The organism is Halorubrum sp. JWXQ-INN 858, assembly GCF_009806985.1.
Classification (GTDB): Archaea; Halobacteriota; Halobacteria; order Halobacteriales; family Haloferacaceae; genus Halorubrum.
On record NZ_WUAX01000006.1, the window covers coordinates 1 to 55460 of the forward strand.

Genomic DNA, 55460 nt, shown 5'->3' on the forward strand with positions numbered 1-55460 from the left:
TTTCGAGGCCGCTACAAACCGTAAACATCCCAATCCAGCGGCGCGGTGCCGTGGGAATCTTCGCCCTTCAGGGCGGAGAGGATGTCAAAGGGGGGACGGCCGGCACCGCGGTGTCGGACGGAGGTCCACCGTCCGGACGGGGAGACGGAGTCGATCCCGTCGAAGTGGATCACCACGCTGGAGGCGGGCGCGGTCGTCGACGTGTACACCACCGGCGGCGGCGGCTACGGTCCGCCGAGCGACCGGCCTCCCGAAGACGTCGAGCGAGACCTTCGACAGGAGACGATCTCCCCGTCGACGGCCGAATCGGAGTACGACGTGGTCCTCGACGACGACGGCTCGGTCGACGTCGACGCGACCGCGCGCGTTCGAGAGGGGTCGCCGACGGCGGCGGAGGGGTTCGTCGTCGACCGAGGAACGCTCCCGGACGCTGTCCGCGAGGACGCGGACCGATGACCGAGCGGTACGACGCGATCGTCGTCGGCGTCGGCGGAATGGGTAGCGCCGCGGTCGCGGATCTGGCCGCCCGCGGGGTCGACGTCCTCGGGCTCGAACGATACGACATCCCCCACGAGATGGGGTCCTCACACGGGAACTCACGGATCATCCGTCGGGTACAGGCCGAGCGCCCGGCGTACGTGCCGCTGATCGACCGTGCCTACGAGCGCTGGCACGAGCTCGAGGAGTCGGTCGACGAGCGCCTGCTCCACCGAACCGGCTCGATACACGCGAGCCGGGCGGGGGAGGGTGCCTTCGAGGACGCCCGGGCCGCCTGCCTCGAACACGACGTCGAGCACGAGGTCCTCGACGCGGCCGCGCTCGCCGAGCGGTTCCCGGGCTACGAGCTCCCCGAGGAGTACATGGCCGTCCACCAGGCCGACGGCGGGTTCCTCGACCCGGAGGCGTGTATCGTCGCCCAGGTGGCTCGCGCCCACGCGAACGGCGCGGAGATCCGCGCACGCGAGCGCGTTCTCGACTGGCGTGCGACCGCTGACGGGGTCCGCGTCCGCACCGAGAAGGGCACGTACGCCGGCGACGACCTCGTCGTCACGGCCGGGGCGTGGGCGGGAGCGACGGTCCCCGCGCTTCGGGACGTCCTCGTGCCGGAGCGCCGGGTCATGGCGTGGCTGCAGCCCAGGCACCCCTCGCGGTTCGCTCCGGGGACGTTCCCGGTGTTCACGGTCGACACGCCCCGCGGCCACTACTACGGCTTCCCGGTGTACGACGTCCCCGGGTTCAAGTTCGGGCGGTCGCCGCGGCTCCCCGAGGTCGTCGACCCGGACGAGATGTCCCGCGAGCCGACGATCCAGGAGGAGGAGCTGCTCCGCGGGTTCGCCGAGGAGTACTTCCCCGCCGGTGCCGGCCCCACGATGCGGCTGAAGACCTGTATGATCACCAACTCGCCGGACGGCGACTTCGTGCTCGACACCCTCGGCGGCGACGAGAACGTCCACGTCGCGGCCGGCTTCTCCGGGAACGGCTTCAAGTTCGCCAGCGTCGTCGGCGAGGTGCTCGCCGATCTCGTCGTCGACGGGGAGTCCGATCTGCAGCTCGACGCGTTCTCGCTCGATCGCTTCTGACGCCCCCGGGACCAGTCCGGGGGCGGGGGACCGACGCTACGGTGCGGGACGGTCACGCTCGGATGAGTCGTGCCGAAATAAGTCGTGCTCGGACGAGTCGCGCACCGACCGACCTCACTCCTCGCGGACGCGCTCCCAGAACGCGACGAAGTTCTCGCCGAGGAGACCGGCGACCTCGTCCTCGTCGTACCCCCTGGCTTCGAGCTCCTCGCGGATGACGCCGCGGTCCTCGTACGTCCGGAAGCGCCCGAGCGCCGTGTCGAACTTCTCCGCCGAGAACGGCTCGTACTCCTCGGTTTCCTCGGTCATGTCCGTCGCCCGTCGGATGAACGAGACGACGCCGGGCCGGAGCGACTCGGGCACGTCCGCGGTCGTGATCGCCCAGTCCGTCCCGATGCCGACCCGGTCGATCCCGAGCACGTCGATCGCGTGCTCGAGGTGGTCGGCGAAGGCGTCGAACGTCGGCTCGTCGTAGTGGTGTGGGTACACGAGGACGCCGACGTACCCGTCCGAGCCCGCGATCGCCTCCAGCTCGGCGTCCGACTTGGCCCGGGGGTGGTCGTGGAGCGCGCCGCAGTGGGTGTGGGTCGCACACACCGGGTTCCGCGACGCCTCGACGGCGTCGAGCGTCGTCTCGCGGTTGCAGTGTGAGAGGTCGATCACCGCGCCGTGACGGTCCAGCCGTTCGACGACGTCGAGGCCGTGATTCGAGAGCCCGGAGCCGGACGGCTCGGTACAGCCCGCGCCGACGTGGTTCTGCGTGTTGTACGTGAGCTGTACGATCCGGACGCCGGCGTTCACCAGGTCGTCGACCCGGGAGCCGGTTCCGGCCGTGAACGCACCCGCGTTCTGGACGTTGAGGACGATGCCGACGTCCCCGTCGGCGGCGACCGCCCGGGCCTCCTCCGGCGTCCGCACGGGACGGAGCCAGTCGAGCGCCTCGATCCGTGCGGTCCAGCGGGCGAGGTCGCGGTAGACCCCTTCACGGAAACCGACGGACGGGTCGAAGCTCCACACGGTCGGGCTGACGAGGGAGACGCCGGCGCGGTCGTACGCCGCCCGGAGCCGGGCCGCGAACGCGTCGTCGGTTCGGAGCTGTGTCACGCCCTCGTCGAGCATCGCGTCCCACGTCGCCTCCGCGGGGCCGACGCGGCTCGCACGCTCGATCGCGTCGTCGATCGCGTCGTTCGTGAGGGGCAGTACGCCCGGCGGGAGGTAGTCGAAGACCACTGGGTTGGTCATACCGACTGTGTGTCTTACGTTCACATATACCTATCCTGTGTCGGCCGGGAAAACGGCTATAACCTCCCTCGTAGATGAGGGTCTATGGCCAACGAGCCGACAATCGCAGTCGTGACCGGCGGAGCGAGCGGGATCGGGGCGGCGCTCGTCGAGCGGTTTCTCGCGGACGACGCGTACGACCTCGTCGCGTGTCTGGACGTCGCGGCGGACGTCGAGGAGACGTTCGACGACCCCGCGGTGCGCGCACACCGCTGTGACGTCACCGACCACGACCGCGTCGCGGCGGTCGTCGACGCCTTGGAGGAGGAGGGACGCATCGACGCGGTCGTGAACAACGCGGGCTTCTCGCGGTACGCGTGGATCGGCGACCTCGCGCCCGACGACTGGCAGGAGATCATCGACGTCAACCTCACCAGCCAGTACAACCTCGCACACACCGCCGCGCCGTACATGTACGAGCGCGAACACGGCTACCTCGTCAACGTCTCGAGCGGCGCGGGCAAACGCGGGAGCGCCAGCGGCGGCGTCCACTACTCGGCCGCGAAGGCCGGCGTGTTCGGGCTGACGAAGGGGTTGGCGAAGCAGCTCGCGCCCCACGTCCGCGTCAACTGCGTCGTCCCCGGACTGATCGAAACGCCGCTCGCGACGGACTCGGACCTGTGGACGGAGGAGGGACTCGCCGAGGCGGCCGACGCCATCCCGCTGGAGCGGTTGGGTCACCCCGACGACGTCGCACGGGTGATACAGTTCCTCTGTGGCGACGGTGCCGCCTACATGACCGGGGAGCTCGTCGCCGTGGACGGCGGCTCCGCGCTCAGGTGATCGGCCGACGGACCGCGTTCGACGCGACGGACCGCGTTCGACGCGACGGACTACGCCCCGACGTGATCGGCCCCTGCCCGAAACTACTTGGTACTGCTTGACAAGGATCGACCGTCAGCATGAGCGACGATCACGGGACGGTCGTAACCGTCGACGGACGGATCGACCCGGAGGACCTCGGGGTTACGGTACCGCACGAACACCTGTTCGCCGATTGGCGGGACGCCAAGTACACCGAGCCGGAGACGGCCGTCGAACGGCGGCTCGCGGAGCAGCCGGTCACGCTCGAGAACCTCGCGTACGTCACCAAACACTACTTCTCGAACGCGGATAACCTCCGGCTCGACTCGGTCGAGGAGGCGGTCCGCGAGCTCGAGCGGTACGTCCAGGCCGGCGGCGAGTCGTTCGTCGACGTGACGCCGAAGAACGTCGGCGGCGACCCCGAGCGTGTCCGCCGGGTCGCGCGGCGAACCGGCGTCAACGTGGTCCACGGGACCGCCTACTACACGCAAAACGTCCACCCGGACGGTCTCGCCGATCGGTCCGTCGCCGACATCGCGGCGGAGTTCGCGAGCGACGTCCGCGACGGGATCGACGACACCAGCGTCCGTGCCGGGATCATCGGCGAGATCGGCCTCAGCGGGACGATTCACGACGCGGAGGAGCGGGTCCTCCGCGGCGCGGCCCGGGCGGCCGCGGAGACCGGCGCGCCGCTGACGATCCACCCGCCCGGGGCGGTCCCCGACTCCCACGGACGCGGCGAGTCCCCGGCGTCTCGGTGGGGCCTCGAGGTCCTCGACATCGCCGAGGAAGAGGGTCTCTCCCCGGACCGCGTCGTGATCGGCCACATGGACATGTCGTACTGGTACGAGAGCCTCGACTACCAGCGGCGGATCGCGGAGCGAGGGGCGTACGTGGAGTACGACATCTTCGGACAGAAGACGTACCTCTACAAGCCCGAACACCGGGACGCCTGGCCGTCCGACGTGCAGCGTGCCGAGCGCGTCGCCGAGCTGATCGAGGACGGGTACGGCGACCGGGTTCTGCTCTCGGGGGACGTGTTCCTCAAGTGCCACCGCCGGGCCTACGGCGGGTTCGGGTACGCACACGTGCTTGAGAACGTCGTCCCCATCCTTCGGGGGCTCGACGTCGACCGGGACGCCATCGACCGGCTCCTCGTCGACAACCCGCGCCGCGTGCTCACCTTCGACGATGGCGCGTAACCGGCGACGGCCGGTGTCGTGTTTATCTCGGCATGCGGGTGGCACACACAACCACTACCGCAAAGACGACGCACCACGACCGACCGATCGAGGCCGTAGTTAACGATGTCAACCGAATTCACATACGACGCGGTCGTCGTCGGCGGCGGGGTCATCGGTGCCAGCTGTGCGTGGCACCTCCTCGACGCCGGCGTCGACGACGTCCTGTTACTCGAGAAGGACCGACCGGCGAGCAAGGCGAGCGGACGCGCGGCGGGACACCTCAGCACCTACACGTCGCGGAAGTTCGAGGAGCCGATACGGCGGTACGCCATCGACTTCCACCGGCGACTGGCCGCCGATCACGGGTCGATCGACCTCCACGAGGACGTCGACCACGTCCTCGCGCACTCCCAGCGAGGGGTGGAACGGCTCCGGGAGCTCCACGAGCTCGACCCGGAGCGGCTCTCGTTGGTGTCCGGTCCGGACCTCGCCGAGGCCGGCAGCCCGTTCAACGCCGACGAGGTACTCGCCGCGTTGGTGTACGACTCGGCGGTCCACACGGACCCGTACGCGTTGACGATGGCCCTCGTATCGGAGGCGGAGGACGCGGGCGCGACGGTTCGCTTGGAGGAAGTCACGGGTCTCGACCGGGCCGGGTCGGGGGACGGCTTCACGGTCACGACCGCCGCCGACGCGTACGCGGCCGACGTCGTCGTTAACGCGGCCGGCGCGTGGAGCGGGACCGTCGGCTCGATGCTGGACGTGCCGCTCCCGGTGAAGCCGCGAACGAGCCAGATCGCCGTCCTCGAGACGCACGAGCCGATCGAGATCCCGATGTTCCACTGTCCGGACCTCGGGCTGTACGGCCGGCAGGAGCTGAACGGCGACGTCCTCGTCGGCGGCGGGACTTCGACGGAGATCCCCGACCCCGACGCGTTCTCGACGAGGGCCCGGGAGGCGTTCCTCCGTGAGGTCTCCGAGCGCTCCTGGCGTATCGCCGACGCGCTGGACGACGCTCGGCTCGTGAACGACTGGGCCGGCCGCTGTACCGCGACGCCGGACCGTCGCCCGCTGATCGGCGAGACGGCCGTTCCGGGCTTTTACGTCTGTGCCGGCTTCAACGGGGGCGGGGTCGCCCGATCGCCGTTCGCCGGACGCCTGATCGCCGACCTCGTCACGGGCGTCGACACCGACTTCGCGACCGAACCGTACGACCCGTCGCGGTTCTCGGGGACCGAATCGTTCGGCGTGAAGAGCGCGAGCACGGACTGGTGACGCTTCGTTACGTTGTCACGACCACATAGAGTTATATCCTCGGCCTTGCTCCCAACGATCCGGTACAACCGATGATCGAGCCAATAGACAGAACGACGGAGACCGATCTCGCGGAGGCGATCGATCCGGACGAGCTGCGACGTCACGTCGACGCGCTCGTCGGACTCGAACGGGTCTCGGGAAGCGAGGACGAGCGGCGTGCGGCCGACTACGTCATGGAGACGCTCGACTCGTACGGCGTCGACGCCACGTGCGAGGAGTTCGACGGCTACGTGAGCGTCCCCGAGCGCGGCGCGGTGACGGTCACGCACCCGACCCGACGGACGATACGGGGGATCACGGTCGCGTTCGGCGCGAGCACCCCGCCCCCCGGAGTGCACGGGGAGCTCGTCGCCGTCGATGCCGACGACCTACTCGATCCCGAACGTCACCTCGACCTCGACGGCGCGGTCGCGCTCGTCGATTCCCTGCCGAACCCGTCGCTCGCCGTCGCGGCGGACGACCGCGGGGCGGCGGCGGTGGTGTGTCTCTCGCCGAACGCACACCACTACGAGGGGAGCGTCTCCCCGGTGTGGGGGACGCCGACGACCGAGACGGTCGAGGACCTGCCGGACCTCCCGGTCGTCCAGCTGACGGCCGGGGAGGGCGAGTGGCTTGGGGAGAAACTCGACGCGGGGCCGGTCGAGCTGACGGTTCGGACGTCGGTGACGACGGAGCTGCGAACGCTGCCGTGTCCGGTCGGCCGTATAAATGGGAGCGAGAGCGACCGCTACTTCGTGGTCGGCAACCACATCGACTCGTGGCACGAGGGGGTGACGGACAACGCGACGGCGGTGGCGACGACGCTGGAGCTCGCGCGGCTGTTCGCGGAGCGCGAGCCGAAACGCGGGCTCGTCTTCGGCTTCTGGCCAGCTCACTCAACAGGCCGGTACGCCGGCAGTGCGTGGTACGCCGACGAGTACTGGCAGGACTTACGGGAGAACGGCGTCGCCTACCTCCACATCGACCTCCCCGGGCTCACCGGGGCGAACGAGATCTGGTACCAGCACATGGCGGAGCTGGAGGACGAGCACTTCGACGCCGTCCGCGAGGCGGTCTCGTTCGGGCTTCAGGAAGGAGTCGACTCCTATCTCGGGAGCGTCGGTCGGCCGGCGCGGAACTCGGACCAGTCGTTCTGGGGGACGGGGCTGAGCTCGCTGCTGTCGAGCGCGCGCCTCGATCCGGGGACCGAGGAGGGCGGGCCGATCGGCGGGGGGTGGTGGTGGCACACGCCGGCGGACACCCGCGACAAGGTGGACTTCGACGTGCTCCACGAGGAGACGAAGCTGTACGTCGCGCTCGCCGCGCGGATCTGTGAGTCGCCGGTGCTACCGCACGACTACACCGCCACCGTCGACGACCTCCGCCGGTCGCTCCGCGACCGCGTCCGTACCGAGGGGGACGCCGCTCGGGTCGACGGTCTCGAGCCCCTGTTGGACGAGCTCGAGGAGGGAATCGAGGCGGCGACCGCCCTGATCGAACGCAACACGACCGTCGCCGACCCGGTCGACCACGCGTTCGAGGACCTCCAGGTCCGGCTCGGGAACCTCCTCGTTCCCACGCTGTACATGGACCGAGAGGAGTACGATCAGGAGCCGAAGGGCCCGATCGGGCTCCTCCCGTCGCTCGGCGAGGCCGTCGCGGACGGGAGGACCGGCGCGACGGAACGCATGCACCGGTTTCAGGAGGTGAAACGACAGCGCGCGTACAACCGGGTCGAACACCGGCTCCGGGAGGCGAGCGACGAGGTCGGGCGCTTCCTCCGGCGGCGGCGATCGGGGGACGTGGCCGCGACCCCGAACTAAAGTCACCGATAGATTTATAAGTAGTTCCTCGTAATCTGGTAACGATGTACATAGACCGCCCGGAGGACAGCGAAAGCACCAGCGACGAGGCCGGAACCGACGGCCGACGACGGTTCCTACGTGGCATCGGTGCCGCATCGCTCGGCGGGGCGTTCACCTCGCTCGCCGGCTGCCTCGGCGACGACGGCGACGGCGACGACCCGGATCGGGGCGAGCCGGTCGGACCGATCGAGGTCCTCGGCTACCCCGAATCGAACAGGGCCCCGTTCGAAACGCTCACGACGATCGTCGAGGAGATCAACTCGCTCGGCTTCAACCTCGAGTACAACCCGCTGAGTCGGGACCGACAGCTCGACCGCGTGTTCTTCGAGCACGACTTCGAGATCAGCAGCCTCGGGTACACGGGCCGGCCGGAACGATTGGACCCGAACGCGCTCCTGTGGGGCAACTACCATTCATCCGACATCGCCGGCGGCGCGTACAACTGGACCCACAACGACGACCCCGAGATCGACGAGGCGTTGGAAGCACAGCGGCGAGTCCTCGATCCGGACGAACGGCAACCGCTCGTCCACGAGGCACAGGAGGTCATCATCGGCAAGCCCGCGGGCGAGATGCCGATCCAGCACGACGAGCTCACGAACGTGTACAACTCCGAGAAGTTCGACGGGTTCGAGGTCGTGCCGGGGCTCGGGTTGAACAACTACAGCACGTGGATGGGCGTCGAGGCGCTCACCGACGACCGGGAGCTGACCTGTGCGTACCCGCTCGACGTCCCGCACATCACGCCGCTGCAGGCGAACGAGACGAACATGATCACCCAGCGGAACACCCACGACAGCCTCACGATCGTCGGCGACGACGGGCTACCGGAGCCGTGGCTGGCCGAGGACTGGGAGATCTCCGACGACAGCACCCGCATCGACTTCACGATCCGTGACGGTCACGAGTTCACCGACGGCGAGCCGTGTACGGCCGAAGACGTGGTGTTCACCTACCAGTACATCCAGGAGTACGAGATCGCGTTCTTCAGCGGCGCGGTCGCCGTCATCGACGAGGTGTACGCCGACGGCAACGTCGTGACGTTCGAGCTAGAGGAGCCCGACGCGCCGATCTTCAACGACGCGTTCTCGCGGATCCACATCCTCCCCGAACACATCTGGAGCCGGGTCCCCGACGAGGTCGACGGGGTCGAGACTCCCGGCGAGTTCTCGCCGGTCGAGAGCGATCTCACGGACGGACAGCTCGTCGGCAGCGGTCCGTACGAGTTCGACGAGTGGCGTCGCGGGACCGGCGTCAGGCTGACCGTTCGCGACAGTCACCCCGTCGCCACGCCGGACATCGACTCCGTGTTCATCCAGACGATCGAGAGCCCGTCCGCGTTAACGACCGCGCTCCGCAACGAGGAGATCGACTTCGTCATCGAGAGCGACGCGGACCCGGACGTGCTGAGCGACCTCGCGGAGGAGCAGGACCACCTGACGTTCGTCTCCTCGACGTCCGTCGGTTACGACGAGTGGGCGATGAAGACGAACGTCGAACCGATGGACCGCGAGTCCGTCCGCCAGGCGATGTCGATCATGATCCCGAAGGAGACGATCGTCAACGAGATCTGGCGCGGCTACGCCGAGGAGGCGATCTCGCCGATCAGCCCCGTCCTGGACTTCTGGCACAACCCGGACGTGACGAAGTGGCACGAGATGAGCCGCGAGGACGCGATCGAGATCCTCGAGGAGGACGGATTCACCGTCACCGAAGACCAGATCTACTACCCGCCGGACGCGTAATCGGTTCTCTCGGTCTCACACACGATTATGGACTTCAAAACGTACATACTGAGGCGGATCGTCGGCACCGTGGTGACGTTCTTCGTCATCGCGAGCGTCGTCTTCTTCCTGTTCCGGATGGTCGGGGACCCGGCGTCGCTGTTCATGGCCCCCGGGATGGACGGCGAACAGCTGGAACGGATCCGGGCGAGTTTCGGGCTCGATGAACCGTTATACGTACAGTACTATCGATACATGATCAACATCCTCACGCTGGATTTCGGCGTGAGCTTCTACTACCGCTCGGACGTCGCCCCCGTCGTCTTCGAGCGGATGCTCAACAGCCTGTTCCTCACGATTCCGGCGATCACGATCGCGTACGTCGGCGGCATCCTCGGGGGCGTGTACATGGCGTGGAACCGTGGCGAGCGGTCCGAGACGTTCGGGCTGCTGGCGGCGACCGCGTTCCGGTCGACCCCCCGGTTCTGGCTCGGCATCCTGCTGCTGTTCTTCGGCGCGGGGATCTTCGGGCTGTTCCCGAGCTTCGGGATGGTGTCACACAACGTGGACGCGACGGGGCTCGCGGTGCTGTTGGAGCCCGACTTCTACCACCACATCATCCTCCCGATCCTGTCGATGACGTTCTACCTGATGGGGCTCCCGCTGTTGCTCATGCGGACGAGCATGCTGGAGGTCATCAACGAGGACTTCATCGACGTCTGTATCGCGAAGGGGATCGGCGAGCGCGACGTCATGTACAAACACGCCGCACGCAACGCGATGCTCCCCGTCATCACGGCGATGGCGGTGGGGATCGCGTTCTCGTTCGGCGGCAACGTGCTGGTGGAGACGGTGTTCTCGTACCCCGGCGTCGGTCGGCTCATGGTCGACTCGGTGTTCCGGAGCGACTACCCCGTCGCCCAGTTCGCGTTCCTCCTGATGGCCGCGGCCGTGTTGACGATGAACCTCATCGCGGACCTGGCCTATTCGTACCTCGACCCACGGGTGAGCTTAGAATGATCTCCTCGACGACACGGCGACACGGCGGTGAGCGCGGATGAGTATCTCACGGCGGATCGACGGCTACCTCACGCGGCTGAAGCAGGTGGACTCGGACGACGTCAAGCGCGAGGCGCGGATCTCCTACGAGTTCGCGCGGGGCGTGTTCGACATCGTCAACAGCAACCGGCTCGCGCGGATCGGGATGGTGCTTCTGGCCCTGTTCCTCATCGTCGGGCTGTTCGCGCCGCTGCTCGCGCCGCACGGTGCGTACGAGCGGCAGATCGCCGACGACGGGTCGTGGGACCGGAACGCGGCCCCGTCCCTTGACAACCCGCTCGGAACGACCGCGTCCGCGTATGACGTGCTCTCACAGGTCATCCTCGGGACGCGCGTCGCGCTGATCGCGGGGATACTGACGGCGTTCTTCGTCGGCGGGATCGGCACGTTCGCCGGCATCGTCGCGGGCTACTACGGCGGCAATGCCGGGAACGCGATCATGCGGCTCGTCGACCTCGCGTACGGCGTGCCGTTCCTCCCGTTCGCGATCGTGTTGGTGATCGTGCTCGGCGCGAGCCTGTGGAACATCATCCTCGCGATCTCGCTCATCCTCTGGCGGGAGACCGCCCGGGTGATCCGGGCGGAGGTGATCTCGATACGCGAGCTCGCAGTGATCGACGCCGCCCGCGCCAGCGGGGCCAGCGACGCGCGGATCATCGTCCACCACATCTTCCCGAAGGTGTTGCCGACGGCGGTGCTGTACTCGGTGTTCGCCATCGGGTGGGCGATCCTCGCGGAGGCGGGGCTCGCGTTCCTCGGCTTCAGCGACCACGAGATGATCAGCTGGGGGGCCATGCTGCAGGCGGCCTACAACAGCCAGGCGCTCGACCAGCGGCTCTGGTTCTGGATCTTCCCCCCGGGGATCGCCATCAGCCTGCTCGTCCTGTCGGTGTACCTGATCGCACAAGGTATCGAGGAAGTGGTCAACCCGCAGCTGCGGGAGGTGTAATCGATGTCACTACTTAACGTATCCAATCTCGACGTGGAGTATCAGACGAAGGAGGGCCCGATCAAGGCGGTCAGCGACGTCTCCTTCAGTATCGAGGAGAACGAACGGTTCGGGCTAGTCGGTGAGAGCGGCTGCGGGAAATCGACGATCGCGAAGAGCATCCTTCGGCTGCTTCCGGACAACGGTTCGATCACCGGCGGGGAGATCACGCTTGACGGCGTCGACCTCGTCGGAATGGACGAAAAAGCGCTCAACGAGATCCGTTGGGCCGAGATCTCCTTTATCAGCCAGAGCGCGATGAACGCGCTGGACCCGGTGTACAGCATCGGCCACCAGATCGTCGAAGCGATCCGGACACACGAGGACACCTCGGAGGCGGCCGCAAAGGAGCGTGCGGCCGACCTCGTCGAGATGGTCGGGCTCGAACGCGCGCGCGTCGATTCGTACCCGCACCAGCTCTCTGGCGGGATGCGCCAGCGGGCGATGATCGCCATGGCGCTCGCGTTACAGCCCGGGCTCATCATCGCCGACGAGCCCACGACCGCGCTCGACGTGATCACGCAGGACCACATCCTCGAGGAGATCGATACGCTGTTGAAAACCCTCGGGAGCTCGCTTTTCATCATCACACACGACATCAGCGTCGTCGCGGAGACCTGCGACAAGGTCGGGGTGATGTACGGCGGGGAGCTCGTCGAGACCGGGCCGATCGAGAAGGTGTTCGTCGAACCGGAACACCCGTACACGCTGGGGCTGCTCAACGCGTTCCCGACGATAGAGGGTGGCCAGGAGGAGCTGATAACGATGCCGGGACAGCCGCCGGACCTACACGACCCGCCCACGGGGTGTCGGTTCTACGAGCGGTGTCCGTACCGCGAGCCGCGATGTGCCGAGGAGGCGCCGCCGCTCACGGAACGCGGCGACGGTCAACGCGCCGCCTGCTTCGTGAGCGAGGAGGAACCGATCCGGGACCGCTACCAGGACGTCGTCGACAAGGAGGAAGTATGGCTGAAACTCTAATGGAAGTCCGCGGGCTGAAAAAGCACTACCCGGTCGACACGGGGCTCCTCAAGAAGCTCCGCGGCGAGCAACGGCGCGTCCACGCCGTCGACGGCGTCGACTTCGACATCCGTAAAGGGGAGATCCTCGGGCTCGCGGGCGAGTCCGGCTGCGGGAAGACGACGACGGGGAAGTGTCTCACGCACCTCGTGGAGGTGACGGACGGGACGATGACGTTCGGCGACGACCGGATCGACATCGCCGGGCTGTCCGGTCCCGAGCTGAAGGCGTACCGTCGACGGGCTCAGATCATCTTCCAGGACCCGTTCGAGTCGATCAACGACCGGTTCACGATCCGGAAATGGGTCGGCGAGCCGCTGAAGATCCACGGGATCGTCCCCGAGGAGGGGTTCGAGGCGAAGATCAGCAACTGTCTCGAGCAGAGCGGGCTGACGCCGGCGGCGGAGTACCTCGACCGGTTCCCCCACGAGCTCAGCGGCGGACAGCGACAGCGGATCGCCATCGCCCGGGCGCTCGTGTTGGACCCCGAGTTCATCGTCGCCGACGAGCCGACGTCGATGCTCGACGTCTCCGTTCGTGCCGGGCTGTTGCGCGTGTTCAAAAAGCTCGTCGAGGAGCAGGGGGTGACGGTGTTGTACATCTCACACGACCTCTCGCTGCTCCGATACGTGTGTGACCGCATCGGGATCATGTACCAGGGAGAGCTGGCCGAGATCGGCGACTCGGACGCGGTGTTACAGGACCCGAAGCACCCGTACACGCAAGCGTTGGTGTCGGCGGTCCCGCGGTCGGACCCGCTCACGAAGCGGGAACGCGTGCGGATCCCGAGCGAGGTCGTCGACAGGTACGGCGGGATCGAGGGCTGCTCGTTTAAGGACCGGTGTCCGTACCGGTTCGAGCGGTGCGAGGAGAAACCCCGGTTGGTAGCGATGGACGGGCCCGTCGAGCAGCGCGTCGCGTGTCACCTCTACGACGACGCGGTCGAGGAGACGATGGACGACATCGAGCCGGACTTCGAAGAGAAGAAGACGTTCGACATCGTGTGACTCGACGACACATGCTCATCACGCTCTCGCTCACGCTGCTCGCCCTCGCGGGCGCGACGCTCGCGGCGGTCGCCGTCTGGGCCGCACTCCGGGTCGAACGGACCGGCGCGTTGACCAGCCGGCGGCGGGACGTCCTGTTGGAGCGCCGCCTCGACGCCTATCGGGAGATCATGGCGGCCGTCGTGAGCCTCAATCGACAGTGCGTCTCCCTCAGCGAGCGGCACTTCAAGGACCAGACGGAGCGACTGGCGTTCGGCAACGAGTCCGACCTGAAGGAGCCGTACGAGGAGATCACCGAGACGTACCAGTCGAACTACCACGTCATCGCCCCGGAGGTTCGTGACGCGATCGCCGACTACCTGGACTACCTCAACACGTATCACGAGGAGGCGACCCAGATCGGGCTCCTGCTCTCGAAGGGCGGGAGCATCGCCCAGGCGATGCGCGAGGACCTCGGGCTCGATCCGATGTTCTCGGAGGACGAGTAGCCACGGAACGGTCCCCGGAACCCCCGGGCGACGACGATGACGCCAACGACGATGACAACGATGGCGCCAACGACGATGACGACGACAACGATGACGACAACGATGACGCCAACGACGACAACGATGACGCCAACGACGATGACGCCAACGACGACAACGATGACGCCAACGACGACGAACACATCCCCTCCCCCACGGACACAGTCATGTTAACGCCGATCGACAGAACGACGGAACGAGAGGTTATCGAAGCGATCGACGGGTCGGAGCTCGAGCGCCACGTGGACGCGTTGAGCGACCTCACCCGCGTCGCCGGAACGAGCGGCGAGCGGATCGCCAGCGAGTACATCGTCGACACGCTCGACTCGTACGGCGTCGACGCCGAGATACTCGAACACGAGAGCTACGTCAGCGTCCCGGAGGACGCGGGTGTCGAAGTCACCGTGCCGACGGCGAGGCGGTTCGACGACGCGATCACGGTCTCGTTCAGCGCGAGCACGCCCCCGGGCGGGGTCCACGCGGAGGCCGTCCGTCTCGGGGAGGTGACGCCGGAAACCGTTCGGGCCACCCCGGTTCGGGGCCGGATCGCCGTCGTCGAGGGGTTGCCGACGCCGGACCCGGTCGGACTCCTCGACGACGCCGGGGCCGCGGGGGTCGTCTTCGTGTCGCCGACCGAGGGGCACCTCCACGAGATGATCGTCAGCCCGGTGTGGGGGACGCCGACGCCCTCGCAGGTCGACGACTTCCCGGATATCCCCGTCGCCGAGGTGTCGAAGGAGGCCGGCGAGTGGCTCGGGGAGAAACTCGATTCGGGACCGGTCGAGCTGACGGTTCGGACGTCGGTGACGACGGAGCTGCGGACGCTGCCGTGTCCGGTCGGCCGCATCGACGGGAGCGGGAGCGACCGCTACTTCGTCGTCGGCAACCACGTCGACTCGTGGCACGAGGGGGTGACGGACAACGCGACGGCGGTGGCGACGACGCTGGAGCTCGCGCGGCTGTTCGCGGAGCGCGAGCCGAAACGCGGGCTCGTCTTCGGCTTCTGGTCGGCCCACTCGACCGGCCGGTACGCCGGCAGCGCGTGGTACGCCGACGAGTACTGGAACGACCTGCGGGAGAACGGCGTCGCCTACCTCCACATCGACCTCCCCGGGCTCAACGGTGCCGACTCGCTGTGGTTCCAACACATGGCGGAGCTGGAGGACGAGCATCTCGACGCGATGCGTACCGCCACCGACTTCGATCTCCGCGAGGGGGACGACAGCTGGTTGGGGAGCAGCGACCGGCCGGCGCGGAACTCGGACCAGTCGTTCTGGGGGACGGGGCTGAGCTCGCTGCTGTCCGGCGGACGCCTCGATCCGGGGACCGAGGAGGGCGGGCCGATCGGCGGGGGATGGTGGTGGCACACGCCGGCGGACACCCGCGACAAAGTCGACTTCGACGTGCTCCACGAGGAGACGAAGCTGTACGTCGCGCTCGCCGCGCGGATCTGTGAGTCGCCGGTACTGCCACACGACTACACCGCCACCGTTGACGACATCGAGGAGACGCTGTCGGACGCGACCGAGACGCTGTCGTTCGACGTCGACTTCGCCCCGGAGCGGGAGCGGATCGAGCGGCTTCGCGGAACGATCGAGCGGGTGAACGACGTCATCGAGGGGGCCGCCGAGGAGGCCGAGGGCGCGGGAAGCCTCGCCGCCGCGGAGGACGTCCAGGTGGCGCTCGGCAACGTGTTGATCCCCGCGCTGTACATGGACCGACCGCCGTACGAACAGGAGCCAGCGGTGGCGTACGCGCCGCTTCCGGGGCTTCGGTCGGACGGGATCAACGCGGGCTCCTCGGCACAACAGCAGTGTTTCGAACGGGTTTCGGTCCGGCGCTCCCGGAACCGGGTGATCCATCACCTCGATCGCGCCCAGCGGATCGCCGACCGGTTCCTCGACGAGCACGAGGACTGAGCCACGATCGGGGGAACGGTTCGGCCCTCCCCCGCCGGCGGGTCTCGGCTTTCGTCGCGCGTGCCTAGACGGACCAGCCGCCGTCGACCGGCAGCACCTGTGCAGTGATGAACCGTGCGGCGTCGCTACAGAGGAACGTCACCGCCTCGGCGACGTCCTCCGGGTTTCCGATATACGGCAACAGCGTCCGCTGTGTCGCGCTGACGAGTCGGGCCTGGTCGCCGAGTTCGTCGGCGGTCTTGCCGACGAGGTCCTCCTTTTCCAGGCCGGCGCGGATGATCCCGGGGGCGACCGCGTTCACCCGCACCCCGTGTTCGGAGTGGTCCGCCGCCAGCTGTCGCGTCATGCTGACGAGCGCTCCCTTCGCGGACGCGTAGTCCGCCGACTGCCGGTAGGGGACGAGCGCGCCGACGGAGGCCATGTTGACGATCCGCCCGTCACCCGCCTCCACCATCGCGGGGAGGGCACGACGGCACACGTGATACGCGCCCTCGACGTGGATCCGGTACATCGTACGCCACATCTCGAGGTCGACGTCCTGGATCGTCCCGCGGCTCCCGATGCCGGCGTTGTTGACCGCGATCGACGGCTCCCCGTACTCCCGGGCGGCGGCGAACAGCTCGTCGACGTCGTCCGGCTCCGAGACGTCGCCGACCACGAGGGTCCCCTCGGCGACGACGTCGTCGAAGTGATCGCCGTCGTCGTGTGGCTCGGCGTCGATGTCGAGCCCGACGACCGTCGCCCCGCACGACGACAGGAGATCCGCGGTCGCCCGTCCGATCCCCGCTCCCGCCCCGGTAACTACCGCTACGTGTCCGTCTAGGTCGACGTACATACGGCACTGACCGAGCGAGAACACATAAACCATCGGGTCCGGAGGATCGAGGGTCCTGAACGCCGGCAAGTCGGGGAACTCTCTCGCTGTCGATGCTGGGACCCTCTCGCTGCCGATGCCCGCAGAACCGCGCGGCTTCCGGGTGCTCGTCTGCGGCCCGAACGGATCTGAACGGATCGTATAAAGTATATTTATTATGAGTATTCTGTAGAACATACGGTTTGACTACATATAGTGATGTCGACCCGATCATTTACTGGATTTCGTATGCCATCGATGGCCACGATCCAACTGATCCATGAAATAGGCTTATAAGGGCCTCAAATACAGTATTTGTAACACTACTTCTCTGTGCTCATCGAGTACCATCGTCACGTCGTCGATCCTCTTCTTGACTCTCACGCACTCTCGAATGTGCTAACTATATATTTTATATATTGTTTAAGAATTTGGTATTTTTTGAGAGGAGAGAGGCAGGTCCAATCCGCAATGACGCTTAGTCTCCCCGGTCCGATCGGACCGTTCTCGGTACGGGACGAGGCTGACGAACCCCCGTCCGGCTGACGACCGGTAAGGTACTTACGCGGCCACCCGTAACGAACCCCCATGACACGGGGCCTCACCCGCTCGGTCGTCCTCGTCGCCGTCGTGCTCCTGGCTCTCGGCGTCGGAGGCGTTGGAGGCGTCGGCGGCGAGGTGGCGGTCGCGGAGACGGCCGCGGAGTGTGAGACCGAGGCGGACAACGCGCTCGTGGGGTGTTGGAACGGGGCCCACCACAGCGACGACCCCGCGGCGCTCGGGATCGACCAGAGCGAGGGGAGCGACGGGCTCACCGAGGAACAGCTCGCCGATCTGACGGCCCTCAAGATGGCGCGCGTGGAGTCGATCCGTGAGCGGCCGTTCGAGTCGGCGGTCCCCGTCGACGTCGTCTCCCGCGAGCGGTTCGCCGAGGACCGGGCTGCCATCGAGTCGGATCCCGAGTTCGCCCGCTGGAACGACCAGGTCTGGAAGGCGCTGTTCGTGATCGGCGAGGACGAATCGAGCGAGGAGGTGATCAACGAGGTGTTCTCCGGGGCGGTCGCCGGCTTCTACTCGCCCGTCGAGGACCGTATCGTGATCGTCGTCGACGACGAGGAGGACGTCAGGGTCTCCCCGACGACGCTGCTTCACGAGCTCGGTCACGCGATGCAGGACCAGTACGACGACCTGAGCGACCCGCGGTACGCCGGGGCGACACAGGACGCTGACCTCGGCATCGACGGGGCCGTCGAGGGCGAGGTGGTGTACCTGGAGGCGGTGTACGCCGAGCGCTGTGCCGAGGAGTGGGCGTGTACGCCCGAACCGCCCGACAGGGTCGGCGACGAGCCCGGCTCCGACGCCGGCGAGCCGAACCTCGGGGTGTTGCTCACCGTGTTACAGCCGTACTCCGACGGCGCGCCGTACGTCGACGAGCTGATCGAGGCCGGCGGGTGGGACGCCGTCGACGAGCTCATGGCCGACCCGCCGGCGACCACCCGCGAGACGATCCACCGCGAACCGTTCGAGCCGACCCCGATCGAGTTCGTCGACACGGCCGAGGGCGGCTGGGAGACGTACGAGAACGCCGGCGTCGACGGGGCGGACACCGTCGGGGAGGCGTCGCTGTTCGTCTCGCTGTGGTACCAGTCGAGCGCCTACGGCGCCGGCGTGATGGACCACAACGACCTGTTCGACACGAACCATCCGTACCAGGACTACAACTACTCGCATCCGGTGACGAACGGGTGGGCGAACGACGAGCTGTACCCGTACCGCAACGACGCGGACGGCGGTGGTGACGCGGACGGTGCGGGCGACGTGGACGGTACGAACGGTGCAGAACGCGACGGCTACGTGTGGGTGATCGAATGGGAGACCGCCGCCGACGCGGTGACGTTCCAGGAAGCGTACCTGCAGGTGCTCGATGCCGGCGACCGCGACGCCGAACACCGGGCGGACGGGACGTACTACGTCGCGGACGGCGAGTTCCGCGGGGCGTACGGCGTCGAGCGGAACGGGACGACCCTCACGATCGTCCACGCGCTCGAATCGGAATCGGTGTTCGAGCTCCGCCCCGACATCGATCTCGACCGGCCCGACCCCGACCCGGACGAGGGCGCGGACCCGGGCGTCCCGGACGCCCCCACCGTGGAGTACGGCGACGACCGCTTCCCCCCGGTCGAGCCCGGGGAACCGGTCGAACCCTCCGACTCCGACGACGACGCCGTCGGGTTCGGCGTCCTCGCGGCCCTGATCGCACTCGTCGTAACCCTGCTGGCGGCACGGCGGGAAGCGCGGGTGTAGCCGGTCTACCGCGCGTCCGCGGTGTCTTCCGACGTCTCGACAGCGGTGGCGTCGGGGTCGTCGACCTCGGCGGGAGTGCGGGCCGCCTTGAACAGCCCCACGAGCGCGACGACGACGAGGAGGGCCCCTTCGAGACGGGCGACCGTGTAGAACCAGTCGCGCGGCTCGGCGTCGTCGGCGTTCCGGTACGCGGCCTGCGTGAAGAGCGCGACGACCCGTTTCGGGGCGAGGACCTCTATCAGGCCGAGACACCCTGCGGCGAGGAGAAGGTGTGGCTTCATACGGTCCCTTCGCCCGGAACCGTCAAAAGCGATGCGGGCCGGTGACTCGACGGCTGGTCGGGGACGACCCGCCTTACCCGCGGTCAGCCGCCGTACACCGAGGGGATCGCACGGACGACGTCGCCGGGCTCGACGGGCGTGTCGACCCCGTCGAGGTGGCGGATGTCCGTCGTGTTCCGGCTGACGACGGTTCGCCCGGCGAGGCCGGTCCCGTCGGCGTCGAGGAGACGACCGTCGAGCGCCGGGTAGCGGTCCTCCAGCAGCGCGAGGAGGTCGCCGTACGTCTCGACGTCGGCGTCGACGGTCACCCGTTCCTCGCCGACGGCCTCGCGGAACGGCCCGAAGAAGCGGCACTCGACGTTCACGCCCGTCGGTTGGGGCGGCGCCGACTTCTAAGCGTCGGTGCCGGCGGGCTCACTTCGGCCGTGGCAGCTGGCTCCGCATCGCGTCGATCTCACGGGGGCTCACGCCGAACTCCGAGTCGATCGTCACCCCTTCCGTGACCCCGGAGTCGGGGTTCCGAGCGGACACGTCGAGGATGCCGTCCTCGTCGAGCTCGAATTCGACTTCGATCGTCTGCTCGCCGGCCGGTGCCGGCGGAATGCCACGGAGCGTAAACGAGTCGAGCAGTTCGTTTTCGGTCGCGATCTGGTTTTCACCCTGGTACACCTCGATGTCGACGACCTCCTGATTGTCGTGGACCGTGACATATTCGTTGGTCACCCGCTCGGGGACGGACGTGTTCTTCGGGATCAGTCGGCTGAGCTGGTTGTCCCGTCCGTCCATTCGGATCTTCACGCCGACCGTCTGCGGACAGACGTCGAGCAGCACGACGTCGTCGATCCCTTCGCCGTCGTCAGCCAGGACGAGCTCGCCGTCGTGGCCGCTCGGCAGCGCGGATCGGTTCATGATCCCGGCCTGTGCGGCCGCGCCGAGCGCGACCGTGAGGTCCGCGTCGATCCGTTTCGACGGGACGATCCCGAACTCGGATTCGATCGCCGCCGCGACGTCCGGGTTCCGCGTCGAGCCGCCGACGAGGAGTACCTCGTCGACGTCGCCGATCCCGTGATCGACCCGGTCGAAGAGCTCGTAACAGCGATCGATCGTCGCGTCCGTGAGGAACGCCGTCTCCCGCTGGAACGTCTCGCGGTCGATCGTCGTTTCGAGGGTGTACGTTCCGCCGGGCGCTTCGAACAGGAAGGGAAGGGAGACCGTCGCCGTCTCTCGCGAGGAGAGGTCGTGTTTCGCCTGCTTCGCGGCGGCCCAGAGACGGTCCATCGCCTGCGGGTCGTCCTCGGGAGTGGCTCCCGTCTCACGCTCGACGTGGTCGACGAGCAGGTCGACGATCTGGGCGTCCCAGTCGTCACCGCCGAGCTGGGTGTCGCCGTCGGTCGCGATCACCTCGATCACGCCGTCGGAGATCGACACCAGCGAGACGTCGAACGTGCCGCCTCCGAGGTCGTACACCAACACCGTCGCGCGCTCGGTCCGTTCGAGCCCGTAGGCGAGACAGGCGGCGGTCGGTTCGTTGATGATCCGGTCGACCTCGAGGCCGGCGATCCGTCCCGCTCGTTTGGTCGCCTCGCGCTGGCGGTTGCTGAAGTGCGCCGGGACCGTGATCACCGCGTTCGTCACGGCACGCCCTAGCGACTCCTCGGCGTCTCGCTTCAGCTTCCGTAAGATCAGCGCCGACACCTCCGCCGGCGAGTAGTCGTCGCCGTCCGGGGCGTGGAACGCGTACTCGCGATCGCCCATCGAGCTCTTGATCGAGTGAACGGTTCCCTCCGGATTCTGTGCCGACTGGTTGATGGCTTCGGTCCCCACGAGCACGTCGCCGTCCTTGAACGCGACGACCGACGGGGTCTTTCGCCCGCCGGACGTGTTCTCGATGACCTCCGGGGAGCTGCCGAACGGTGCGGCGATCACGCTGTTGGTCGTTCCCAGATCGATCCCGACCGGTATTCCATCGGACATACCTCAATCCCCGAACAGTACCGGGATAAAACTTCCTTCGAGGTCGGCGCGGTCAGGCGATCGCCTCGTGAACGACGCCCCGCCGCTCCGTGCGGAAGAGGTACACTGCGGGAACGAAGGCGGGGGCGAACAGACAGGCCGCCTGCACGACGCTGCCGAGCCCGAACGGGTCGATCCCTCCGAGCAGCGGCAACACCATCAGGGGCGCACGGGACGCGAAGTCCCACGCGACCGGGTTGCTCGTCCCTTCCGCGTTGAACCAGTCGCGGACCATCGTCTCCTTGAAGTAGCGGAGACAGAGGTAGAGCCCGATCAGCGTCCCGAAGAGCGCCGCCCCTTGGACCGTCTCGCCGCCGACGCCCGACAGGAACACGAGGGTTCCGGCGGAGACGATCCCGATGCCGATCACGAGCCGCCGGATCATCAGGACGAATCCCTCCGGCGACGTCCCCTCCGAGAGGATCCGGTCGGTGTACTTCTTCCGTCGGTACTGCAGGTACACCGGCAGCAGGACGATCGCGAACAGTAGCCCGCTGACTGCGGAGCCGATCGCCCAGTACAGCAGGACCGCGGGATATTTCAACAGCTCGGCGTCCGGGTTGATCCCGCTTCCCGTCGCCGACGGCTGTCCCCAGCCGGTCCGCCGCGCCGTGTCACGATCGGTCTCGGAGCCGGACCCGGAGGTGGAGGTGGAGTCGGCCCCGGATGTAGACCCGGACTCCGACGCGGTCGTTCCGTCGGTCGTCGACGTCCCCCCGTTCCCCTGTCCGCCATCGGAACCCGAGCGGGAGCGCGACGACCGTCCCCCGCGCGTGCGCTGTGACTGCGCCCGCTGTCGCCGACGTCGGTACTCCTCGGCGGCCGACTGCGAGGAGCGCGACCGGCCGGACCGGCCGGAACCGTCGTCCCGACCGCTCCCCGTCCGACCGTCGCTGCCGCGCCGTCGGTCGTCGCTTCGTTCGCCTCGGCCGCTTCGTTTACCTCGTCCGCTTCGTTCGTTCGATTCCGTCCCGTCGTCTGCGGTCTCGCTGTCGCCTGTTCCGCGGTCGCTCCCTCCGCTGTCGCCCGTCGGATCCCCGTCGCCGACGTAAGCGGCGTGCCCGATGCGGTCGTACCTCGCGCGCTGGGCGTCGTCGGTGAGCACCTCCCGCGCCTCCTTGATGAGGAGGAACCGCTCGCGGGCGTTCGGCTGGTCGCTCACGTCCGGATGCCACTCGTGGATCAGCTCCCGGTACGCCTGCTCGATCTCGTCGACGTCGGCGTCGGAGTCGACGCCGAGCACCTCGTAGTAGCTCTCGGTCATGCGACCTGCTCTCCCTCGATGTACAGGTCGATCGGTACACGGAGGACGGGGTCGGCGGCCTCCCAGAGCACCGTCGCCTTGCGCCGGTTGACGTCGTCGTAGCTCGTGACGAAGTCGATGAACTCGTCACGGACGTCGACGGCGGCGTTCGGTCCCTTGATCGGGAGGTAGTAGACGTGATCGTCGCCGACGAGGTACGGGTGCGCGTTCTCCCAAACCCCGAGCCAGTGTTGGGAGAGCGTCAGCTGGAACGAGCCCATGGCCTCAGCGATCGCTTCCGCGTTCTCGGCGAGGAAACCGGTCTCCTCGTCGGGATGTCGTTTTCGGAGCCCGCCGAGGGTCGTCTCCTCGTCCGCCTCGGCGGCTGCCTCCCGGATCGCCTCCGGCTCGAGGATCCACGGGTAGACGTACGTCTCGGCGAACGCTTGCGACGTCGTGATGACTTCCTCGTCGCTGACGAGGTAGCCGGCCGTGGTGACGTACTCACGGTAGAGCGGGTCGTTGCGGTCGTCGGTGACGTCCCACGCGTGGAGGACGCGTCCCGCCGACTCGATCGGGGCGACGCCCTCGTTCCGCTGGGCACGTTCGCGGATCTCCCGACCGGTGAGCGCGAGGCCGTCCTCCGAGCAGACGTACATCACGTCGTCGTCGCCGTGTTGCTCCACGGTCAGCGCCCTCCACTCGCCGGTCGGTCGGCGCGTTCGATCCGTCGGTCGGCGCGTTCGTTCCGTCGGTCGGTCGGTGCGTTCGCTCCGTCTGTCGGTGTCGTGTGGGTCATGCGGTTACGTTTCGAACTCGCGGACTCGCTCTCGGACGATCGTCACCCACGCGTCTTCGGGAACACCGAGGGCGGCACGACGCTTCCGCAGGTACCACACCGCGACGGGGACGGTTCCAACGAACATCACGAACGGCGAAAGCGCCGCGGCGAGGAGCCACCGCCCCGTACTCGGGTACCAGTGGCTCGCCCGTCGGACGTAGCGGATGTCGACGTACAGAAACAGCGCGAAGATCGCGCCCAGCCCGAGGATCAGCGCCGGGAAGAGCGTCTCGCCGCCACCGTCTCCGCTCTCCAACCCGAGGACCATTGCGACCCCGAAGAGCGCGACGAGGGTGAGGATCGCGGCGACGGGAATGAACGCGATCGCCACCCAGTACGGCGTGTTCGTGCCCGGTAAACGTGGCTCTGCTGGCATACGAAATGACAACAACAACATGAAGATAAGTCTTGTGACACTGGAAAAGATGCCCGTCTCGGGTGACTCGACGATACGGACTTAGATCAGTTTATAACGCATTTAACGGGGCGAAAAGTGAGGGTATGAACCGCCTACGACCGAACAAGAGTCTGAGATGATTCCTCTATACATGGACTCATGTCAGCCGATCGGATAACGGTGTGTACCCACATGCTTTTATGTTCAACTGAGTGTTGTTATTCAGAGATGGCTGCAGGTACCCAGACCGCGGTGGAGGTTGAGGAGGGGGACGGGTTCGTCGACGGTGCTGAAACCGAGATCCTCGAGAACTACCTCGAGAACCACTGGGGCGTGGTCGGCGACCTCGTCGAGGAGGCGACCCCCACCGGTCTCGAGGCGGTCGACTGTCACAAACACATCACTCGGTCGCTCACGGTCGACGACGAGGAGATGTTCATCGAGCTGTCGACACAGGAGGCCCAGAACATGGACGTCGGCAGCGAGTTCATGGACGTCCATGCCGACGAGCGCGATTCCTTCGTTCCGGACGAGTTCGAGCCGATCGAGCTCGACTTCCCGCGCCCCGAGACGGAGCGCATCGACGCGTGTACGGAGTGTCACGGCAACGGTCGGAACCAGTGTGGGAGCTGTGGCGGCAGCGGGGCCAACCAGTGCGGTCGCTGTGGCGGTAGCGGGACGAACAGCGACCGGAGCGCCAGCTGTTCTCAGTGTGGCGGCACCGGCTCCATCGTCTGTGGCAGCTGTAGCGGCAACGGCTCCGTGGTCTGTGACACCTGTGAAGCGACCGGCGAGTCGTACAAGATGGACTTCGTCCGACGCGTGTACGACCCTGCCGAGACCGTCACCGTCGACGCCGAAGGAGTGCCCGACAAGTTCGTCGAACAGGCGACCGGCATCGAGCTCAGCACCGATCGAAACCAGCTCGCGACCGACGAGATCCGGAACGAAACCGAGGTCCGCGAGGTCCCCGTCGCCGTCCTCGAGTACACCTACGACGGCGACGAGTACACGATCTACCAGATCGAGGAGGACACAAAAGCGACCGCCCATCCGCAGAGCACGGCCCGCAAGATCCTCCCGATCGCAGTCGTCGGGGTCGGTGCCGTCGTCGTCGCCCTGTGGTATGTCGGGATCATCTGAGCGACCCGTTCGGACACGCTGACCGGGGTGCCGTCGGCTCGAGCTGACGACGGAACGGATACCGTGACTCGCAGCCGCGTCGACGCCTCTGATACGCGATCCGGGACGGTCGACGCCGCCCGTCTCGGTCCGGGATCCGTTCGTCTCTGTTTATAAACCTCGTCGAGAGTCGCTCGTCTCCACTCATAAGGCGGTTCGGACGCGCTTGTCTCCTCTCATAAACTCTCCGCGGCGGTCGCGTACCGGCTGCAGGTGGCGGCGACCCACGACCTGACCGCCGGCGCGTCGCTCGTCACCAGGGCGGCCAGCCCCGCTCCGTCGAACAGCCCGACGGCGACGGCGGAGTCGTCGGCGAGCAGGAACCCGACTCGGGAGTTGCCATCCGCCACCGACAGCCGTATCCCCTCCTCGCGAGCCACCGCTCGAAGCGCCGCGCCGGCCGGACCAGTCACCCGGTCCCGAGCCTGCCCGACACACACGATCCGGGCGTCGGCTCCGTCGTCGTGTCCCACGGTTCCGGAGTCGCCCACCCTGCTCCCCCCGTTCCGTCCACGGACCGCCGCCACGATCGACGGATCGAGCCGGGGGACGACCGCGACGACGGACCTCGTCCCCGCAAGGAGCGGTCGGAGTCGTTCGGCCGGGCCGGGCGAGTCTCCTCGACCGCCGACCGTGGTTCCCGGCGCGTCGTCGAGGTGCTCGCCCGTCGCGCGCTCGACGAGCGCGCGGAGCGTCGCCGTCGGCGTGGCGTCCGTCATCGTCGCTCCGGACGCGGCGGGTACGACTGTCGTGCACCGTGGCTCCGGCGTGCGAGGAGTCGCGCGGTCGCCCGCCGACGGTCGCCCGGCCGCTCCTCCGTCGTCTCGTCGTAGTAGAGCACCGTCAGTCCGAGCCCCGCGTGGAGCAGCTCGTTCGCGGCGAACCGGTACCGGTCCCCGCTCGGGCCCGACGGGGTGGGGTCGGCCGAGCGGAGGTGGTGTTCGACGAAGAGGTACCCTCCCGGAACGAGCGCCTCCACGACGTCCGGGAACCGGTCGATCGCTCGGTAGAAGCTGATCGTCGCCAGGTCGTAGCGCCCCTCCGGGAACCCGTACGTCGGAACGTCCGCCCGGATCGCGTTGAGCCGGTCGTCGACCCCGCGCTCGGCGGCCCGCTCCCGCGTGACCTCGAGCCCCTCGATCGACGCGTCGACCGCGTCGACCTCGTAGCCGGCCTCGGCGAGGAACACCGCGTTGCGTCCGGTCCCCGTCGCGACGTCGAGCGCGCGCCCGTCGGGGATCGCCGGCACGTAGTCGCATAACACCGACGACGGCTCCGGCTCCCGCGGGTAGTCGCCGGCGGCGAAGCGCTCGTCCCAGTCGGTCATGACGGCTCTCGTGTCGCTCGCGGCGTAAACCTCACGGCGCCCGGGTGGTGGATGGGCGGGTGGATGAGGCAGACCGTCGGATCGGTTGTAGGGTGAACTGCCGGGTCGGTTGTGGGGTAGACCGTCGGGTCGGTTGTGGGGTAGACCGTCGGATGGGTTCAAGTCGGTGCGACCGGAAGTCGCGGCATGGCAGGACACGACGCGGACGACCCCCCGGAGGTCGCCGTCGGCGAGGCGCTCGCCAAGCGCGGGGAGACGCTCGCGACCGCGGAGTCGTTAACGGGCGGGCGGATCGGGTCGCGGATCACGGACGTGCCCGGCGCGAGCCGCTACTTCGACCGCGGATTCGTGACGTACGCGTACGACGCGAAGCGTGCCGAGCTCGGCGTCGACCGCGAGACGCTCGACGCCCACGGCGCGGTCAGCGCGCCGGTCGCTCGCCGGATGGCCGCCGGCGCGCGCGATCGGGCGGACACGACGTGGGGCGTCTCCGCGACCGGGATCGCCGGCCCCGGCGGCGGCGACCGCGACAAGCCGGTCGGGCTCGTCTACGTCGGCGTCGCTTACGCCGCGCCGTGGGGTTCGGAGGAGTCGTTCACGCGCAGCGAGCGCTACCTCCTCGACGGCGATCGCGACGCGGTGAAGGCGGGGAGCGTCGACCGCGCGCTCACCGAACTGCTCGCGTCGATCCGGACGGTCAGTGAGGCGTCGGGAACCGAGCGGTGACACGGACCGGCCGCGACCGGATCCGGCGGGCGGGTTCGGGTCGCGGTCACTCGAGGTACGAATGACCGAGAACGGCGACCACCAGCGCGACGACGACGATCCACGCGAACGGCTCGGCGGCCAACAGCGCGAACGGCCGGGCCACCGACTCGTCGAACCCGAACAGCGCGCCGGCGACCAGCACGGCGACGACGACGGTGGCGGCGACGACACCCGCGACGCCGAGTAGCGCCGAGTCCGAAGCGTCCATACACGCTTTCCGTCGTCGTCGCACATAAGCGCGCGCACGACCCGTCTCGCGGGGTTCGTTGTCTCGCGGGGTTCGTTGTCTCCCGAGGTTCGCTCACCGAGCGCGAACGGTCGGACGGCAGAAACAAGCCAGGGCCGCGATTCGAACGCGGGAAGTCTCGATTACAAGTCGAGTGCATGAACCACCCATGCTCCCCTGGCGCGCCCGGTGGTACTCGGCGCTCCTTTGAGAGCGTGTCGTTTTCGGCGAGGAGGGCGCACGCGGCGAGGCGACGCGGGACCCGACCGGTTCGGTGGCGGACCTAGCCGTCGGCGGGCGCGTCGGCGTCGGAGCCGGCGGCGTCCACCGCCTTCGTGAAGGTGACGCGGTGGGGCTCGTAGCCGTGGGCCCGATAGAACTCGCGAGCGCGTTCGTTCGCCGCCATCGCCTCCAGCCCGACGACGTCCGCGCCCGCTTCACGGAGCCCCCGTTCCGCCGCCGCCAACAGCGCGGAACCGATCCCCTCGCCCCGGTGCTCGGGGGCGACGAAGAGGTTTCCGACCGTTCCACGGACGTGGTCACGCTCGTAGCCGCCGCGGTCGACGGAGAAGTCGACGAAGCCGACCGCCTCGCCGCCGACCCGCGCGACGAGGAGCTCGCCGACGACGACGTGGCGGGCGATCGACTCGCGAACCGCGCCCCGGTTCCGCTCGGCGAGGATCCCGGAGCCGTGGTCGCGCTGTCCCCGAGCGAGCGCGACCCACAGGTCGGTGACGGCGTCGATGTCGGCGGCCGTCGCCGCGGTGATCCGGGGGTCGTCCGGGCTCGACATACGTCGCCGGTTCGTCCCGTGACGTGTTGAGCCTGCCGGACGCCGAACCCGATCCAGCGCCGGAACGTGACCGGACCGCGGCTGGACCACGACTGGACCACGACCGGACCGCGACCGGACCGCGACCGGACCGCAGCCGGACCACGGCCGGAACGTCACACCTCCCGGCAGTCCGCACAGACCGCCTGTCCGTTCGTGTTGGTGAGCGACGGCACGAGCGATCCACACACCTCACAGACGCCCTGCGTGGGTGACACCGACCCGTCGGCGCTCACCGAGGCTCTCGACCGATCGTCGCCCCGGGCCGGGTCCTCCTCGGCCGCACCACCGCCCTCCGCCCCCCGCGGAACGTCGTCGTACGGGGCTACCGGGACCGCTTCGCGGGCGTCCGCGCCCCGTGCCGTCCCGGCTGCGAGCGCATCGTGGCCGGTGACGACGCCGACCGCCTCGCCTCCCTCCGTCACGACGACGTGATTGACCCCCTCGGAGACGAGCAGCTCCGTGACGGCGACGAGCGGTTCGTCCGGCTCCACGGTGGGCAGCGGCGGGGTCATCGCCGCGCCGACGGTCGCTCCCGGCGCGTCGACGGCCCCTTCCTCGAGGAGCGCCGAGAGCGCGTCGCGCGAGCCAAGCGACCCCACGGGATCGCCGCCACGGACGACGATCAGGCAGTCGGTCCCCTCCGAGACCATCAGCTCGACCGCCTCCGAGAGCGCGTCGGACTCGCTCACCCCCAAGAACTCCCTGTGCATCACGTCACGGACCGTGGTATCTGTACGCATGATCTGAGGTTTCACACGGAGGGGGTAAAGCCTGCCCCCGTCACCGTTATACCGTATCACGCCGTACTCGAGGGTTCGCACGACCGAGCGCGAAAGGGAGGGTTCAAATCGCCCCCTCACGGAAGTCGACCATGACGATTCCCTCGTTCGTGATCGGGATCGCCGGGGGGACCGGGGCCGGCAAGACGACGGTGTCGCGGCTCGTCACCCGCAACGTCGAGGACGCCGTCACTCGGATCCCGATCGACAACTACTACCGGGACCGATCGGAGCTCTCGCTCGCGGAGCGGGAGGACATCAACTACGATCACCCGTCCGCGTTCGAGTGGGACCTCCTTCGGGAGCACCTCGAGGCCCTCTTGCAGGGGCAGCCGGTCCGGATGCCGCAGTACGACTTCGAGGTCCACAACCGGAAGCCGGAGCGGATCGACGTCGAGCCGACGGACGTCATCGTCCTCGAGGGGATCCTCGCGCTGTACGACGAGTCGATCAACGGGATGATGGACCTCCGGCTGTACGTCGAGACCGACGCCGACGTCCGCATCCTGCGGCGGATCCAGCGCGACGTCGTCGACCGCGGTCGCGGCCTCGAGGGCGTCATCGACCAGTACCTCTCGACGGTCAAGCCGATGCACGAGCAGTTCATCGAACCGTCGAAGAAACACGCCGACCTGATCATCCCCGAGGGCGCGAACAGCGTCGCCGTCAACCTCCTCGAACAGAAGGTGCAAGCCGAGGTCGACGGCGACGCCGTCCGGAGCTGGGAGCGCGGTAGCCTCGAACGCGAGCTCGGCGAGGAGCGGTCGCTCGACCTCGACGACTGACGTCGACCCGCCCCGTTCTACACGCCGGTTCCGCCTCTTCTCCCCCGTCCTGCCGTCGCGTTCTCGGCACCACTCACTCCGGGAACAGCTCCACCTCACGCTCGACGGCGTCGATCGCCGCGAGCTCCTCGGGAGCCAGCTCGAGGTCGGCCGCCGCGAGGTTCGCCCGGCGATGCCGATCGCTCGACGCCTTCGGGATCGCGACGACCGGCTCCTTCGAGAGGACCCAGGCGAGCGCGACCGCCTCCGGTGTCGTACCGTGCCGGCTCGCCGTCTCCACGACCGCGTCGACCTCCCGGACCCGTCCGCCGGCGAGCGGCGAGTACGCGACGACGTGGTACCCGTGCTCACGGGCGTGAGCTAGCAGCTCGGGCGGATAAAACAGCGGGTGGCACTCGGTCTGGTGAGCCGCGAGCGGCACGCCGCGGTCGCCGAGGGTACCGAGGGCGGTGTCCAGCTCGTCGGGCTCGAAGTTGGACACGCCGACCGCACCGACGAGCCCCGCGTCGTGGAGGTCAGTGAGCGCGCCGAGGGTCCCCGCCGGGTCGTATGGCTCCCTCGGGCGATGGACGTACAGCAGGTCGATCGCGTCGACGCCGAGCCGGGCGGCGCTCTCCCGGGCCGCGGGTTCGACGTCCGCGGGCGTGAGGTCGTCCACCCAGAGCTTCGTCGCGACGGTCACGTCCTCCCGGTCGACGTCGCTCGCCGCGATCCCGTCGCCCACGACCGCCTCGTTCCCGTAGATCCGAGCGGTGTCCAAATGGCGGTAGCCGGCGTCGAGTGCGGCGGTGACCGCCTCGGGGTCGTCGATCCCCATGGTCCCGAGGCCGACGGCTGGCAGGTGCATGCCGGATCGCGCCGCCACACGGACTTAAAACGGTCCGAACCGACCCTCGACGCCGCGCGTCACCACGGGCTGTGAGACGTCGCTATGGCGGGCGGGGGCGGTCGCGTTTCCACGGAAAGCGGTGGCCGCGTTTCCACGGACGGACGCTTCCGGGCTCCCGGAAGTCACACCGGGTCGATCGGCGAGCGCCCGCACAGGCTCACCAGGTCGTGGAGGTCGTCGATCTCGTAGGTCGGCTCACAGGAGAGCTCGAAGTCACGCCGGTGCGGGCGACGGATGAACGCGGAGTCGATGCCGGCGTTGTCGGCGGCGCGCACGTCGGACTCGTTGTCGCCGACGAAGAGGGCGGTCCCGCCGCCGAGGTCCTCTAAAGCCCGCTCGATGTAGTACGGGGAGGGTTTCTTCCGCGAGAGGCTGGCGATCGACGGCTCCCGGCCGTAGGCGGTCTGGAACCGTCCCGCGAGCCCGAAGTGGTCGAGCAGGAAGTCGACGGTCGCCTGCTGGTTCGAGGAGACGACGCCGAGGGCGGCGTCGACGTGTCGCAGCGAGTCGACGTCGTCGTACGGCGTCTTTCGGCCGCGGCGGGCGTCGGCCACCTGTGCCGCCACGGCGGTCTCGTCGCGGACCCGCCAGAACTCCGTCGGATCGAGGTCGTAGCGGTCACAGATGTCGGTGAGCGTCGCCGGGTCGACGCCGACGGCGACGTCGTCGACGTGTGCGAGATCGGGGTCCGCGACGCCGACGCGCTCGAAGGCGTCCCAGGCGGCCTCGCGGAGCGTGTCGAACGGGGTCCGTCCGACCAACACCCCGTCGTTGTCGAAGACGACGGCGTCGTACATGGCCGTAGATCCGCTGCCGACCCGGAAAAAGGTTTCATCGGCTCCAAGTGGGAACCTGCGCCCGAACCGGAACCTGCCTCCGAGCCGGAAGCTGCCTCCGAACCGGCCCCGGCGGCGCTCCGGCCGCCGCGCCGACACCGCCTTGTCGGCGGCGCACGAATCACCCCCATGGTGACACGACTCTGCGTCGTCGGGGCCGGCGTCGCGGGTGCCGGCGTCGCGTACGCGCTCCGTGACGACGACGTCGACGTGACGGTCCTCGAGAAGAGCCGCGGGGTCGGCGGGCGCGCGGCGACCCGCCGGAAGCACGGCTGTCGGTACGACCACGGCGCGAACTACCTGAAGAGCACCGATCCGCGCACGGGGGACCTGCTCGACGAGATCGGCCGCGAGGGGCTCGTCGACGTCGCGGAGCCGGTGTGGACGTTCGACGCGGATGGCGCGGTTCGGGAAGGTGACGGTCGCGACGAACACAAATGGACGTTCGAGACGGGGATCACCCGACTCACGAAGCGGCTGTTCGCCGCGACCGACGCCGACGTGCGCACGTCGACGCGCGTCGCCTCCGCGACCCGACGGGACGGGCTGTGGACGGTCGCCGACGCCGACGGGAACGACCACGGCCCGTTCGACCTCCTCTGTTACACCCCGCCCGCCCCGCAGACCGCCGCGCTGTTGTCGTCGACCGAACTCGACTCGACGACCGGAGCCGACGTGGGGGGCGACCGCGACGTCGGGCTCGATCGGGCCCGCGAGGCCGTCGACGCGGTCCCGTACCGGACGGTTCGGACCCTCGTGCTCCACTACGACGTCCGCGTCGAGCGCCCCTACTACGCGCTCCTCAACACCGATCGGGAACACCCCGTCGGGTGGCTCGCCCGGGAGGACTGCAAGAACGGTCACGTCCCGGACGGCGAGAGCCTCCTGGTCGTACAGATGTCCCCGTCGTGGTCGGTCGAACACTACGACGACCCGTTGGCATCCGCCGCGGCGGTCGCGGCGGGACACGCCGCCGACCTGCTCGACGACGACCGGCTTCGGGACCCGGACTGGGTCGACGATCAGGGTTGGCGCTACGCCCAGCCGGACGCCGCCGTCGACCGGGCGGCGACGGATCCGCTGGCGGCCGCCGGGCTGTTCGTCGCCGGCGACTGGGTGGTTGGCGAGCCCCGCGTCCACGCCGCGCTGTGGAACGGCGTCGAGACGGGCGAGCGGATCGCCGATCGGTCGTAGGCGTCGTGTCCCTCCTCTGACCGTTCGATCATCCGTCGGGGCGTTCGATCATCCGTCGAGGCGTTCGATCACCCGTCTGGGCGTACGAGACCCCCGTCTCGTCGGGGGACGTGACCGGGATCGATGGACGAGCCGACTCCCTCACTTTCAATACGCGGCCCGGCGTACGAGAGGGTTGGACGATGAATATCTCTGATATCGCAGTGCCGGAATACGTCGAGGTCGACGCCGACGAGCGGCTCGCCAAGGTCCGATCCATCTTCGAGCGCGAGAACCCGAAGGGGATCGTCGTCACCGAGGACGGCGAGTACGCGGGCGTAGTCGGCGAGAAACAGCTCATTCGGTCCCGAATGGAGGACGACACGAAGGTGTCGGTCGTGATGAAGCCGGCCCCGAAGGTCGATCGCCACGAGGACGTCCGCGAAACCGCCCGGCTCCTCGTCGAGGGCGACGTGAAGATCGCGCCCGTCTACGAGGGCGAGAAGCTCTACGGCATCGTCACCGTCGACGCGATCCTCCGCGCGGTCCTCGACAGCCTCGACGCGATCACGGTCGATCAGCTCGTCTCAGAGGACGTGATCGGGGTCAACGAGAAGGACCACGTCGGGCAGGCGATCAACCGGCTCCGCGAGAACGGCATCTCCCGGCTCCCCGTGCTCAACGACGAGGGCCGCCTCGTCGGCGTCGTCACGACCAACGACATCGTCGAGTTCGTCGTCCGCGACCAGGAACGCCAGGGAAGCGGCGACCGCGCGGGCGACATCGACCGGATGCTCGATCTCCCCGTCTACGACATCATGTCGAACCCGGCGATCACCGCGACGCCCGCGGAGACGGCGAAGGACGTCGTCGCCCGGATGTTCGACAGCGACGTCTCCGGGCTCGTCGTCACCCCCGAGGACGACGACGGACTCGTCGCGGGGATGGTGACGAAAACCGACGTGCTGCGTGCGCTCACCTTCACCGAACAGGAGTCGATGGACGTACAGATCACCAACGTCGACCTCCTCGATACGACGTCGCGGGCACACATCGTCGACTCCATCGAGCAGGTGGCACGGAAGTACGCGGCGATGCACGTGATCCACGCGCACGTCCGGTTCCACGAGCACAAAGAGAAGCTCCGCGGCACCCCGCTCATCCAGTGTCAGATCCGGCTCCGAACCGACGAGGGCCAGGTCGCCGGCTCCGGCGAGGGGTACGGCTCCGAACACGCGTTCCACGTCGCGCTCGACAAGCTGGAGCGTAACGTCCTCGAGGTCAAAGGCGTCAACGCCGACGAGGAGTACCGCGGCCAGCTGCTCCGGAAGCTCGGCGAATTGTAACGCGTCGAGCACCGTCTGAAGCGGCGTTCCGCCCGCCGCTTCGGTTCCAGCCCTCTGCCCCACGCTCTCCTTTCTGCGCGTCCTCGGGTTCGCTTCGCTGGCCCCTCGTCCACTCACGAGGCGGGTACTTCGGTCGGTTACACGTCCGGCCCCTCGACCAACCCGTCGTCGGCGATCCGAAACGTGACCGCGTCGCCGGCGGCCTTCGATCGGTGTTTCTCCAGGGTCGCCCGGCGGTTCCCGCCGCGGAAGCGGTCGACGCGGAGGACGGCCCCGGTCCAGTGTTCGAGCGTGTTACCGCCGAGCCCGCGCGTCCGGTCGGCGTCGGGGTCGGTGAACACCTGGTTGGTGATCACGACGGCGAGGTCGTGTCGGCGGGCGAGCGAGAGCAGGTGCGTCACCTGCTTGGCGACATCCCGGAGGGAGTCGCCGCCCTCGGCGTCGTCGCCACGCTCCAGCCGGTAGAAGCCGGTCGCGGAGTCGAGGACGACCAGGTCGACCTCGCTCGCGAGCCCCTCGGCGTCGCGCACCGCCTCGCGCTGGTCGTCGAAGTCGTACGCCTCGGTGATGATCAGCCGCCCGGCGACGTCCTCGACGCTCCCGTCGACGTCGTCGTCGCGGAGCCGCGACTCGGCGATCTGTCGGAACCGATCGATCGACAGCCCCTCGGTGTCGATGTACAGCACACGCCCCCCGCCGGCCGCGACTTCCACGGCCGCCGCGAGCGCGAGGTTCGTCTTCCCGGCCGCCGGCGGCCCGTACACCTGCGTGACGACGCCGCGCTCGAACCCCCCGTTCAACAGGTCGTCGACCGGCGGACAGCCGGTCGGGATCGGCTCGCTCACTGGTCGGGGTTCGGTCCGTTCGGTAGTTAAAACGTCGGTCGCGGGGCGACGTCGTTCACCGACGCCCCCGTTCTTCGTTACCGCGCCGCAATCCCCGTTACCACGCCGCAACTCCCGTTATCGCGCCGCGATCCAGTCGGCGAAGTCGCCGGTCAGGAACGCGACGTAGTCGACCACGCCGAGGTACAGCGAGACGAACACGACGACGACGATCGGGACCCGAACGACCCAGATCCACGCGTCGCCGAGCACGCCGAGGTCACCGATGCCCCGCGATAACTCCTCGCGGGCCATCTCGGGGACGACCCACCCGACGAAGAGCGCGAGCAGGAGCGCGCCCAACACCAGCAGGACGCTGTCGGCGAACAGGTCGAGTAAGTCGAGGAAGACGAGGTCCATCGTCACCGGCACGCCCAGCAGGAAGACGGCGACGCCGAGCCCGGCCGCGGCGGGGACGCGCTCGACGCCCTTCTCGTCGATCAGGTACGAGACCAACACCTCGAGGATGCTGATCGCCGAGGAGAGCGCGGCGATACCGACCATGCCGAAGAAGACGATCCCGATGAGTCGACCGCCCGGGATCTCGGTAAACGCGGTGGTGAGGCTCACGAAGATCTCCCCGGCCCCGCCGGCACCGGGTTCGAGGCCGGCGGCGAAGAGGAACGGGAAGACGACGAACCCGACGATGACGGCGATGAGGGTGTCGAGCCCGGCGATGATCCCGGCGTCCTCCGCGAGGTTCCGGTCCTCACCGAGGTAGGAGGCGTACGTGATCATCACGCCCATCCCGAGCGAGAGCGTGAAGAACGCCTGCCCGGCGGCGGCGGGGAGGATGCTCGTCCAGTTCTCGGCGATGACGCCGAAGTCGGGCGAGAGGTAGTAGGCGTACGCCTGTGAGGAGGCGTCGAGGGTGAACCCGTACGCGGCGAGCCCGAGCAGCAGGAGGACGATGGCAGGGACCATCACCTTCACCGCGATCTCGATCCCGCTCCGGACGCCCGCGGCGATGATCGCGATGACGATCGCCATGAACACGGCGTGGAACAGCAGCGAGTCGAGGCCGGTCGCGACGGAGCCGAACAGCACCGCGGCCTCGTCCGGGTTCGCGAGCACGTAGCCGTCGGTGACTCCGATGAGGGTGTATCGGAGGAACCAGCCGGCGACGACGCTGTAGTACGAGAGGATGATGAACCCCGTCAGGACGAACAGCCAGCCGATGTGCTTCCAGAGCCCGCCGCCGAGCTCGCGTATCGCGCCCACGGGATTCAGCTTCGTTCGGCGGCCGATGACGAACTCGACGAGGATCGCCGGGAAGCCGATCAGTGCGATGAACAGGAGGTAGACGAGGAGGAACGCGGATCCACCTTCCTGTCCGGTAATGAACGGGAACCGCCAGATGTTCCCGAGCCCCACCGCGCTGCCGACCGCGGCGAGGATGAACCCGATCCGGGTCGCCCATGTCTCACGTGCCATTGACTGTCGGTGTCGTTCGCCTGCGATTAAAGGGTGTCTTTTTCCTGAGCACCTATCAGGTGAAAGATGTCTAAACGATCACCGGAGACCCCGTTCGTCGACGCGTGTCAGGATCGGTCGTCGGACCCGACCGATCGACGCCGGCTCGAATCGGAGCGACGCCGGCTCGAATCGCATCGACGCCGGGCCGGACCGTGAATTTAATACCCGGAGGGTTACCTCACGGGATATGGAACGCGTAGACGTCGCGATCGTGGGCGGCGGTCCGGGCGGTACCGCCGCGGCGCATGCGGCCGCGAGCGCCGACGCCGACGCCCTGGTCCTCGAGAAGGGGGTCCCGCGGGCGGACCGTGAGCGGCTCGGTCCGGACTCCACCGACGCCGCCGGGATCCTCGATTACTGGGTCGACATCATGGGCATCCACCCCGATGAGTTCGACGACGGGGTCGTCCAGCAGGAACTGACGCGCGCGGAGTTCCGCGGCCCGGACGCCGCGGCGACGCTCGTCGACACCGGCTTCGACTCCTCGTACGACGGTTTCGGCTACACCTTCCACCGCGCCCGCTTCGACGATTGGATGCGGGACCGTGCGGAGGACGCCGGCGCGGAGTACCGTGTCGGCGTCTCCGTGCGCGACGTCGGGACGGATCGCTCGCTCGGTCCGGGCGACGACGAGCCGCGTCACGTCGTCGAGCTCGCCTCCGGCGACGAGGTGGGGGCGGACTTCCTCGTCCTCGCGGACGGCCCACAACGCACCGTCACGAACCGCGTCCTCGACGGCTTCCTCCCGGAGGGCTCGAGGGCGTCCGACCGGCTCGCGCCGCCCGACGCGAACCACATCGCGTATCAGGAGTACCGGCGCGTCCCCGAGGCGGTGTTCGAGGAGGTCCACGACGCCCTCGTCTTCTGGTGGGGCGTCATGCCCGGCGAGACGGCGTACCCGTGGATCTTCCCGAACCGGGACCGCGTGTGTCGGATCGGGCTCACGATGCCGATCGGGCTCGACATCGACGCCTTCGACGCGGACGCCTACGAGCTGCTCTCCGCGGACGACGACTCGATCCCGACCGGCTCGGAGTACATTCGTCGCCTGTTGGAGTGGCAGTACGGCGACGAGTACGACGTCGAGACGGACTTCCCGATCGTCGAGGAGGCGGGCAAGCGCGACGGGACGGAGACGTATCCGATCTCCTCGACACGGCCGATCGACTCCCCCACCGAGGCGGGGATCGCGGTCGTCGGCGGAGCCATGGGGACGACGTCGGCGTTTCACGAGGGCGGCGACCACGTCGCCGTTCGGACGGGCGCTATCGCCGGCGAGCTCGTGGCTGCGGGCGACCTCGCGGCGTACAACCGGCGCTGGAAGGAGGCGATCGGCGACGAGATCGTCCGGAACGTCACGATGGCGGACATGGTCGCGGAGTACGACCCCGACGACTGGAACCGCGTCATCGCCGCCGCGGACGCCATGCTCACCGCTGAGGCCGGGGACGGCCTCCTCGCACAGCCGTACCGCTCCGGGTGGGAGTCGGCGAAGCTCCTGCTGGCGTACAAGTGGAACAAGCGAAAGACGAAGCGGCACTACGTCTCGATCGACGAGCACGAGTACCGCTACTGACCGCCACCGTCCCCCTTGCAGTCGGACCCGTCGTGATCGACTTCGCTGACGACGATTACCCGACGAGTTCGAACTCGGCCCCGATCGGCGGCGCGTCCTCGATCCCCCAGTAGACGAACCGGTGGGTGCCCGCGCCGAGCGGGGGGCAAACGTCCAGCTCTCGGCCCGGAACGGCCTCGGAGAGCGCGTCCTCGCGGAGCGTCAGCGACCAGTTGTACCCGTCGTTCGGGCCGAGCCGCTCGCCCTCAGTCGGGAGCTCGACGGACTCCCCGTTCGCGGAGCCGCGGACGTCCATCCATCCGTCCCCGGTCTCTCGCTGTATCGAGTAGGCGTGCTCGCCGAGCGCGGTCACGTCCCCGTCGCCGGAGTTCCGGAGCGCGAGCCGGAGCGCGCTCCCGTACGTCTCGGAGGTCGCCTCCGTCGACAGCTCGATCGTCGTCGACGGCGACGTCGTCGTCGACGCCGTCCGTTCCTCGACCGGCTCCGCGAACGGTTGGTCGAGCCGAACGAACGCCTCGTCCGCACACGACAGCGTCCCCGGGGTCCCGTCGGGTCCCTGTGATCCGTCGCCGGCGGCGAAGTCGAGACACCCCGCCAGCCCGGCCGTCGGAAGCGTCACGACCGCCCCGCCCAGCGCCAACAGGCCCCGTCGCGATCGGTTCATGGCCGCGATAGGTTCGGGACGGGTTTCAACCCCGCGAGTCCCGGCCGTCCCGCGTTCGGAACCGCTTTCCCGTCGGCCGGCTCACAGCGCGTATGGAACTGTTCGGATCGAGCGGCATTCGAGGGGTCGCGCTGCGGTATCTCACGCCGGAGCTCGTCCTCGACATCGCGAAGGCGGCGGGGACGGTGTGGGACACCGACCGCGTCGCCGTCGCCCGCGACACGCGAACGACGGGCGAGCTCTTCGCCAACGCGGCCGCGAGCGGGCTGGCGTCCGTCGGTCGGGACGTCGACCGGTTGGGGGTCGTGCCGACCCCCGCCGTCGGCCACTACTGTGAGTCCGTCGGCGTCCCTTGCGTCCTCGTCACCGCCTCGCACAACCCGCCGGAGTTCAACGGTATCAAGCTCGTCGGGCCCGACGGCGTCGAGCTCTCGGTCGACGTCCTCGAACGCGTCGAGCGCCGGGTGCTCGACGACGACTACGCCCACGCGAACTGGCGGACCGCCGGCTCCGAGACGGTCATCGAGGGCGTCGCCGACGACTACGTCGACCAGCTCCTCGACAGCGTCGATCGCGAAGCGATCGCCGACGCCGGGCTCACCGTCGCGGTCGACCCCGGCCACGGGGCGGCGTCGATCCCGTCGCCGCGGTTCTACCGCGAGCTCGGCTGTACGGTGCGGACGGTGAACGCCACCCCCGACGGTCACTTCCCGGGCCGGGAGTCGGAGCCGGTACCGGAGAACCTGACGGCGCTCTCGCGGCTGGTCGCGACCTCCGACGCCGACGTCGGGATCGCTCACGACGGCGACGCCGACCGCGCCGTCTTCGTCGACGAGACGGGCGCGTTCGTCGACGGCGACACCTCCTTCGCCGCGCTGGCGGACGCCGAGCTCCGCCCGGGCGACGCCGTCGTCAGCGCGGTCAACGTCTCCCAGCGGCTCGTCGACGTCTGCGACGCGAACGACGCCGCGCTCGAACTGACGCCGATCGGCGCGACGAACATCATCACCCGGACCCGCGAGCTGGGCGACGAGGGGACCCGCGTCCCCATCGCGGGCGAGGGGAACGGCGGGGTGTTCTTCCCGCCCTACCGGCTCTCGCGGGACGGCGCGTACATCGGCGCGAAGTTCCTCGAGCTGCTCGCCGCCGCGGACGGCGACCCGGTGAGCGAGGTCGTCGCGCCGTACGCGGACTACCACTTCGTCCGGCTCAACGCCGAGTACGACGACACGGCGGAGCGCGAGGGGATGTTGGCTGCCGCCCGCGCGTACGTCGAGACCGCCGACGCCGAGCCGAACACGACCGACGGCTACCGGCTCGACTACGGCGACGCCTGGGTCCTCGTTCGGCCGTCCGGCACCGAGCCGAAGATCCGGATCTACGCGGAGTCGGCCGACGCCGACCGCGCGGAGCGGCTGGCCGCCGACATGCGCGAGGCGGTCGAGACCGGGCGCTAGTCGAAAGTGGGCGGTGGTGAACCGAACCGTAGTCGACACCGAACCGTAGTCAGTCCCGAGCCGTAGTCGACACCGAGCCGTAGTCAGTTCCGAGCCGTCTCCGCCACCACGTCCTCGACGATCGCGAGCGTGCGCTCGGCGTCGGCCACGCGATCGTCGATCGTTCCGCGCTCGAGCAGCGCCAGCTCGGGGGCCGCCAACGCCTTTCGCACCTCGGCGGCGCGCCGGAGCCGCTCGTAGCCGTCGTCGCGCGCCAGGTCGCGGATCGACCGGAGCGTCGCCACCGTCCCGTCGTCGGCGAACCGGGCGACGAGCGGCACGAGCTCGTCGATCTCGTAGACGAGTTCGCCGCCGGGGCCCGGCGGCCACGCGAGCGTGAACGGCTCGCCGTCGATCCGCTCCAGGAACGTTCGGTGGACGGCAACGGCCGTCCGGAGCGCGCCGGGGTCGTCGACGTAGTGTTCGAGCTTCGAGTTGGAGTAGTCGGCGTACTCGAGGAGGTCCGACACGGTCTCCTCGCCGGCGGCGTGGTCGTCGACGTACTCGCGGAGGTCCCTCGGCGGGACCGCGACGTCGACGAACGGGGTCGCGTCCGCCCGCTCGAGCAGGTCGAACACCGCTCGGGCCGACGTCGACTTCGCGAACGACCGGAACGCCTCCCGGACGGCGTCGTTGTACGTGCGGATCGGGTCGCGGAGGCGGTCGACGTCAGCCTCGAGGTCGGCGTCGGCCATCGCCGCGACCCCGCGAAGCTCCTCGACCCGCGCGGCGAGGGCGTCCCGCGCGTCGCGGGCGGCCTTGCGGGCGGTCCGGTAGTCGTCGACGGCGTCGTCACGCGCGGCGAGCAGGTCGACGTACTCGCCCGCCGGCTCGAGCGCCTCCCGGGCGGCGGCGAAGTCGTCCTTCGAGAGCCGGCGCTTGTCGACCGCCTCGTCGGCGGCCGTGAACGCCGCCGCGGCGAGCGCGTCGTCGTCGACGTTCGTCGCGCTGGCGAACGCCCCCTCGAAGGTGACGTACGAGCCGAAATCGCCCGTGCCGACCGCGTCTTCCTCGTACTGGTCGAGCACGCGGTGGGCCTGCCGGTAGGCGTCGGCCGCGGCTTCGACCCGCTCCCGGTCGAGGTCGGCGATACGTGCCTCGATCCGCCGGAGTTCGTCGTATCGCTCGCGGAGCGTCGCGGCGGCCTCGCCCGCCTCGAGGGCGATCCTCTCCGTGCCCTCGGCGCTCTCCGCGCTCTCCGCGTTCTCCTGACTCCCCTCGTCGTCGGCGACCGCTCCGTCCGCGGGACCGCCAGTCATCAGTACACCTCGTCGGGGTCGAAGACCCGCTCGCCGACCTCCTCGCCGTCGACGGTCCGGTGGAAACACGAGCGGTACCCCGTGTGACACGCCCCGCCCGACTGGTCGACGACGTACAACAGGGCGTCGGCGTCGCAGTCGACCCGGACCTCCGCGACCGCCTGCGTGTGCCCGGAGGAGCCGCCCTTCAGCCACAGCTCGTCGCGGGAGCGCGAGTAGTAGTGCGCCTGCCCCGTCTCGCGGGTGCGTTCGAGCGCCTCCGGGGAGACGTACGCGAGCATGAGCACCTCCCCGGAGTCGGCGTCCTGTGCGATCGCGGGGACGAGCCCGTCGTCGCCGAAGTCGACGTCGATCCCCGCGACGGCGTCGTCGGACGCGGTCACCGCGTCGGCGTCGGGACCCTCGGTCGTGTCGGTGCCAGGCTCCTCGGTCGCGTCGGCGTCCGTCATACCTCCGCGAACGCGAGGGCCGTGAATAGGCCTTGTGTCTGGTGCGGTGTGCTCACTCCAGCCGGAGGACGAGCGCGTCGCCGTCCGGGTACGCGTCCGTTCGCCGGCCGACGACCGCGAACCCGAGGTCGTCGTACAGCGCGAGCGCGGGCTCGTTCTGCGGGTGTGTCTGTAACGTGACGGGGCCGTCGGCGTCGGCGATGACCGCCTCGAGGAGCCCGCGGGCGCGCCCCTCGCGACGGCGCTCGGGGGTGACGACGAGCTCCGCGAGGTGCGTTCCGGGACGCGTCGGCGCGTCGACCGGGAGGACGTACCCCACGATCCGGCCGTCCGCGACGCTGACGAGCGCCGTCCCGACGGCGAGGCCGTACTCCAACAGCTCCGGGCTCGGCCGGCGGAGGACCGACTGCAGGGCGCGGATCGCGTCGGCGTCGGCGGGGCGGGCGGCGCGGACCCGAGGGTCCGGGCGCGGCTCCCGCGCCACTCACACCACCGCCGCGAGCCCGACCGCGACGATCGCTCCGGCGAGCGTCGCCAGGAAGTTCACCGCCTGGTTTCCGACCGTCTCCCCCTCGATCACCGCGCCGAGCAGGCTGTCGACGGTCATCCCCGCGACGCCGGCCGCGGCGACGATCCCGGCAGCGACGATCGGGCTTCCGAGCGGCATTCCCACGGCGGCGATGGCGGCGACGGCGAACGCCCCGGCCAGCCCGGCGACCTCGCCCTGCCACGTCACCGCGCCGTCGGTCCCCGGGTCGACGGGTCGGAGCGTCGTGATCAGCCGGGGATCGTCGAACAGCCCGCCGATCTCCGAGGAGAGCGTGTCGGCCATCGCGGTGGCGACCGCGCCCGCGAACGCGAAGCCGAGCAGGGCTGGCGCGACGTCGACGTGGTCCGTCGCGGCGTAGCCGAGGAGCGCGACGAGCGCGACCGCGGAGTTCGCCAACACGTTGCCCGTCCCGCGGGCCCCCTGGTTCTCCTGGGCGACGCCGCGGTCGGTCTTCTCGTCGAAGCGGTACTTCGAGGCGAGCCCGCCGAACGCGTAGAACGCGATGAGCGTGAGGAACCAGCCGACCCCGCCGAGGACGATCGTCAGGAGCGAGAGCAGCACGCCGGTCAGCATCCCCGGGACGCTCGCCGTCCCGAGCGCGAACGAGACGTACCCGAGCGCGACCGTCACGGCGATCGCGGCCGCGACGCCGACCGGACTCACCTCCGGCACCAACACGGCGAACCCCCACGCGACGAACGCCACGATGACGACGGTGATGTGCGCGTCACGGTCGTAGACGAGCGATCGGATCAGCGCCGCCGTCAGCGCCGCCACCGACGCGAGGAAGACGACGGCGGGGAGCCGGTCGATGGCCACGGCGAGCCCCTCGACCCCCGCGCCGGGCGCGAGCTGGAGCGCGACGAGCGTCTGCCCGAGCACCGCCGCGAGACCGCCCACGACGAGGTAGCCGCTCACGAGCGAGAACTCCGCGTCGGACCGCCGGCGGACGAGCTCGCGTCCGAACCGGCCGCCGCCGACCGCGAGCGCCGCCGCCGCGAACGCGCCGTACGGGAGCGGCTCGGACGGGATCGACGCGAACAGCGCCAGCCCGCCCGTCGCGAGCGCGAAGGCGGTCACCCCGTACAGCCGGTCGTCCTCCCTGTCGCCGGGCAGCGCGAGGATGTCGAACCACTCGCCGTCGCGGACGCCGAAGAAGACGCCGCCGGCGACGAGGAGGAACGGCACCGCCGCGGCGTCGCCCAGCGTCGGCGCGAGCGCCGAGATCGCGGCGATCGCGGCGAACACGCCCGCCCGTCGGAGCCTCCGAGTCACGTCCTCGGGTATCCCCGACGAGCACTTAACGGTCCCGACACCGCCGAGCCGCGATCGGACGGCCCCGAGCGTCCGTGCCGCCCGTGTCACCGACCGCCCATCCGCATCGCCCGCGTCACCCACCGCCACCCGCATCGCCTGCCTCACCCACCGCCCACCCGCATCGCCTGCCTCACCCACCGCCCACCCGCACCGCCCGCGTCGCCAACCACCCATTCCGCACCGCCCGCGTCGCCCGCGGGCTTTTATACGCGTCGGCCGGATCCGTACCCGTGGGTCTGTACGACGCGTACCTGGCCGTTCGCCATCGCCTCCACGAGAGCGATCCGCCGGATCACGTCGCGATCGTGATCACCGAGCGGGACCTCCTCGCCGACGGCGCGTACGACACGCTGACGGCCTCGCTCGGGTGGGCGTTCGACTACGGTACCGAACGCGTCACCGTCTCCGTCTCCGTGCTCGACGAGTCCGTTATCGGGACGCTCGCGCGGGAGTTCCGCGAGCTCGACGCTCCGAAACCCCTCGCCGTCCGCACGCCCGGCGACACCGACCCGGTCGACGCGCCGATCCGGGTGAACGTCGGACTGGGCGGGAAAGCGGAGTTCACCGAGGCGGTCCGCGAGCTCGCCGCCGACGTCGACGACGGGGTCCTCGACCCCGAGGCGATCGACGAGGAGCAGGTCGCAGAGCGGCTGGTGTTCCCCGCGGAGCCCGACCTCGTGATAAAGACCGGCGCGGAGCGACTCTCGGACTTCGCCATCTGGCAGTCGGTGTACGCGGAGCTCTACTTCACGGACGTGAACTGGCGGGACTTCCGGAAGCGCGACTACCTCCGCGCGCTGCTCGACTTCCAGGACCGACAGCGGCGGTTCGGCCGGTGATCGCGCCCCGTCGGCGCGGTGTGGTTCGACGTGTGCGCCCCGTCGGTAGGTGACCGCCCAACGGCGGTCCGTTCCTCCGTTTAAAAGCTCCTAACCCGCCGCTTAAAAGCGACCGAGCCGCCAGTTGAGATCCGACGGGGTGCTCTGCTTAACAGAGCCGATCTGCCGCTCAAAAGGGCCGTTCCACGGTTAAAAGCGGTCGATCCACTACTTAAAAGCGGTCGATCCGTCCCGCCGCCGTCCACGGATCCGTCGGCGTCCCCGTCGGGACGCGCACGGGCCGTCCCTGCAGTCGGTCGACGCGCCCGGCGAATGCCCACCGACGACCGTGCCACGACGCGTCGTCGTCGGCCGCCTCGGCCGCGGCGACCTCGCGGTCCCGGAGGTGTGCGCCGACCGCCGCGGCGATGGCCGCGGCCTCGGCGTCGTCCGCGTCGTCGGGGATCGAGAGCCCGTCGAGCGCGCGGGCGACGGCGGCCTCGGGCGGGTGACCGGTCGCCCCGCCGATCTCGTCCGATTCGTCCGTCTCGTCCCCGTCTACGTCAGTCTCGTCCCCGTCCATCTCGTTCGTCTCGTCCTCGTCCACCTCGTCAGCGCGCTCGGTCGCCATCAGATGGGGATGTTGCCGTGCTTCTTCTCCGGCTGGTCCGACCGTTTCCCCTTCAGGACGTGGAGGTCGTCGACGAGCCGCGCGCGGGTCTCGGCCGGTTCGATGACGTCGTCGACGAAGCCGCGGTCGGCGGCGGTGTACGGGTTCGCGAACTCGTCGCGGTACTCGTCGATGAGCTCCTGTCGGCGCGCCTCGGGGTCGTCGGCCTCCGCCAGCTCCTCGCGGTAGAGCACGTTCACCGCGCCCTTCGGCCCCATCACCGCGATCTCGGCGGTCGGCCACGCGTAGTTGACGTCGCCGCCGATGTGTTTCGAGGACATCACGCAGTACGCGCCGCCGTACGCCTTGCGCGTGATGACCGTCAGGAGCGGCACGGTCGCCTCCGAGAAGGCGTACAGCAGCTTCGCGCCGTGCCGGATGATCCCGTTGTGTTCCTGATCGGTGCCGGGCATGAACCCGGGCACGTCCTCGAAGGTGAGGATGGGGACGTTAAAGGCGTCACAGAAGCGGACGAACCGCGCGCCCTTCTGGCTCGACTCGATGTCGAGCGTGCCCGCGTTCACGCGAGGGTTGTTTGCGACGACGCCGATCGAGTGGCCGTCGAGCCGGGCGAACCCGACGATCACGTTCTTCGCGAAGTCCTCGTGGACCTCGAAGAAGGAGCCCTCGTCGACGACCCCGCCGATCACGTCGTGCATGTCGTACGGCTTGCGGGGGGCGTCCGGGACGACGCCCGCGAGGTCGTCGTCGGCCCGCTCCGGGTCGTCCCACGGCTCGACGCGCGGCGGGTCCTCCACGTTGTTCGCGGGGAGATACGAGAGCAGCCGGGCGATGTCGTCGAGCGCGTCCTCCTCGCTGTCGGCGGCGAAATGGGCGACGCCCGAGGTCGACGAGTGGGTGACCGCGCCGCCGAGCTCCTCGAAGCTCACCTGCTCGCCCGTCACCGTCTCGACGACGTCGGGGCCGGTGATGAACATGTGCGAGGTGTCTTTCACCATGAACGTGAAGTCGGTGATGGCTGGCGAGTACACCGCGCCGCCGGCACACGGCCCCATGATCGCCGAGATCTGCGGGATCACGCCGGACGCCTCCGTGTTGCGCCGGAAGATCTCCGCGAAGCCGCCGAGCGAGGCGACGCCCTCCTGGATGCGCGCCCCGGCCGAGTCGTTGAGTCCCACGACGGGCGCGCCGACGTCCATCGCCTTGTCCATCACCTTACACACCTTCTCGGCGAACACCTCGCCCAGCGACCCGCCGAAGACCGTGAAGTCGTGTGCGAACACGAACGTCTTCCGGCCGTCGACCTCGCCGTACCCGGTCACGACGCCGTCGCCGGGGACCTTCCGCTCCTCCATCCCGAACGTGTGGTTTCGGTGGGTCCGGAACCGGTCGAACCCGTGGAACGTGCCGTCGTCGAGGAAGTAGTCGATCCGCTCGCGCGCGGTGAGTTTCCCCTTCTCGTGTTGGGACGCGATCCGGTCCTCGCCGCCGCCCTTCTCGGCCCGCTCGCGCCGCTCACGCAGGTCCTCGATGCGATCGTCCATCGTCACGCCGGACCACCCTGAGTCATTGTCTGCAGGTTGGCAAGCGACGGCAAAAGGGTTCCCCTCCGCGACGACACCGAGGTTCGACGGTCGTCGTATCGAGCGCCTCGGTCGTCGTCGCGGCACGCCGGACTCGCCGCCGCGGGGCGCCGGGCTGTGGCCGGTTCACACGCGCGGGCGGCGTTCGACGGTTTTAAACACCTCATGGGCCATTCTCCGATGAGACAGGCTTCGCCTGTTTCACTGACCCGTAGGAGCTACCTGCGTACTACGGAGGTGAAAAATGGCAGACACAATACAAGAGGCCGTCACTCTCGCGCTGACCGAGGCCCCCGAGCGGAACTTCCGCGAAACGGTGGACCTCGCCATCAACCTGCGAGACCTCGACCTCAACGATCCGTCGAACCGAGTCGACGAGTCCGTCGTGCTGCCGGCTGGAACGGGGCAGGATACTCGAATCGTTGTCTTCGCGGAGGGCGAAACCGCCGTTCGCGCCCAGGACGTCGCTGACGAAGTGTTCGACAGCGACGACCTCGAGGAGCTAGGAGACGACGACGACCGCGCAAAGGACCTGGCCGATGAGACCGACTTCTTCATCGCGGAAGCCAACCTGATGCAGGACATCGGGCGGTACCTCGGTACCGTCCTCGGTCCGCGCGGGAAGATGCCTACCCCACTGCAGCCGGACGACGACGTCGTCGACACAGTCAACCGGATGATGAACACGGTGCAGCTCCGATCGCGAGATCGGCGTACCTTCCACACGCGCGTCGGCGCGGACGACATGGACGCCGAGGCGATCTCGAGCAATATCGACGTCATCATCCGCCGTCTCGAGGCCGACCTCGAGAAGGGACCGCTCAACATCGACGGGATCTACGTCAAGACGACGATGGGTCCCGCGAAGGAGGTGCCCGTATGAGCACCGTCCGCAAGACCGAGACGATCCCGCAGTGGAAGCGCGACGAGGTCGACGAGCTCGTCGAGTTCATCGACTCGTTCGCGTCCGTCGGGATCGTCGGCGTCGCCGGCATCCCGAGCCGCCAGCTCCAGGCCATGCGCCGCGAGCTGCACGGCTCCGCGGACGTCAGGATGAGCCGCAACACGCTCACCCTTCGAGCCCTCGATGAGGTCAACGAGGGCGTCGAGGAGCTGGCGGGCTACGTCGAGGGGCAGGTCGCGCTCATCGGCACGAACGACAACCCGTTCGGTCTCTTCAAGCAGCTGGAAGCCTCGAAGACCCCGGCACCGATCAACGCCGGCGAGGTCGCCCCGAACGACGTCGTGATCCCCGAGGGCGACACCGGCGTCGACCCCGGACCGTTCGTCGGCGAACTCCAGACGGTCGGCGCGTCCGCGCGCATCCAGGACGGCTCGATCGTCGTCACCGAGGACTCGAAGGTCCTCGAGGAGGGCGAGGTCGTCGACGAGGACCTCGCGAGCGTCCTGACCGACCTCGGCATCGAGCCGAAGGAAGTCGGGCTCGACCTGAAGGGCGTCTACTCCGAGGGCGTCCTCTTCGAGCCGGACGAGCTCGCGATCGACGTCGACGAATACCGCGCGGACGTCCAGTCCGCCGCGGCCGCCGCCCGCAACCTCTCGGTCAACGCCGCCTACCCGACGGCCGCCACCGCCGGCACCCTTCTCGCGAAGGCGTCCGGCCAGGCGAAGTCGGTCGGGCTGTTCGCGGAGATCGAGAGCCCGGACGTCGTGCCCGACCTCATCGGGAAGGCCGACGCCCAGCTGCGCGCGCTCGCCGCCGCGATCGACGACGACGAGGCGCTCCCCGAGGAGCTGCAGGGTGTCGAAGCCGCCCCGGCTCCGGAGACGGACGACGCCGACGAGGACGAACAGGTTACTGAAGAGGAGGACGCCGAGGAGGCCGACGACGACGCCGACGATGACGACGGCGACGACGGCGGCGACGGTCTCGGCGCGATGTTCGGATAATACAACGAGGTTACACCAATGGAATACGTTTACGCTGCGCTCATCCTGAACGAGACTGGCGAAGAGATCAACGAGGACAACATCACCGGCGTGCTCGAGGCCGCCGGCGTCGACGTCGAGGAATCCCGCGTCAAGGCGCTCGTCGCCGCGCTGGAGGACGTCGACATCGAGGAAGCCATCGAGACGGCCGCCGCCGCGCCCGCCGCGGGTGCCGCCGCCGCCTCCGGAGCCGCCGACGGCGACGACTCCGACGACGAGGAAGAGGAGGCCGCCGAGGAGGAAGACGACGAGGACGAGGAGGAGGACGACGACGGCGGCGAGGGTCTCGGCGAGCTGTTCGGCTAACGCCGGACCCCGACCCGACCGCGTCCCCTCGGACGCGCCGACCTCGACGACCACACCGACTTTTTATCGACCCTGCCCGTCGACGAGCGGTCGCGCTACCGCGGTCCCGTCCGTGGGTTTTATCGGTCGACGGACGAGTGTCCACGACCGAGATGGAGATCGTCGACGGCGACAAGGCCGAGTGCGACCGGTGTGAGTCCGTGTTCCCGCTCGAAGACGTCTCGCTCCTCGAGAAGGAGACCAACCGGGCCTACGAGAAGGTGTTGTGCGAGCCGTGTCTCGCGGCGATCGGCGTCCCGAAGGGGTACACGCTGCGCCGGGACGTCACCCATCTCGGTCGGTGACTCCCCGGCGGGTCAGACGAGCACGGGTCAGTCGACGAGCACGGGTCAGTCGACGAGCTCGACGCCGCTGACCTCGAACCGAGCTCCGCCGGCCGTGCTTTCCTCCACGCGAACGGTCCATCCGTGCGCCTCGACCACCTGTTCGACGATCCGCAGCCCGAACCCCGAGCCGTTCCGCGTCGTCGAGTAGCCGGCGTCGAACACCCGGTCCCGGTCGTCCGCCGGGATGCCCGGCCCGTCGTCCTCGAGGTAAAAGCCGGTCCCGTCCGCCAACTCGCCGACGGTGACCACGACGTCCCCGTCCGCGTGTTCGATCGCGTTCCGGACCGCGTTCTCGAACGCCTGTCGGACGCGTCCCGTGTCGGCGCGGATCGATCGGTCGGTCGCGGCGACGAGCGTCGCGCCGTCGGTGTCGACGGCGGCCCGGCAGTGGTCGACGAGCGCCGCGAGCGACACGGCTTCCGGGTCCGTCGGGGCCGCCCCGTCGCGAGCGAGACGGAGCAGGTCGCCGACGAGCGTCTCGATCCGGTCGAGCGCGTAGTCGACGTCGCCCAGGTGGTCGACCTCGATCCCCTCCCGATCCAGCTCCGCGCGAGCCAGGTCCAGCCGACCCTTCGCGACGGCGAGCGGGTTCCGGACGTCGTGGCTGACGACGCCGACGAACCGGTCGAGCCGCTCGTTCTGTCTGGTGAGGTCCTCCCGGCTGGACACCTGATCGAGCGCTGCGACGGCGCTGTCGGCGAGTATCCGCCCGAAGGCAACGTCCTCGTCGTCGAAGGTCCCGGGTTCGTGTGAGCCGACGACGAGCGCGCCGTGTCCCGCGAGCGGGACCGTGAGCTGGCTCCGGATCGGCGTCTCCGGGTCGAATACGTCCGGGTCCTCCGGGACGTTCCCGATCGCCTCCGGCTCGCCCCGCTCGAAGACGCGCCAGACGATGCTGTCGCCGGGGCCGTACGTCGGCGGGCCTCCGGAGAGGTTCTCGGCGGCGCCCGTCGAGGCGACCGGCTCGATCGCGTTCGCGTCTGCGTCGTAGAGGTACACCGTGCTCGCGGCCAACCCGTGGATCTCGCTGGCGGCCTCGACGGCGACGTTCGCGACCTCCGCTTCCGTGTCCGCGGCGATCAACCCCGTCGTCGCCTCGTGGAGCGCCGTCAACCGTCGAGGGCACACCGCGTCGGGGGCGTCAGCCTCGGACACGGCGCGGCGCTCGTCTCCCACTGCAGGGGTGGCGTCGGCGACCGTCCCGCCGGTAGCCTCGGCGATCCGCTCCGCCAGCTTCGCGTACCGTCCCTCGGTTCCGTCGTCGACGACGTAGCCGGTGACGCCGGCGGCGATCGCCTCGGCCGCGACCGCCTCGCTTCCCGCCCCCGTAAAGAGGAGGAACGGGAGGGTGACGTGACCCTCGCGGACTCGCTCGAGCAGGTCGATCCCGCTTCCGTCGGGGAGATCGTAGTCACTGACGACACACGTGATCGGCTCGGTCGCGAGGGTCTCGAGCGCGCGCTCGCCGTCGGGTGCCGTGTACAGCGTCGCGCCCGGGAGCCGCCGTGACAGCTCCACCCGTGTGTCCTCGAGCGAACCGACGTCGGGGTCGACACAGAGGACGTGCATGGGGACCGATCGCCGTTTCGACGGAAATACGCTTCGGCGGCCCGTTGACCCTCCAGTAGACCTCGGATACCGACCGAGCCGTGGGCGATACAGGGGGCGCATCGAGCGATCTCGTGATCGATCGTTCGTTTATAAATGGATCTGGATCGGAAAACGTCGTTATAAACGATCGATGCGGTCGGCGCGCGCGACTCCGGCGCGCGCGAGGTCGTCGGACTCCGCCCGCCTGCCGAGGTTGGGGAGGCGTGAGGCTGTGGTGCGGGTGCGTTCGAGTGCGCTCCTCTTCGTGGTCGTACCGGGTACTGCCGGCCCCTCACGACGCTCCACTGATAAACGACCACGACGCTCCGTCACGACTCCGTATAAACACGATGGGCGACGACTCACTCGATTCGCACGCGTCAGCGACCTGCCGTTTCAAGCGAGAGCGTGTCTGAGGAATAACGTTTCAGCGGAGCCAGAGCGTATGTTCTGACCGATATTGTACGAACATTTATGTAAATAGAGTATCTCTTCTGTGTGTTAATCGATGACTAAAGAACAATACAGACCGACAACACGACGAGCAGTTCTGGGAGGAATCGGGGCTGCAGGTGTGGGCGGTGTTATCGGAACAGCGACTGCAGAACCGGGAGGAGGCCAGGGGTTTCCACCACGAGGACGTACGGAGTATACCGAACCGGAACCGCTCGGTAACGGAGAAGTAATGGCCTTCTACACCGAGCACCCCGACTACAATTGGCAGTACATCGGCGTAGAAATGACCGCCGAAGCCGCTACCATCGATGAAACCGAGTACGGTGAACCTGACCTCGTTGCCATCGACTTCCCCGGCGACACACGATTCGAATGGCTCGGACTCAACTGGATGCCGGAAGGCCACGGCCCGCCGGACGTATACGGTGTCCCGCACTTCGACATTCACTTCTATCTGGATCCGGAAGACCGGATCAACGAGATCCCCTGGATCAACTATCCGCCCGGAACAGGGGATCCCTATGAGAGCGAACTCGCCGACGATCAATTCCCGCCGGGATACTTCCGAACGCGCGCAGTCGTGAATAGCATGGGTGAGCATCTTTTCGATGCGAACTCCCACGAGTGGGCCGAACCCGGAATCCCAAGCGGCGAAGACTTCACCCAAAGCTTCGTGTGGGGTCACTGGGACGGGAATTTGAACTTCTTCGAGCCGATGATCTCGACCGAGTTCTTCGAATCCCTCGATCAAACTGTCGTCAATTCGATCAGTATGCCCGAACGAATGCCTGACGCTGGAAACTATCCAACCGAGTACCAGATTGCCTACCACCGAAATCGGGATTCCTACACAGTCACGCTGAAAACCTTCGAACCCTTCGAGGCGTCCGAGGGATAGATCGAACCTCGGTATCGATACCCGAGATCCTCTCCGATCACGGTCGAGCCTCCACGTTCGTCACGACGTGCTACATCTACGCTGTGTCTCTCTCGCGGCTATCGGCGCACCGCCTCGGATCGGGAGCTCTTCTGCCACTCAGTGGAAGTCCCCAGCGGCCAGCCGCGTCGGACGAACATGTCTGAAGGGGAGGGTTCAACGGAGCCGTGGTTCAGCATCGCCCGGACGAGTCAGTACAGGTCGTCGAGCCCCTCCTCGACGTGGGCGTGCTCCTCGGCCGGGAACGAGCCGTCCGCGACGGCCTCCGTGTATTCGTCGATCGCGCGACGCATCTCCCCGCGCACGTCGCCGAAGCGTTCGGCGAACGGGGGTGACCACTCCCCGAGCCCGACGACGTCGTTGACTACGAGCACCTGGCCGTCGCAGTCGGGGCCCGCGCCGATCCCGATCGTGGGTATCGAGAGCGCGTCCGTGACCGTCGCGGCGAGGTTCGAGGGGACGTGTTCCAACACGAGCGCGAACGCGCCGGCGTCCTCGTGCTCGCGGGCGAGCGCGAGGATCTCCTCGGCGGCGTCCCGTTCGGTCCCCTGCCGGGTGTAGCCGCCGAGCCGGTTGACGTGTTGTGGCGTGAGTCCCAGGTGTGCCATCACGGGGATACCGAGGTCGGTCATCCGCCGCGTCGTCTCGACGGTGTGTGGGCCGCTCTCGATCTTCACCGCGTCGGCGTTCGCTTCCTTGAGCAGCTCGCCGGCGTTCCGGACCGACTCCGCCTCGTCGACGCCGAACGAGAGGAACGGCATGTCCGCGACGACCAACGCGTCGTCGACCGCACGCGCCACCGCGGCGGTGCGGCTCGCGACGTCCGCCATCGTCACCGGCAGCGTCGTGTCGTACCCCAGCGCCGCGTTCCCCATGCTGTCACCGACGAGGACGACGTCGACGCCCGCCTCGTCGACGACCGCTGCCGTCGGGGCGTCGTAGGCGGTCAACATCGTGAACGGCTCCTCGCGGTCCCGAAGCCCCCGCGTCGTTGTCATACCTGGAGTCGCCCCCGCGTCGGGTTAAAATCGACGGGATCACGGGTCGGACGGGGCCGGATCTGTGACCCGTCTCGCTCCGGCGACTGGCACCGCTTCGGCGACTCGCACCCATTCGGCGACTCGCACTCATCCGGCGACCGGCACCGATTTGACGCTCGCGCCCGCACGTCGGGTCGTGCAACCCGTCGAGCGAGCGGAGGTCGAAGGGATCGACTACGGCTGGGTGATGCAGACCACGTTCGTGGTGACGATCCTCGTCGGAGCCCCCATCGTCGCCGCGCTCTCCACGCTGGTGACGCTCGACACGTGGGGGGCTCGCGCGGCGTTTGCCGTTCGGGTCGGCGCACCGATCTGGTTCCTCACGGCGGTCGCCGCCGCGATATACGCGAAACGGACGGGAGCCGGCGACGGGACCCGTTAGGCGTCGACGGCGTCGGCGACCCACACGAAGGGGACGCCGGCACGCTCGGCGGTGACCGCGTCCCGGTCGGAATCTCCGACGAAGACGGCACGGCCGGGGTCCGCACCCAGCGCGTCGAGCGCCGCGAGCAGCGGCTCCGGATCCGGCTTGTACGTCGCGACGGTGTCCCGCCCGACGACCGCGTCGACCTCGCCGTCGATCCCGTGGGTCCCCAACGCGATCCGGCAGGCGGCCTCGCAGTTGAGCGAGCAGACGGCGATCGGCCCCCGTTCGTCACCGTTCCCGCCGTTCCTGCCCTCCCGCTCTCCTTCGCCGGCGAGACGGTCGCCGAGCGGGAGGCGGGTCGACCGCCGAGCCCCGTCGCGTTCGTGCTCCGCGATCGCCGCCTCGACGGCGTCGCCGATCCCGTACTCCTCGGCCGCTCCGAGCAGGTCCCAGAGGTCGTCGCCCGGGGGCTTGATCGCCTCGCCGGCGTAGACGGCGAGGACGTCGTCGGCCACCGCCCCCCAGTCGACCGCCAGGTCGACCACGGTGCCGTCGAGGTCGTACACCACCGCGTCGTAGTCGGTCGGGTCGAACGTCATCGGTCGTCCAGTACGCCCCGGGCGATGATCTTCTTTTGGATCTCGGTGGTCCCCTCGTAGATCTCGGTGATCTTCGCGTCCCGGTAGAGCCGCTCGACGTCGTACTCGGTCGTGTAGCCGTAGCCGCCGTGGATCTGAATCGCCTGGTTCGCCGTCGTCATCGCCGTCTCGCTCGCCTTGTACTTCGCACGGGAGGCGGCGACGCGGGCGTCCTCGCCCGCCGCCGCGCGGCGACACGCCTCGCGGACGAGCAGCCGGGACGCCTCGATCTCGGTCGACAGCTCGGCGAACGTGTGACGGATCGCCTGGATCCGGTCGATCGGCTCGCCGAACTGCTCGCGTTCGCCCGCGTACGCCCGCGCCTCGTCGAAGGCGGCCCGGGCCACCCCGACCGCCTGCGCCGCGATGCCGATCCGACCGCCGGTCAGGATCCGAAACGCCGCGGAGAGCCCCTTCCCCTCCTCGGTGAGGCGGTTCGCCGCCGGAACCCGGCAGCCGTCGAACGTGATCGACGTCGTGTCCGACGCGCGCAGGCCGAGCTTCTCCTCCTTCGGGCCGACGTGGAACCCGTCGGCGTCCGCCGGCACCAGGAACTGCGTGATCGAACCGGGGTCGTCCGGGTCCGTCTTCGCGAAAACGACGGCGACGCCGCCGCGCTGTCCGTTCGTGATCCACTGTTTCGTCCCGTCGAGGACGTACTCGTCGCCCTCCCGAGTCGCCGTCGTCGACAGCTCGGCGGGGTTCGACCCGGCGTGCGGCTCGGAGAGACAGAACATCCCCACCGGCCTCCCGTC

At 68.7% G+C, this 55460-nt stretch carries 55 protein-coding genes, 1 tRNA gene and 1 pseudogene (1 of these 57 running past the window's edge); 28 read left to right on the forward strand and 29 right to left on the reverse strand.

Features of this window, described 5'->3' with window-relative positions:
- Positions 1-81 precede the first annotated feature (81 nt).
- Both GRS48_RS03380 and solA read left to right on the forward strand, forming a co-directional pair.
- Entirely contained in the window at positions 82-456 is a 375-nt protein-coding gene (locus GRS48_RS03380; RefSeq protein ID WP_159483555.1) for a hydantoinase B/oxoprolinase family protein, read from the forward strand.
- On the forward strand, positions 453-1580 hold the full coding sequence (solA, locus tag GRS48_RS03385; protein ID WP_159483557.1) for an N-methyl-L-tryptophan oxidase: 1128 nt from the start codon (positions 453-455) through the stop codon (positions 1578-1580). The genes GRS48_RS03380 and solA overlap by 4 nt, the downstream gene beginning before the upstream one ends.
- Before the next feature lie 114 nt (positions 1581-1694).
- Here solA and GRS48_RS03390 read toward each other — a convergent pair whose 3' ends face one another.
- On the reverse strand, positions 1695-2822 hold the full coding sequence (locus tag GRS48_RS03390) for a dipeptidase (protein WP_159483559.1): 1128 nt from the start codon (positions 2820-2822) through the stop codon (positions 1695-1697).
- A gap of 84 nt (positions 2823-2906) precedes the next feature.
- Between GRS48_RS03390 and GRS48_RS03395 the strand changes: the two genes are divergently transcribed.
- The 11 genes from GRS48_RS03395 to GRS48_RS03445 all read left to right on the forward strand — a co-directional run bounded on the left by GRS48_RS03395 (position 2907) and on the right by GRS48_RS03445 (position 16254).
- Positions 2907-3644 (forward strand): SDR family NAD(P)-dependent oxidoreductase, encoded by a 738-nt coding sequence (locus GRS48_RS03395; protein ID WP_159483561.1) that lies wholly within the window; start codon positions 2907-2909, stop codon positions 3642-3644.
- A gap of 119 nt (positions 3645-3763) precedes the next feature.
- A complete protein-coding gene (locus tag GRS48_RS03400) occupies positions 3764-4867 on the forward strand; it encodes a phosphotriesterase (protein WP_159483563.1) in 1104 nt (367 codons plus the stop codon).
- Positions 4868-4972: 105 nt separating this feature from the next.
- Positions 4973-6124 carry an FAD-binding oxidoreductase gene (locus GRS48_RS03405; protein WP_159483565.1) on the forward strand — a complete coding sequence of 384 codons (1152 nt, stop codon included), beginning with the start codon at positions 4973-4975 and terminating at the stop codon, positions 6122-6124.
- A gap of 71 nt (positions 6125-6195) precedes the next feature.
- Entirely contained in the window at positions 6196-7968 is a 1773-nt protein-coding gene (locus GRS48_RS03410; protein ID WP_159483567.1) for a M28 family peptidase, read from the forward strand.
- 44 nt (positions 7969-8012) lie between these two features.
- Positions 8013-9755 (forward strand): ABC transporter substrate-binding protein, encoded by a 1743-nt coding sequence (locus tag GRS48_RS03415; protein ID WP_159483569.1) that lies wholly within the window; start codon positions 8013-8015, stop codon positions 9753-9755.
- Between the two features lie 27 nt (positions 9756-9782).
- Positions 9783-10754 (forward strand): ABC transporter permease, encoded by a 972-nt coding sequence (locus GRS48_RS03420; RefSeq protein WP_159483571.1) that lies wholly within the window; start codon positions 9783-9785, stop codon positions 10752-10754.
- 37 nt (positions 10755-10791) lie between these two features.
- On the forward strand, positions 10792-11742 hold the full coding sequence (locus tag GRS48_RS03425; protein ID WP_159483573.1) for an ABC transporter permease: 951 nt from the start codon (positions 10792-10794) through the stop codon (positions 11740-11742).
- 3 nt (positions 11743-11745) lie between these two features.
- Positions 11746-12762 (forward strand): ABC transporter ATP-binding protein, encoded by a 1017-nt coding sequence (locus tag GRS48_RS03430; RefSeq protein ID WP_159483575.1) that lies wholly within the window; start codon positions 11746-11748, stop codon positions 12760-12762.
- Positions 12747-13808, forward strand: a complete 1062-nt coding sequence (locus tag GRS48_RS03435) for an ABC transporter ATP-binding protein (RefSeq protein ID WP_159483577.1) — start codon at positions 12747-12749, stop codon at positions 13806-13808. The genes GRS48_RS03430 and GRS48_RS03435 overlap by 16 nt, the downstream gene beginning before the upstream one ends.
- A gap of 11 nt (positions 13809-13819) precedes the next feature.
- The gene (locus tag GRS48_RS03440; RefSeq protein ID WP_159483578.1) at positions 13820-14296 is read left to right on the forward strand and encodes a hypothetical protein; all 477 of its coding nucleotides are present in this window, start codon (positions 13820-13822) and stop codon (positions 14294-14296) included.
- Between the two features lie 206 nt (positions 14297-14502).
- The gene (locus tag GRS48_RS03445) at positions 14503-16254 is read left to right on the forward strand and encodes a M28 family peptidase (protein ID WP_159483580.1); all 1752 of its coding nucleotides are present in this window, start codon (positions 14503-14505) and stop codon (positions 16252-16254) included.
- A 64-nt stretch (positions 16255-16318) separates the two neighbouring features.
- Here GRS48_RS03445 and GRS48_RS03450 read toward each other — a convergent pair whose 3' ends face one another.
- On the reverse strand, positions 16319-17089 hold the full coding sequence (locus GRS48_RS03450; protein ID WP_159483582.1) for an SDR family NAD(P)-dependent oxidoreductase: 771 nt from the start codon (positions 17087-17089) through the stop codon (positions 16319-16321).
- 606 nt (positions 17090-17695) lie between these two features.
- Between GRS48_RS03450 and GRS48_RS03455 the strand changes: the two genes are divergently transcribed.
- A complete protein-coding gene (locus GRS48_RS03455; RefSeq protein ID WP_159483584.1) occupies positions 17696-19411 on the forward strand; it encodes an Hvo_1808 family surface protein in 1716 nt (571 codons plus the stop codon).
- Positions 19412-19416: 5 nt separating this feature from the next.
- Here GRS48_RS03455 and GRS48_RS03460 read toward each other — a convergent pair whose 3' ends face one another.
- The 6 genes from GRS48_RS03460 to GRS48_RS03485 all read right to left on the reverse strand — a co-directional run bounded on the left by GRS48_RS03460 (position 19417) and on the right by GRS48_RS03485 (position 24165).
- The gene (locus tag GRS48_RS03460; RefSeq protein ID WP_159483586.1) at positions 19417-19692 is read right to left on the reverse strand and encodes a hypothetical protein; all 276 of its coding nucleotides are present in this window, start codon (positions 19690-19692) and stop codon (positions 19417-19419) included.
- 83 nt (positions 19693-19775) lie between these two features.
- Positions 19776-20057 (reverse strand): ubiquitin-like small modifier protein 1, encoded by a 282-nt coding sequence (locus GRS48_RS03465; protein WP_321168274.1) that lies wholly within the window; start codon positions 20055-20057, stop codon positions 19776-19778.
- Between the two features lie 49 nt (positions 20058-20106).
- Positions 20107-21666: an Hsp70 family protein gene (locus tag GRS48_RS03470; protein WP_159483588.1), complete on the reverse strand. Its 1560-nt coding sequence runs from the start codon at positions 21664-21666 to the stop codon at positions 20107-20109.
- 52 nt (positions 21667-21718) lie between these two features.
- Entirely contained in the window at positions 21719-22969 is a 1251-nt protein-coding gene (locus tag GRS48_RS03475; protein ID WP_159483591.1) for a DnaJ domain-containing protein, read from the reverse strand.
- Positions 22966-23634: a hypothetical protein gene (locus GRS48_RS03480; protein WP_159483593.1), complete on the reverse strand. Its 669-nt coding sequence runs from the start codon at positions 23632-23634 to the stop codon at positions 22966-22968. The genes GRS48_RS03475 and GRS48_RS03480 overlap by 4 nt, the downstream gene beginning before the upstream one ends.
- Positions 23635-23751: 117 nt before the next feature.
- Positions 23752-24165: a hypothetical protein gene (locus GRS48_RS03485; RefSeq protein WP_159483595.1), complete on the reverse strand. Its 414-nt coding sequence runs from the start codon at positions 24163-24165 to the stop codon at positions 23752-23754.
- Positions 24166-24414: 249 nt separating this feature from the next.
- Between GRS48_RS03485 and GRS48_RS03490 the strand changes: the two genes are divergently transcribed.
- Positions 24415-25329: a hypothetical protein gene (locus GRS48_RS03490; protein WP_159483597.1), complete on the forward strand. Its 915-nt coding sequence runs from the start codon at positions 24415-24417 to the stop codon at positions 25327-25329.
- Between the two features lie 215 nt (positions 25330-25544).
- On the opposite strand, the gene GRS48_RS03495 is transcribed toward GRS48_RS03490, so the two are convergent.
- Together GRS48_RS03495 and GRS48_RS03500 are read right to left on the reverse strand one after the other, a co-directional pair.
- The gene (locus GRS48_RS03495; protein WP_159483599.1) at positions 25545-26087 is read right to left on the reverse strand and encodes a hypothetical protein; all 543 of its coding nucleotides are present in this window, start codon (positions 26085-26087) and stop codon (positions 25545-25547) included.
- On the reverse strand, positions 26084-26695 hold the full coding sequence (locus tag GRS48_RS03500) for a bifunctional 2-polyprenyl-6-hydroxyphenol methylase/3-demethylubiquinol 3-O-methyltransferase UbiG (RefSeq protein ID WP_159483601.1): 612 nt from the start codon (positions 26693-26695) through the stop codon (positions 26084-26086). Before GRS48_RS03500 ends, GRS48_RS03495 begins: the two co-directional genes overlap by 4 nt.
- A 186-nt stretch (positions 26696-26881) precedes the next feature.
- On the opposite strand from GRS48_RS03500, the gene GRS48_RS03505 reads away from it, so the two are divergent.
- Positions 26882-27421 carry a CinA family protein gene (locus tag GRS48_RS03505; RefSeq protein ID WP_159483603.1) on the forward strand — a complete coding sequence of 180 codons (540 nt, stop codon included), beginning with the start codon at positions 26882-26884 and terminating at the stop codon, positions 27419-27421.
- Between the two features lie 46 nt (positions 27422-27467).
- Here GRS48_RS03505 and GRS48_RS03510 read toward each other — a convergent pair whose 3' ends face one another.
- The 4 genes from GRS48_RS03510 to GRS48_RS03525 form a co-directional block, all read right to left on the reverse strand.
- On the reverse strand, positions 27468-27671 hold the full coding sequence (locus tag GRS48_RS03510) for a hypothetical protein (RefSeq protein ID WP_159483605.1): 204 nt from the start codon (positions 27669-27671) through the stop codon (positions 27468-27470).
- 126 nt (positions 27672-27797) lie between these two features.
- Positions 27798-27871: transfer RNA gene (locus GRS48_RS03515), tRNA-Thr, on the reverse strand.
- A gap of 101 nt (positions 27872-27972) precedes the next feature.
- Positions 27973-28482, reverse strand: a complete 510-nt coding sequence (locus GRS48_RS03520; protein WP_159483607.1) for an N-acetyltransferase — start codon at positions 28480-28482, stop codon at positions 27973-27975.
- Between the two features lie 155 nt (positions 28483-28637).
- Positions 28638-29264: a cyclic nucleotide-binding/CBS domain-containing protein gene (locus GRS48_RS03525; RefSeq protein ID WP_159483609.1), complete on the reverse strand. Its 627-nt coding sequence runs from the start codon at positions 29262-29264 to the stop codon at positions 28638-28640.
- Positions 29265-29395: 131 nt separating this feature from the next.
- On the opposite strand from GRS48_RS03525, the gene udk reads away from it, so the two are divergent.
- Complete coding sequence (udk, locus tag GRS48_RS03530; RefSeq protein ID WP_159483611.1) at positions 29396-30088, forward strand: uridine kinase; 693 nt, start codon at positions 29396-29398, stop codon at positions 30086-30088.
- Between the two features lie 73 nt (positions 30089-30161).
- Here the strand turns inward: udk and GRS48_RS03535 are convergent, their stop codons facing one another.
- Positions 30162-30935 (reverse strand): aldo/keto reductase, encoded by a 774-nt coding sequence (locus GRS48_RS03535; protein WP_159483613.1) that lies wholly within the window; start codon positions 30933-30935, stop codon positions 30162-30164.
- Between the two features lie 164 nt (positions 30936-31099).
- Positions 31100-31774 carry an HAD family hydrolase gene (locus tag GRS48_RS03540; RefSeq protein ID WP_159483615.1) on the reverse strand — a complete coding sequence of 225 codons (675 nt, stop codon included), beginning with the start codon at positions 31772-31774 and terminating at the stop codon, positions 31100-31102.
- A 168-nt stretch (positions 31775-31942) separates the two neighbouring features.
- Between GRS48_RS03540 and GRS48_RS03545 the strand changes: the two genes are divergently transcribed.
- Positions 31943-33007, forward strand: a complete 1065-nt coding sequence (locus GRS48_RS03545) for an NAD(P)/FAD-dependent oxidoreductase (RefSeq protein ID WP_159483617.1) — start codon at positions 31943-31945, stop codon at positions 33005-33007.
- 182 nt (positions 33008-33189) lie between these two features.
- Positions 33190-34332 (forward strand): CBS domain-containing protein, encoded by a 1143-nt coding sequence (locus GRS48_RS03550; protein WP_159483619.1) that lies wholly within the window; start codon positions 33190-33192, stop codon positions 34330-34332.
- A gap of 137 nt (positions 34333-34469) precedes the next feature.
- Here GRS48_RS03550 and radB read toward each other — a convergent pair whose 3' ends face one another.
- Together radB and GRS48_RS03560 are read right to left on the reverse strand one after the other, a co-directional pair.
- On the reverse strand, positions 34470-35177 hold the full coding sequence (gene radB / locus GRS48_RS03555) for a DNA repair and recombination protein RadB (protein ID WP_321168275.1): 708 nt from the start codon (positions 35175-35177) through the stop codon (positions 34470-34472).
- A 117-nt stretch (positions 35178-35294) separates the two neighbouring features.
- Positions 35295-36650 (reverse strand): sodium-dependent transporter, encoded by a 1356-nt coding sequence (locus tag GRS48_RS03560; protein WP_159483623.1) that lies wholly within the window; start codon positions 36648-36650, stop codon positions 35295-35297.
- Positions 36651-36879: 229 nt separating this feature from the next.
- Here GRS48_RS03560 and GRS48_RS03565 point away from each other — a divergent pair, with 229 nt between their 5' ends.
- The gene (locus tag GRS48_RS03565) at positions 36880-38268 is read left to right on the forward strand and encodes an NAD(P)/FAD-dependent oxidoreductase (RefSeq protein ID WP_159483626.1); all 1389 of its coding nucleotides are present in this window, start codon (positions 36880-36882) and stop codon (positions 38266-38268) included.
- A gap of 55 nt (positions 38269-38323) precedes the next feature.
- Here GRS48_RS03565 and GRS48_RS03570 read toward each other — a convergent pair whose 3' ends face one another.
- The gene (locus GRS48_RS03570) at positions 38324-38932 is read right to left on the reverse strand and encodes a hypothetical protein (protein WP_159483628.1); all 609 of its coding nucleotides are present in this window, start codon (positions 38930-38932) and stop codon (positions 38324-38326) included.
- A 92-nt stretch (positions 38933-39024) separates the two neighbouring features.
- Here GRS48_RS03570 and glmM point away from each other — a divergent pair, with 92 nt between their 5' ends.
- Positions 39025-40389 (forward strand): phosphoglucosamine mutase, encoded by a 1365-nt coding sequence (gene glmM / locus GRS48_RS03575; protein WP_159483630.1) that lies wholly within the window; start codon positions 39025-39027, stop codon positions 40387-40389.
- 83 nt (positions 40390-40472) lie between these two features.
- On the opposite strand, the gene GRS48_RS03580 is transcribed toward glmM, so the two are convergent.
- The 4 genes from GRS48_RS03580 to GRS48_RS03595 are packed head-to-tail and all read right to left on the reverse strand — an operon-like array spanning position 40473 to position 43961.
- The gene (locus tag GRS48_RS03580; protein WP_159483632.1) at positions 40473-41687 is read right to left on the reverse strand and encodes a hypothetical protein; all 1215 of its coding nucleotides are present in this window, start codon (positions 41685-41687) and stop codon (positions 40473-40475) included.
- Positions 41687-42136, reverse strand: coding sequence for a phosphoribosyl-AMP cyclohydrolase (gene hisI / locus GRS48_RS03585; protein WP_159483634.1), 450 nt, complete (start codon positions 42134-42136; stop codon positions 41687-41689). The genes GRS48_RS03580 and hisI overlap by 1 nt, the downstream gene beginning before the upstream one ends.
- A 52-nt stretch (positions 42137-42188) precedes the next feature.
- Complete coding sequence (locus tag GRS48_RS03590; RefSeq protein ID WP_321168276.1) at positions 42189-42620, reverse strand: GNAT family N-acetyltransferase; 432 nt, start codon at positions 42618-42620, stop codon at positions 42189-42191.
- Complete coding sequence (locus GRS48_RS03595) at positions 42621-43961, reverse strand: DUF92 domain-containing protein (protein WP_321168277.1); 1341 nt, start codon at positions 43959-43961, stop codon at positions 42621-42623.
- 272 nt (positions 43962-44233) lie between these two features.
- Here GRS48_RS03595 and GRS48_RS03600 point away from each other — a divergent pair, with 272 nt between their 5' ends.
- Positions 44234-44842, forward strand: a complete 609-nt coding sequence (locus GRS48_RS03600) for an undecaprenyl diphosphate synthase family protein (RefSeq protein WP_321168278.1) — start codon at positions 44234-44236, stop codon at positions 44840-44842.
- A 211-nt stretch (positions 44843-45053) separates the two neighbouring features.
- Here the strand turns inward: GRS48_RS03600 and GRS48_RS15180 are convergent, their stop codons facing one another.
- The gene (locus GRS48_RS15180; protein ID WP_235027985.1) at positions 45054-45452 is read right to left on the reverse strand and encodes a hypothetical protein; all 399 of its coding nucleotides are present in this window, start codon (positions 45450-45452) and stop codon (positions 45054-45056) included.
- Positions 45452-46996, reverse strand: coding sequence for an acyl-CoA carboxylase subunit beta (locus GRS48_RS03610; protein ID WP_159483638.1), 1545 nt, complete (start codon positions 46994-46996; stop codon positions 45452-45454). Before GRS48_RS03610 ends, GRS48_RS15180 begins: the two co-directional genes overlap by 1 nt.
- A 283-nt stretch (positions 46997-47279) precedes the next feature.
- Here GRS48_RS03610 and GRS48_RS03615 point away from each other — a divergent pair, with 283 nt between their 5' ends.
- From GRS48_RS03615 to GRS48_RS03630, 4 genes are all read left to right on the forward strand, one after another.
- Positions 47280-47918 (forward strand): 50S ribosomal protein L1, encoded by a 639-nt coding sequence (locus tag GRS48_RS03615; RefSeq protein ID WP_159483640.1) that lies wholly within the window; start codon positions 47280-47282, stop codon positions 47916-47918.
- The gene (locus GRS48_RS03620; RefSeq protein ID WP_159483642.1) at positions 47915-48946 is read left to right on the forward strand and encodes a 50S ribosomal protein L10; all 1032 of its coding nucleotides are present in this window, start codon (positions 47915-47917) and stop codon (positions 48944-48946) included. Before GRS48_RS03615 ends, GRS48_RS03620 begins: the two co-directional genes overlap by 4 nt.
- A gap of 18 nt (positions 48947-48964) precedes the next feature.
- Complete coding sequence (gene rpl12p, locus GRS48_RS03625; RefSeq protein WP_159483644.1) at positions 48965-49291, forward strand: 50S ribosomal protein P1; 327 nt, start codon at positions 48965-48967, stop codon at positions 49289-49291.
- A gap of 152 nt (positions 49292-49443) precedes the next feature.
- Entirely contained in the window at positions 49444-49635 is a 192-nt protein-coding gene (locus GRS48_RS03630) for a hypothetical protein (RefSeq protein ID WP_159484154.1), read from the forward strand.
- Between the two features lie 45 nt (positions 49636-49680).
- On the opposite strand, the gene GRS48_RS03635 is transcribed toward GRS48_RS03630, so the two are convergent.
- Positions 49681-51246 carry a hybrid sensor histidine kinase/response regulator gene (locus tag GRS48_RS03635; RefSeq protein ID WP_159483646.1) on the reverse strand — a complete coding sequence of 522 codons (1566 nt, stop codon included), beginning with the start codon at positions 51244-51246 and terminating at the stop codon, positions 49681-49683.
- A gap of 706 nt (positions 51247-51952) precedes the next feature.
- Between GRS48_RS03635 and GRS48_RS03640 the strand changes: the two genes are divergently transcribed.
- Positions 51953-52621: a hypothetical protein gene (locus GRS48_RS03640; protein WP_159483648.1), complete on the forward strand. Its 669-nt coding sequence runs from the start codon at positions 51953-51955 to the stop codon at positions 52619-52621.
- Positions 52622-52851: 230 nt separating this feature from the next.
- Here GRS48_RS03640 and panB read toward each other — a convergent pair whose 3' ends face one another.
- Positions 52852-53658: a 3-methyl-2-oxobutanoate hydroxymethyltransferase gene (gene panB / locus GRS48_RS03645; protein WP_159483650.1), complete on the reverse strand. Its 807-nt coding sequence runs from the start codon at positions 53656-53658 to the stop codon at positions 52852-52854.
- Between the two features lie 178 nt (positions 53659-53836).
- Between panB and GRS48_RS03650 the strand changes: the two are divergent.
- Positions 53837-54073 (forward strand): annotated as a pseudogene (locus tag GRS48_RS03650) (DUF5822 domain-containing protein); the annotation flags it as partial.
- A 5-nt stretch (positions 54074-54078) separates the two neighbouring features.
- On the opposite strand, the gene GRS48_RS03655 reads toward GRS48_RS03650, so the two are convergent.
- Both GRS48_RS03655 and GRS48_RS03660 read right to left on the reverse strand, forming a co-directional pair.
- Positions 54079-54666 (reverse strand): HAD family hydrolase, encoded by a 588-nt coding sequence (locus GRS48_RS03655; protein ID WP_159483654.1) that lies wholly within the window; start codon positions 54664-54666, stop codon positions 54079-54081.
- Positions 54663-55460, reverse strand: the 3' portion of a protein-coding gene (locus GRS48_RS03660) for an acyl-CoA dehydrogenase family protein (protein ID WP_159483656.1). It continues 357 nt past the right edge of the window; 798 of the gene's 1155 nt are visible here — the last part of the coding sequence; the start codon falls outside the window, past its right edge; its stop codon occupies positions 54663-54665. Before GRS48_RS03660 ends, GRS48_RS03655 begins: the two co-directional genes overlap by 4 nt.

Excerpts from the sequence above, each read along its gene's own strand:
- GRS48_RS03505 (WP_159483603.1), top strand. The coding sequence starts at position 26,882 with ATGGCAGGACACGACGCGGACGACCCCCCGGAGGTCGCCGTCGGCGAG.
- hisI (WP_159483634.1), bottom strand. The coding sequence starts at position 42,136 with ATGACGGACGCCGACGCGACCGAGGAGCCTGGCACCGACACGACCGAG.
- GRS48_RS03455 (WP_159483584.1), top strand. The coding sequence starts at position 17,696 with ATGACACGGGGCCTCACCCGCTCGGTCGTCCTCGTCGCCGTCGTGCTC.
- GRS48_RS03395 (WP_159483561.1), top strand. The coding sequence starts at position 2,907 with ATGGCCAACGAGCCGACAATCGCAGTCGTGACCGGCGGAGCGAGCGGG.
- GRS48_RS03550 (WP_159483619.1), top strand. The coding sequence starts at position 33,190 with ATGAATATCTCTGATATCGCAGTGCCGGAATACGTCGAGGTCGACGCC.
- GRS48_RS03470 (WP_159483588.1), bottom strand. The coding sequence starts at position 21,666 with ATGTCCGATGGAATACCGGTCGGGATCGATCTGGGAACGACCAACAGC.
- GRS48_RS03425 (WP_159483573.1), top strand. The coding sequence starts at position 10,792 with ATGAGTATCTCACGGCGGATCGACGGCTACCTCACGCGGCTGAAGCAG.
- GRS48_RS03405 (WP_159483565.1), top strand. The coding sequence starts at position 4,973 with ATGTCAACCGAATTCACATACGACGCGGTCGTCGTCGGCGGCGGGGTC.
- panB (WP_159483650.1), bottom strand. The coding sequence starts at position 53,658 with ATGACAACGACGCGGGGGCTTCGGGACCGCGAGGAGCCGTTCACGATG.
- GRS48_RS03620 (WP_159483642.1), top strand. The coding sequence starts at position 47,915 with ATGAGCACCGTCCGCAAGACCGAGACGATCCCGCAGTGGAAGCGCGAC.
- GRS48_RS03410 (WP_159483567.1), top strand. The coding sequence starts at position 6,196 with ATGATCGAGCCAATAGACAGAACGACGGAGACCGATCTCGCGGAGGCG.
- GRS48_RS03450 (WP_159483582.1), bottom strand. The coding sequence starts at position 17,089 with ATGTACGTCGACCTAGACGGACACGTAGCGGTAGTTACCGGGGCGGGA.
- GRS48_RS03560 (WP_159483623.1), bottom strand. The coding sequence starts at position 36,650 with ATGGCACGTGAGACATGGGCGACCCGGATCGGGTTCATCCTCGCCGCG.
- GRS48_RS03380 (WP_159483555.1), top strand. The coding sequence starts at position 82 with ATGTCAAAGGGGGGACGGCCGGCACCGCGGTGTCGGACGGAGGTCCAC.
- solA (WP_159483557.1), top strand. The coding sequence starts at position 453 with ATGACCGAGCGGTACGACGCGATCGTCGTCGGCGTCGGCGGAATGGGT.
- GRS48_RS03570 (WP_159483628.1), bottom strand. The coding sequence starts at position 38,932 with ATGAACCGATCGCGACGGGGCCTGTTGGCGCTGGGCGGGGCGGTCGTG.
- GRS48_RS03485 (WP_159483595.1), bottom strand. The coding sequence starts at position 24,165 with ATGCCAGCAGAGCCACGTTTACCGGGCACGAACACGCCGTACTGGGTG.
- GRS48_RS03430 (WP_159483575.1), top strand. The coding sequence starts at position 11,746 with ATGTCACTACTTAACGTATCCAATCTCGACGTGGAGTATCAGACGAAG.
- glmM (WP_159483630.1), top strand. The coding sequence starts at position 39,025 with ATGGAACTGTTCGGATCGAGCGGCATTCGAGGGGTCGCGCTGCGGTAT.
- GRS48_RS03390 (WP_159483559.1), bottom strand. The coding sequence starts at position 2,822 with ATGACCAACCCAGTGGTCTTCGACTACCTCCCGCCGGGCGTACTGCCC.
- GRS48_RS03520 (WP_159483607.1), bottom strand. The coding sequence starts at position 28,482 with ATGTCGAGCCCGGACGACCCCCGGATCACCGCGGCGACGGCCGCCGAC.
- GRS48_RS03500 (WP_159483601.1), bottom strand. The coding sequence starts at position 26,695 with ATGACCGACTGGGACGAGCGCTTCGCCGCCGGCGACTACCCGCGGGAG.
- GRS48_RS03540 (WP_159483615.1), bottom strand. The coding sequence starts at position 31,774 with ATGTACGACGCCGTCGTCTTCGACAACGACGGGGTGTTGGTCGGACGG.
- GRS48_RS03525 (WP_159483609.1), bottom strand. The coding sequence starts at position 29,264 with ATGCGTACAGATACCACGGTCCGTGACGTGATGCACAGGGAGTTCTTG.
- GRS48_RS03655 (WP_159483654.1), bottom strand. The coding sequence starts at position 54,666 with ATGACGTTCGACCCGACCGACTACGACGCGGTGGTGTACGACCTCGAC.
- GRS48_RS03545 (WP_159483617.1), top strand. The coding sequence starts at position 31,943 with ATGGTGACACGACTCTGCGTCGTCGGGGCCGGCGTCGCGGGTGCCGGC.
- GRS48_RS03580 (WP_159483632.1), bottom strand. The coding sequence starts at position 41,687 with ATGACTGGCGGTCCCGCGGACGGAGCGGTCGCCGACGACGAGGGGAGT.
- GRS48_RS03565 (WP_159483626.1), top strand. The coding sequence starts at position 36,880 with ATGGAACGCGTAGACGTCGCGATCGTGGGCGGCGGTCCGGGCGGTACC.
- GRS48_RS03445 (WP_159483580.1), top strand. The coding sequence starts at position 14,503 with ATGTTAACGCCGATCGACAGAACGACGGAACGAGAGGTTATCGAAGCG.
- GRS48_RS03415 (WP_159483569.1), top strand. The coding sequence starts at position 8,013 with ATGTACATAGACCGCCCGGAGGACAGCGAAAGCACCAGCGACGAGGCC.
- GRS48_RS15180 (WP_235027985.1), bottom strand. The coding sequence starts at position 45,452 with ATGGCGACCGAGCGCGCTGACGAGGTGGACGAGGACGAGACGAACGAG.
- GRS48_RS03640 (WP_159483648.1), top strand. The coding sequence starts at position 51,953 with ATGGCCTTCTACACCGAGCACCCCGACTACAATTGGCAGTACATCGGC.
- udk (WP_159483611.1), top strand. The coding sequence starts at position 29,396 with ATGACGATTCCCTCGTTCGTGATCGGGATCGCCGGGGGGACCGGGGCC.
- GRS48_RS03630 (WP_159484154.1), top strand. The coding sequence starts at position 49,444 with ATGGAGATCGTCGACGGCGACAAGGCCGAGTGCGACCGGTGTGAGTCC.
- rpl12p (WP_159483644.1), top strand. The coding sequence starts at position 48,965 with ATGGAATACGTTTACGCTGCGCTCATCCTGAACGAGACTGGCGAAGAG.
- GRS48_RS03420 (WP_159483571.1), top strand. The coding sequence starts at position 9,783 with ATGGACTTCAAAACGTACATACTGAGGCGGATCGTCGGCACCGTGGTG.
- GRS48_RS03490 (WP_159483597.1), top strand. The coding sequence starts at position 24,415 with ATGGCTGCAGGTACCCAGACCGCGGTGGAGGTTGAGGAGGGGGACGGG.
- GRS48_RS03635 (WP_159483646.1), bottom strand. The coding sequence starts at position 51,246 with ATGCACGTCCTCTGTGTCGACCCCGACGTCGGTTCGCTCGAGGACACA.
- GRS48_RS03615 (WP_159483640.1), top strand. The coding sequence starts at position 47,280 with ATGGCAGACACAATACAAGAGGCCGTCACTCTCGCGCTGACCGAGGCC.
- GRS48_RS03475 (WP_159483591.1), bottom strand. The coding sequence starts at position 22,969 with ATGACCGAGAGCTACTACGAGGTGCTCGGCGTCGACTCCGACGCCGAC.
- GRS48_RS03460 (WP_159483586.1), bottom strand. The coding sequence starts at position 19,692 with ATGAAGCCACACCTTCTCCTCGCCGCAGGGTGTCTCGGCCTGATAGAG.
- GRS48_RS03435 (WP_159483577.1), top strand. The coding sequence starts at position 12,747 with ATGGCTGAAACTCTAATGGAAGTCCGCGGGCTGAAAAAGCACTACCCG.
- GRS48_RS03495 (WP_159483599.1), bottom strand. The coding sequence starts at position 26,087 with ATGACGGACGCCACGCCGACGGCGACGCTCCGCGCGCTCGTCGAGCGC.
- GRS48_RS03400 (WP_159483563.1), top strand. The coding sequence starts at position 3,764 with ATGAGCGACGATCACGGGACGGTCGTAACCGTCGACGGACGGATCGAC.
- GRS48_RS03440 (WP_159483578.1), top strand. The coding sequence starts at position 13,820 with ATGCTCATCACGCTCTCGCTCACGCTGCTCGCCCTCGCGGGCGCGACG.
- GRS48_RS03610 (WP_159483638.1), bottom strand. The coding sequence starts at position 46,996 with ATGGACGATCGCATCGAGGACCTGCGTGAGCGGCGCGAGCGGGCCGAG.
- GRS48_RS03535 (WP_159483613.1), bottom strand. The coding sequence starts at position 30,935 with ATGCACCTGCCAGCCGTCGGCCTCGGGACCATGGGGATCGACGACCCC.
- GRS48_RS03510 (WP_159483605.1), bottom strand. The coding sequence starts at position 27,671 with ATGGACGCTTCGGACTCGGCGCTACTCGGCGTCGCGGGTGTCGTCGCC.